The sequence below is a fragment of the Rheinheimera aquimaris genome (genome assembly GCF_020531985.1).
Lineage (GTDB): Bacteria > Pseudomonadota > Gammaproteobacteria > Enterobacterales > Alteromonadaceae > Alishewanella > Alishewanella aquimaris.
Genome location: NZ_JAJAVQ010000004.1, coordinates 57,289 through 114,959 on the forward strand (window position 1 = coordinate 57,289; position 57,671 = coordinate 114,959).

46 protein-coding genes and 1 pseudogene (2 of these 47 only partly in view) are annotated in these 57,671 nt (G+C 49.8%); 27 read left to right on the plus strand and 20 right to left on the minus strand.

Going from position 1 to position 57,671, the window contains the following annotated elements; translation table 11 throughout:
* Positions 1 to 438, minus strand: partial view of a tyrosine-type recombinase/integrase gene (locus LHL18_RS12815; protein ID WP_134057841.1) — the start only. 837 nt of this gene lie to the left of the window's left edge; only the first 438 of its 1,275 coding nucleotides appear in the window; the start codon lies at positions 436 to 438; the stop codon falls past the left edge of the window.
* A 12-nt stretch (positions 439 to 450) separates the two neighbouring features.
* Positions 451 to 1,728 carry a tyrosine-type recombinase/integrase gene (locus tag LHL18_RS12820; protein WP_008224320.1) on the minus strand — a complete coding sequence of 426 codons (1,278 nt, stop codon included), beginning with the start codon at positions 1,726 to 1,728 and terminating at the stop codon, positions 451 to 453.
* Between the two features lie 1,442 nt (positions 1,729 to 3,170).
* On the opposite strand from LHL18_RS12820, the gene LHL18_RS12825 reads away from it, so the two are divergent.
* The 3 genes from LHL18_RS12825 to LHL18_RS12835 all read left to right on the plus strand — a co-directional run bounded on the left by LHL18_RS12825 (position 3,171) and on the right by LHL18_RS12835 (position 6,197).
* On the plus strand, positions 3,171 to 4,655 hold the full coding sequence (locus tag LHL18_RS12825) for a SulP family inorganic anion transporter (RefSeq protein ID WP_226767361.1): 1,485 nt from the start codon (positions 3,171 to 3,173) through the stop codon (positions 4,653 to 4,655).
* Positions 4,656 to 4,669: 14 nt separating this feature from the next.
* On the plus strand, positions 4,670 to 5,524 hold the full coding sequence (locus LHL18_RS12830) for a universal stress protein (protein WP_226767362.1): 855 nt from the start codon (positions 4,670 to 4,672) through the stop codon (positions 5,522 to 5,524).
* Positions 5,525 to 5,978: 454 nt separating this feature from the next.
* Positions 5,979 to 6,197: a hypothetical protein gene (locus tag LHL18_RS12835; RefSeq protein ID WP_226767363.1), complete on the plus strand. Its 219-nt coding sequence runs from the start codon at positions 5,979 to 5,981 to the stop codon at positions 6,195 to 6,197.
* Positions 6,198 to 6,277: 80 nt separating this feature from the next.
* Here LHL18_RS12835 and LHL18_RS12840 read toward each other — a convergent pair whose 3' ends face one another.
* The 4 genes and pseudogenes from LHL18_RS12840 to LHL18_RS12855 form a co-directional block, all read right to left on the minus strand.
* Positions 6,278 to 7,750 (minus strand): DUF1593 domain-containing protein, encoded by a 1,473-nt coding sequence (locus tag LHL18_RS12840; protein ID WP_226767364.1) that lies wholly within the window; start codon positions 7,748 to 7,750, stop codon positions 6,278 to 6,280.
* A gap of 205 nt (positions 7,751 to 7,955) precedes the next feature.
* On the minus strand, positions 7,956 to 8,219 hold the full coding sequence (locus LHL18_RS12845; protein ID WP_226767365.1) for a hypothetical protein: 264 nt from the start codon (positions 8,217 to 8,219) through the stop codon (positions 7,956 to 7,958).
* 60 nt (positions 8,220 to 8,279) lie between these two features.
* Positions 8,280 to 9,353, minus strand: a pseudogene (locus LHL18_RS12850) (IS3 family transposase).
* A 279-nt stretch (positions 9,354 to 9,632) separates the two neighbouring features.
* Positions 9,633 to 10,535: a LysR family transcriptional regulator gene (locus tag LHL18_RS12855; protein ID WP_226767366.1), complete on the minus strand. Its 903-nt coding sequence runs from the start codon at positions 10,533 to 10,535 to the stop codon at positions 9,633 to 9,635.
* 269 nt (positions 10,536 to 10,804) lie between these two features.
* On the opposite strand from LHL18_RS12855, the gene hutH reads away from it, so the two are divergent.
* On the plus strand, positions 10,805 to 12,310 hold the full coding sequence (gene hutH, locus LHL18_RS12860; protein WP_226767367.1) for a histidine ammonia-lyase: 1,506 nt from the start codon (positions 10,805 to 10,807) through the stop codon (positions 12,308 to 12,310).
* A gap of 10 nt (positions 12,311 to 12,320) precedes the next feature.
* Entirely contained in the window at positions 12,321 to 14,324 is a 2,004-nt protein-coding gene (locus LHL18_RS12865) for a urocanate hydratase (protein ID WP_226767368.1), read from the plus strand.
* Positions 14,325 to 14,387: 63 nt separating this feature from the next.
* Here the strand turns inward: LHL18_RS12865 and LHL18_RS12870 are convergent, their stop codons facing one another.
* The gene (locus LHL18_RS12870) at positions 14,388 to 15,068 is read right to left on the minus strand and encodes a hypothetical protein (RefSeq protein WP_226767369.1); all 681 of its coding nucleotides are present in this window, start codon (positions 15,066 to 15,068) and stop codon (positions 14,388 to 14,390) included.
* A 225-nt stretch (positions 15,069 to 15,293) separates the two neighbouring features.
* On the opposite strand from LHL18_RS12870, the gene LHL18_RS12875 reads away from it, so the two are divergent.
* Positions 15,294 to 16,589, plus strand: coding sequence for an aminotransferase class V-fold PLP-dependent enzyme (locus LHL18_RS12875; protein ID WP_226767370.1), 1,296 nt, complete (start codon positions 15,294 to 15,296; stop codon positions 16,587 to 16,589).
* A gap of 27 nt (positions 16,590 to 16,616) precedes the next feature.
* Here the strand turns inward: LHL18_RS12875 and LHL18_RS12880 are convergent, their stop codons facing one another.
* Positions 16,617 to 19,385, minus strand: a complete 2,769-nt coding sequence (locus LHL18_RS12880) for a tetratricopeptide repeat protein (RefSeq protein ID WP_226767371.1) — start codon at positions 19,383 to 19,385, stop codon at positions 16,617 to 16,619.
* 113 nt (positions 19,386 to 19,498) lie between these two features.
* Positions 19,499 to 20,245: an exosortase-dependent surface protein XDP1 gene (xdp1, locus tag LHL18_RS12885; RefSeq protein ID WP_134057831.1), complete on the minus strand. Its 747-nt coding sequence runs from the start codon at positions 20,243 to 20,245 to the stop codon at positions 19,499 to 19,501.
* 340 nt (positions 20,246 to 20,585) lie between these two features.
* On the opposite strand from xdp1, the gene LHL18_RS12890 reads away from it, so the two are divergent.
* The 3 genes from LHL18_RS12890 to LHL18_RS12900 all read left to right on the plus strand — a co-directional run bounded on the left by LHL18_RS12890 (position 20,586) and on the right by LHL18_RS12900 (position 22,654).
* Positions 20,586 to 20,804, plus strand: a complete 219-nt coding sequence (locus tag LHL18_RS12890; protein ID WP_226767372.1) for a ParD-like family protein — start codon at positions 20,586 to 20,588, stop codon at positions 20,802 to 20,804.
* On the plus strand, positions 20,785 to 21,570 hold the full coding sequence (gene map, locus LHL18_RS12895) for a type I methionyl aminopeptidase (protein ID WP_134057827.1): 786 nt from the start codon (positions 20,785 to 20,787) through the stop codon (positions 21,568 to 21,570). Before LHL18_RS12890 ends, map begins: the two co-directional genes overlap by 20 nt.
* 88 nt (positions 21,571 to 21,658) lie before the next feature.
* Complete coding sequence (locus tag LHL18_RS12900; RefSeq protein ID WP_226767373.1) at positions 21,659 to 22,654, plus strand: SMP-30/gluconolactonase/LRE family protein; 996 nt, start codon at positions 21,659 to 21,661, stop codon at positions 22,652 to 22,654.
* Here the strand turns inward: LHL18_RS12900 and LHL18_RS12905 are convergent.
* From LHL18_RS12905 to LHL18_RS12915, 3 genes are all read right to left on the minus strand, one after another.
* Positions 22,651 to 23,451 (minus strand): glycosyltransferase family 32 protein, encoded by an 801-nt coding sequence (locus LHL18_RS12905; protein WP_226767374.1) that lies wholly within the window; start codon positions 23,449 to 23,451, stop codon positions 22,651 to 22,653. The genes LHL18_RS12900 and LHL18_RS12905 overlap by 4 nt on opposite strands.
* Before the next feature lie 242 nt (positions 23,452 to 23,693).
* A complete protein-coding gene (locus LHL18_RS12910) occupies positions 23,694 to 26,783 on the minus strand; it encodes an efflux RND transporter permease subunit (protein WP_226767375.1) in 3,090 nt (1,029 codons plus the stop codon).
* Between the two features lie 12 nt (positions 26,784 to 26,795).
* Complete coding sequence (locus LHL18_RS12915; RefSeq protein ID WP_226767376.1) at positions 26,796 to 27,971, minus strand: efflux RND transporter periplasmic adaptor subunit; 1,176 nt, start codon at positions 27,969 to 27,971, stop codon at positions 26,796 to 26,798.
* A 216-nt stretch (positions 27,972 to 28,187) separates the two neighbouring features.
* Between LHL18_RS12915 and LHL18_RS12920 the strand changes: the two genes are divergently transcribed.
* Genes LHL18_RS12920 through LHL18_RS12930 form a run of 3 tightly spaced genes read left to right on the plus strand, consistent with a single transcriptional unit; the run spans position 28,188 to position 31,022 of the window.
* The gene (locus LHL18_RS12920; protein ID WP_226767377.1) at positions 28,188 to 29,000 is read left to right on the plus strand and encodes a MipA/OmpV family protein; all 813 of its coding nucleotides are present in this window, start codon (positions 28,188 to 28,190) and stop codon (positions 28,998 to 29,000) included.
* Positions 29,000 to 29,686, plus strand: coding sequence for a response regulator transcription factor (locus LHL18_RS12925; RefSeq protein WP_226767378.1), 687 nt, complete (start codon positions 29,000 to 29,002; stop codon positions 29,684 to 29,686). The genes LHL18_RS12920 and LHL18_RS12925 overlap by 1 nt, the downstream gene beginning before the upstream one ends.
* Entirely contained in the window at positions 29,655 to 31,022 is a 1,368-nt protein-coding gene (locus tag LHL18_RS12930; RefSeq protein ID WP_226767379.1) for a sensor histidine kinase, read from the plus strand. The genes LHL18_RS12925 and LHL18_RS12930 overlap by 32 nt, the downstream gene beginning before the upstream one ends.
* 47 nt (positions 31,023 to 31,069) lie before the next feature.
* Here LHL18_RS12930 and LHL18_RS12935 read toward each other — a convergent pair whose 3' ends face one another.
* From LHL18_RS12935 to LHL18_RS12950, 4 genes are all read right to left on the minus strand, one after another.
* Positions 31,070 to 32,035, minus strand: a complete 966-nt coding sequence (locus LHL18_RS12935; protein ID WP_226767380.1) for a GGDEF domain-containing protein — start codon at positions 32,033 to 32,035, stop codon at positions 31,070 to 31,072.
* A gap of 126 nt (positions 32,036 to 32,161) precedes the next feature.
* On the minus strand, positions 32,162 to 34,120 hold the full coding sequence (locus LHL18_RS12940; RefSeq protein WP_226767381.1) for a metallophosphoesterase family protein: 1,959 nt from the start codon (positions 34,118 to 34,120) through the stop codon (positions 32,162 to 32,164).
* A gap of 7 nt (positions 34,121 to 34,127) precedes the next feature.
* Positions 34,128 to 35,483: a glutathione-disulfide reductase gene (gene gorA, locus LHL18_RS12945; protein ID WP_226767382.1), complete on the minus strand. Its 1,356-nt coding sequence runs from the start codon at positions 35,481 to 35,483 to the stop codon at positions 34,128 to 34,130.
* A 108-nt stretch (positions 35,484 to 35,591) separates the two neighbouring features.
* Entirely contained in the window at positions 35,592 to 36,167 is a 576-nt protein-coding gene (locus LHL18_RS12950; RefSeq protein WP_226767383.1) for a hypothetical protein, read from the minus strand.
* Between the two features lie 161 nt (positions 36,168 to 36,328).
* Between LHL18_RS12950 and prlC the strand changes: the two genes are divergently transcribed.
* The 5 genes from prlC to LHL18_RS12975 all read left to right on the plus strand — a co-directional run bounded on the left by prlC (position 36,329) and on the right by LHL18_RS12975 (position 41,037).
* Positions 36,329 to 38,377 carry an oligopeptidase A gene (prlC, locus tag LHL18_RS12955; protein WP_226767384.1) on the plus strand — a complete coding sequence of 683 codons (2,049 nt, stop codon included), beginning with the start codon at positions 36,329 to 36,331 and terminating at the stop codon, positions 38,375 to 38,377.
* An 81-nt stretch (positions 38,378 to 38,458) separates the two neighbouring features.
* On the plus strand, positions 38,459 to 38,953 hold the full coding sequence (locus LHL18_RS12960; RefSeq protein ID WP_226767385.1) for a hypothetical protein: 495 nt from the start codon (positions 38,459 to 38,461) through the stop codon (positions 38,951 to 38,953).
* 91 nt (positions 38,954 to 39,044) lie between these two features.
* Positions 39,045 to 39,746: a DNA-3-methyladenine glycosylase I gene (locus LHL18_RS12965; protein ID WP_226767386.1), complete on the plus strand. Its 702-nt coding sequence runs from the start codon at positions 39,045 to 39,047 to the stop codon at positions 39,744 to 39,746.
* Positions 39,746 to 40,495, plus strand: coding sequence for a class I SAM-dependent methyltransferase (locus LHL18_RS12970; RefSeq protein ID WP_226767387.1), 750 nt, complete (start codon positions 39,746 to 39,748; stop codon positions 40,493 to 40,495). Before LHL18_RS12965 ends, LHL18_RS12970 begins: the two co-directional genes overlap by 1 nt.
* Before the next feature lie 68 nt (positions 40,496 to 40,563).
* Positions 40,564 to 41,037: a peroxiredoxin gene (locus tag LHL18_RS12975; RefSeq protein ID WP_134057805.1), complete on the plus strand. Its 474-nt coding sequence runs from the start codon at positions 40,564 to 40,566 to the stop codon at positions 41,035 to 41,037.
* 3 nt (positions 41,038 to 41,040) lie between these two features.
* Here LHL18_RS12975 and gmhB read toward each other — a convergent pair whose 3' ends face one another.
* Genes gmhB through LHL18_RS12995 form a run of 4 tightly spaced genes read right to left on the minus strand, consistent with a single transcriptional unit; the run spans position 41,041 to position 44,713 of the window.
* On the minus strand, positions 41,041 to 41,598 hold the full coding sequence (gmhB, locus tag LHL18_RS12980; RefSeq protein ID WP_226767388.1) for a D-glycero-beta-D-manno-heptose 1,7-bisphosphate 7-phosphatase: 558 nt from the start codon (positions 41,596 to 41,598) through the stop codon (positions 41,041 to 41,043).
* Positions 41,595 to 42,671 carry a glycosyltransferase family 9 protein gene (locus LHL18_RS12985; RefSeq protein WP_226767389.1) on the minus strand — a complete coding sequence of 359 codons (1,077 nt, stop codon included), beginning with the start codon at positions 42,669 to 42,671 and terminating at the stop codon, positions 41,595 to 41,597. Before LHL18_RS12985 ends, gmhB begins: the two co-directional genes overlap by 4 nt.
* Positions 42,672 to 44,132, minus strand: coding sequence for a bifunctional D-glycero-beta-D-manno-heptose-7-phosphate kinase/D-glycero-beta-D-manno-heptose 1-phosphate adenylyltransferase HldE (gene hldE / locus LHL18_RS12990; RefSeq protein WP_226767390.1), 1,461 nt, complete (start codon positions 44,130 to 44,132; stop codon positions 42,672 to 42,674).
* A complete protein-coding gene (locus LHL18_RS12995; RefSeq protein ID WP_226767391.1) occupies positions 44,132 to 44,713 on the minus strand; it encodes a D-sedoheptulose-7-phosphate isomerase in 582 nt (193 codons plus the stop codon). Before LHL18_RS12995 ends, hldE begins: the two co-directional genes overlap by 1 nt.
* Before the next feature lie 207 nt (positions 44,714 to 44,920).
* Here LHL18_RS12995 and LHL18_RS13000 point away from each other — a divergent pair, with 207 nt between their 5' ends.
* The 10 genes from LHL18_RS13000 to pstB all read left to right on the plus strand — a co-directional run.
* Positions 44,921 to 45,862 (plus strand): DUF6492 family protein, encoded by a 942-nt coding sequence (locus tag LHL18_RS13000; RefSeq protein ID WP_226767392.1) that lies wholly within the window; start codon positions 44,921 to 44,923, stop codon positions 45,860 to 45,862.
* A gap of 97 nt (positions 45,863 to 45,959) precedes the next feature.
* Positions 45,960 to 46,742 (plus strand): glycosyltransferase family 25 protein, encoded by a 783-nt coding sequence (locus LHL18_RS13005; protein WP_226767393.1) that lies wholly within the window; start codon positions 45,960 to 45,962, stop codon positions 46,740 to 46,742.
* A 2-nt stretch (positions 46,743 to 46,744) separates the two neighbouring features.
* A complete protein-coding gene (locus LHL18_RS13010; RefSeq protein ID WP_226767394.1) occupies positions 46,745 to 47,527 on the plus strand; it encodes a glycosyltransferase family 2 protein in 783 nt (260 codons plus the stop codon).
* 3 nt (positions 47,528 to 47,530) lie between these two features.
* Positions 47,531 to 49,543, plus strand: coding sequence for a lipid IV(A) 3-deoxy-D-manno-octulosonic acid transferase (gene waaA, locus LHL18_RS13015; RefSeq protein WP_226767395.1), 2,013 nt, complete (start codon positions 47,531 to 47,533; stop codon positions 49,541 to 49,543).
* A gap of 120 nt (positions 49,544 to 49,663) precedes the next feature.
* Positions 49,664 to 51,805: an SEL1-like repeat protein gene (locus LHL18_RS19800; protein WP_319004174.1), complete on the plus strand. Its 2,142-nt coding sequence runs from the start codon at positions 49,664 to 49,666 to the stop codon at positions 51,803 to 51,805.
* Between the two features lie 136 nt (positions 51,806 to 51,941).
* A complete protein-coding gene (locus LHL18_RS13035) occupies positions 51,942 to 53,558 on the plus strand; it encodes a diguanylate cyclase (RefSeq protein WP_226767396.1) in 1,617 nt (538 codons plus the stop codon).
* Between the two features lie 117 nt (positions 53,559 to 53,675).
* On the plus strand, positions 53,676 to 54,707 hold the full coding sequence (locus LHL18_RS13040; RefSeq protein ID WP_134057787.1) for a substrate-binding domain-containing protein: 1,032 nt from the start codon (positions 53,676 to 53,678) through the stop codon (positions 54,705 to 54,707).
* A 135-nt stretch (positions 54,708 to 54,842) separates the two neighbouring features.
* On the plus strand, positions 54,843 to 56,222 hold the full coding sequence (pstC, locus tag LHL18_RS13045) for a phosphate ABC transporter permease subunit PstC (RefSeq protein WP_226767397.1): 1,380 nt from the start codon (positions 54,843 to 54,845) through the stop codon (positions 56,220 to 56,222).
* Positions 56,223 to 56,225: 3 nt separating this feature from the next.
* Positions 56,226 to 57,596, plus strand: coding sequence for a phosphate ABC transporter permease PstA (gene pstA, locus LHL18_RS13050; protein ID WP_226767398.1), 1,371 nt, complete (start codon positions 56,226 to 56,228; stop codon positions 57,594 to 57,596).
* Between the two features lie 57 nt (positions 57,597 to 57,653).
* A protein-coding gene (pstB, locus tag LHL18_RS13055; RefSeq protein WP_134057781.1) for a phosphate ABC transporter ATP-binding protein PstB crosses the window boundary here: on the plus strand, positions 57,654 to 57,671 show its start. It continues 753 nt past the right edge of the window; 18 of the gene's 771 nt are visible here — the first part of the coding sequence; it begins with the start codon at positions 57,654 to 57,656; its stop codon lies off the right edge, out of view.

Consider the following 57,671-nt stretch of genomic DNA (forward strand, 5'->3'; position numbering starts at 1 on the left):
TTGTAAAGTAGATTTTGATGGTTGCCGGCCAAACTTCACTTCGCGCCAACGATGGAAGTTGTCCATATCAGACTGCGTGATTTGGTCTATGCGCTGGTCTTTGAAAAATGGGATATGGTAGTTCAGCAGAATGCCTTTGTAGATTGAGTTATTCTTCTTTGAAACGCCTTTATCAATCAACGCCTCAAGATCAGCAATGACCTCATTCGCAAGTGCGGTAAACGGTTGAGCACCAGCCGCAATACCAAGTTTTATCTCTGCTCGACGCTTGTACATTGCATCAATTGCTACAACTTTCGCTTTTTCTAACTCGGTCTCGCCGGTCGAAAAGGTAACGTGCTTTTTATCGACTTTAAAGCGGGCGTACCAGCGCTTTGAATTGGTCTGAGTATAAAGGTATAACCCCTCCATTACTGCAACTCGTTCCTGATACGCCAACGCTGCCTCCTGCTAGATATAGCCTCGATGCTTATAGTTGTATGCCCATTCGTCCATGCGTTGCCGTAACTGCTCATCGTAAGTTACGTCTTCAAACTGCCGAACGACTCTCTCTTTGGTTTCCAGCTCAATCCCGGACAATTGCCGACCGAACATTCTCGGGATGACGTGGCTATAATGTTGCTCAATCATTTGAATGCCAGTGCCACACTGCCGCGCTAACACATCAATACTGACGTTTTGTGCTGCCAGTTCCCACGTAATGTAGCTGTGCCTTAGCGAATATAAACTTCTTTGCCCATATTGTGAATTCTTCAACTCAATCAATTCTAAAGCATTATCGAAATGTCTGTTCATTTCCTTAGAGGTTGAGCCATCAGAGAGACGGAACAGCTGCTCAGTACCAACTCGATCAGGGAAACGGTCTGATAGTCGGTTCAGCACTTTGACTATTGCTGCTTTACACACGATCTCGCGGGTGCCGGTATATTTTGTCGTCTTGCCCTTCCTCACAGTGACATAAAACCGTATCTGCGAGTCATCCCGTTCAGGGTGTAAATCAGCCCATGTTAGATTATCCATTTCTGAGCCAGGCCGCATGCCAGTCAGAATAGCAAAATCCATGTAGTCTATAAGTAACTCGCGGAGTTGGCGGGTTTTCTCCCGTCTGCCTTCCTTGGCCATCTGTACTACTTGTTCTCTTACTCGCGCATATTCATCTACCGTGAATGCGGCACGCCTTGAACCACTAGCGCCTTTGTTTTCCAGAGTCGGTACTTGAGATATCAGCATGTACTTACGTTTGACCGCAAAATCGAATACCATTTGCATTGCTGAGTTGTGGTTTTGGATCGTGGATTTAGCCGGTATCCTGCCTAACTCTTTGACACGCCACACGTCAAAATCGTCAAGTTGATCTGCATCGATACGCGTAATGTGGGTGTCACCAAAGAAAGGGATATGGTATTTATTGAGTGCACCAATATAGTCATCATAGATGACTTTTCCGGTGCCTGTTGCCATTGCTACTCTCATTTGGTGGATGACTTTTTCGGCAATATACGAGAAGCGCTTAGATTCGATTACAAAATTATTCGTCTCAAAGCGGATCTCATATTCGATTAGGAGGCGGTGAGCTTTTGCGATTGCCTCTGGTAAGTCACGGGTTTTGGTAGAACGGGACAGGTAGACGTTTTTGATTTTTAACCGAGCAATCCAGTTGTAACAGTTAGATTGCTTGTGGATTTGAAGATTAGGTGTAAGCTGGTGTTTTTCAAGGATTTTTGCCATAACTAGACTCCTGAAATCGAAACACCTTTTGTGAAGTTTTCATAAAGGTGGAGGATTTTCTCTGTTAAGCTATTGAATTAATAGCATCAAGAGTCTACAAGTGTTTCATTCAAAATCCGCCGGGGGAAACTCCGTGTCGGTTCGAGTCCGACCCTAGGCACCAATAAATATTTAAGTTTCAATATCATAAATCACAGCTTTATAAAGTTGAGCTTTGGTCGCAGTGCATCTGATTTAGCAGGGTGATATTTTCTGAACTGTGCAATTTTTCCAGATAAGCTACGGCAAGATTTTTGATACTCATTAGTATTTAGTTTGGTTAATGCTCGTGTTGCTAGCTTATGTAAGCTAGCCCTAATGAGTGCATTCCACGCTCTTCGAAAGAAATATAGCCAGCAGTATATGTGCATGCCCTGAGTATTCGTTAGCGAGCGGTGGAGCACTTACTGGCTCGAAAGAAAAGCGGTGATCGTCGAATGATTCTCGCTCAATATTCGTAACCAGTAAGCGCATACCCTGAAACACAATTAAGTGTAATAAACAGGGTGTGAAAGACTATATTTCGCTCAAAGTTACGATTCAGTGGGAGTGAAATTAACTCTTGTTAGCCTAAAGAAATTGATTGGGCTAAAGTAATGTTGTTTGAGATAACTAATTGGTGCAGGATGCCGCCACCCTGTTACAGGGAGTTATTTAATGCCAGACCACGATTCAGCTTTGCGAACATTACTCGAAGCCGGACACAAAGCCACTGTTGAATACATCCAGACACTGGAAGCGCATAATCAGCTTCTGCAAGACGAGTTATAGCGCGTGCTTTCACTTTTAGCTGAGCAAACTACTGCTCAGCAGATTCAGCGCTCAATTGTTGCTGAGAGAGCTGACGCTGTTCTTAAATATACCCGAGAGTATTTAAGTCATCAGCACTGAATAAAACGCATTTTAATGCAGATTTCTGAGCCTAAAACGCACTGTAATATCTGAAGTAGCTTAAACGCATGTTAATCAGTGATTTTGAGCTTAAAACAGCATAAAAAAGCACTTTAATATAGATTAAAGTGCTTTTTTCACAAATACTGTGCTGACTCTAAAATCTGTCAAGTAGATGACTCGAAACTTCTTAGCTGTTCATACTCTGCAAAGCTGTCAGCTATGGGCTAGCATACTTTGAGCTTCTATAGATGAATCCAATATACAAACCCTGTCAAAATAGCTCACATTTAAACTTTTACTGGCCTTTGGCAGCCTAAATCGCTAGAATTCCGCCCGAATTTTGAACAAAAGCAGAAGCAAGCCAAGAGGATTAGCCGGTGTAATTAGCAAACAACACAAAACAGATTTGCAAAATAAAGTTAGGTTTGAACCATGCGTGCAAACTTTAAATGCAATACCTGTGGTGTTTTGCTGGTTCATATCGGATTTCTAAACTTAATGGATGTTTTATGCTTAAAACTATCAAACAGCACTGGCTCTCCAATATCAAAGGAGATGTCTTAGCTGCCATCGTTGTTGCCTTAGCCCTTATTCCTGAGGCTATTGCTTTTTCTATCATTGCAGGCGTTGACCCTAAAGTGGGTTTGTATGCCTCTTTCGCTATCTGCGTTCTTATCTCCTTTACCGGCGCTCGCCCTGGCATGATTTCAGCCGCAACCGGTGCTATGGCGCTGTTGATGATTGTTCTGGTCAAAGAGCACGGCCTGCAGTATTTGCTGGCTGCAACGCTGCTGACGGGGGTTATCCAAATCGTGCTTGGCTTCCTGAAGTTAGGTGATGTCATGCGGTTCGTATCTCGATCTGTTGTTACAGGCTTTGTGAATGCACTAGCCATCCTTATTTTCCTCGCTCAGTTACCGGAACTCTCCGGTGAATACGGCTCAGTCACCGTTTATGGCTTAACCGCTTTGGGTTTAGGCATTATCTATTTATTCCCGTACCTGACCAAAGCGGTGCCTTCTCCGTTGGTCTGCATTGTGGTAGTGACTCTGGTCGCGCTTTATTTCGGCTTAGATGTTCGTACCGTATCTGATATGGGTGAATTGCCGGATAGCCTGCCGATTTTCCTATGGCCTGAAGTGCCATTGAACTTTGCAACCCTGATGATTATCTTTCCTACCTCTATGGCATTGGCCGTTGTGGGTATTCTTGAGTCACTGATGACCGCGACTATTGTTGACGATCTGACAGACACCAAAAGTAACAAAAACAAAGAATGTGTGGGTCAGGGTATCGCCAATATTGGTTCAGGCTTAATTGGTGGTATGGCCGGATGTGCCATGATTGGTCAGTCAATTATCAACGTCAAATCAGGTGGCCGCACTCGTCTCTCTGCATTGCTCGCTGGCGTCCTCTTGTTAGTGATGGTGGTCTTTCTGGATGCTTGGGTTGGCATGATCCCGATGGCTGCTCTGGTCGCAGTCATGATCATGGTATCCATTGGCACGTTTAGTTGGAGTTCGGTGAGGGATTTGAAGAAGAATCCAATCAGTTCAAGCATCGTCATGGCTGCGACAGTGATCGTTGTTGTTGCCACTCACAACCTCGCTTGGGGTGTGTTGGTTGGCGTGATTTTAAGTGCTCTATTCTTTGCTAACAAAGTCGGACAAATCCTTTATGTGGGTTCAGAACTGAGCAGCAATGAAAAACACAGAACCTACAAAGTTGTGGGTCAGGTATTTTTCAGTTCAGCAGAACAATTTGTGGACTCCTTTGATTTCAAAGAAGCCATTGAATCTGTGCAAATTGATTTGAGTCGCGCTCATTTCTGGGACATTACCGCTATCAGTTCATTAGACAAAGTAGTGATTAAGTTCCGTCGCGAAGGTACAGACGTTGAGTTGCTTGGCCTCAATGAAGCCAGTGCCACTCTGGTAGACAAATTTGCAGTACACAATCAGCCTGATGCTGTAGAACGGCTGATGGGACACTAACGGGAGTACATAAAATGACTAAAAAAGTAATAGCCTGTATTGACTCATCCCCTTACGCAGAAGCCGTGTGTGACTATGCAACCTGGGCTGCCAAACGCCTGAATGTGACTATGTCAGTGCTGCATGTATTGAGCAAAGCACAACAACAGGATACAAGCGATTTAAGCGGTAGTATCGGGCTTGGTGCGCAGGAAGCTTTGATGAAAAAGCTGGCGCAACTGGATGCGGAGCGCGGTAAACTGGCGTTAGAGCGAGGTCGAATCATGCTCGACGCCGCTCGTGCCCGAGCAGCATCCGCAGGGTTTGAGCAGGTTGAAGAGCGCTTACGTCATGGCGACTTTGTAGAAACAGCGATAGAGTTGGAAGAAGAAACCCGTTTACTGGTGATGGGAAAACGCGGAGCAAGTAGCGCCGATGCTCATGGCCGACTTGGTTTACAGGTTGAGCCTTTGATCCGGAATGTTCATAAACCTATGCTCTTGACGCAACAGAAGTATAAGGAGCCTCAGCAAGTATTGCTGGCTTACGATGGCAGCGCGACAGCCCTAAAAGGCTTAGAAATGCTGGCCGGAAGTCCTTTAGTCAAAGGTTTGCCTGTGCATTTGGTGATGGCAGGCGCCGAAGTAGATGCAACCAGAATACAGATGGAACAAGCGGCCAATATTCTACGCAAGGCTGGCTTTAGCACAACAATTGCCATTGTCGCAGGTGAACCTGAAACGGTACTGCATCAGTATCAGCAACAACACGATATTGATTTGATGGTGATGGGCGCTTACGGCCATTCCCGCATCCGGCAATTTATTGTTGGCAGTACGACAACGGTGATGTTAAGCCATGCCAAGTGTTCATTATTGATCCTGCGTTAACACTCCAAGGGTCAGTTGTCTGGCCTTTTATCATCGCTCTCAATACTTAATCTCAAACTCGACTAAATGAGCGAGTGGATAAACAACAGATTACCTTTAAATACAGCCTTTACGTTTATATCGGTTTTCCCACTTCGTGTATCTTGGATGTCAAGGTGTGGATGATACATTGCGTGTTTCAGTAGCTAACTCGTTTTTAGACTATAGCAATGTGTCCAAATTCAGTTAACCATTACAATCACCCTTTACACTGGAACGCGAGAGGTAGTATGCAAACGAACGCTGCAAAATATCATTTTGTGGATGACTGAGCGCCTCTCTAATCTGTAAACCAAGACCTGATTTTTTGCTTGCCTGGTGGCTCAACGACCAATTTCATTGGTCGTACCTTTAATACTGATGATACGCCACACAGTAAAATAATATTCTACTCTTTACGCCACTCGTTGATAACATGGAACTTGTAGAACAAAAAGTGACTATTGATGTTCTGGCCCGTCATCTTGGCACCAGTATTGAAATGACAGAGCGCCATTACAGCTATGTAATCCCGCGGATGTTTAGCCAACAGCTATCTAGTGCAGTTTTACCTGACAAGACAGAGATTGAGAAAAAGTGGGAGCATGATAGTGCTGTAGAAGGAGTGGTACACCAAGTGGGAAACCCGATATAGAAAGCACGGATGCATATAAGGGATATCAGACTGCTCCACTCCTTAATTCTATTTTTCTTGACCAGCACAAATGATTGGTTTCATTGACTGTATGAGTCAGGCTCCACTGTTACCCTGACCCGCAGATACCGGGTCAGTGCAGGGCTGCCGCGGTCGGTAAGTTGCAAAATAAAATGCAGGGTTTCGGCTTTGTTCACTTGAGGCGCAATCAGATGCACCCTTGCCATATTTTCTGCGCTGTTGATGCTCAGCTGCGGTCGCGGTGCGCTGCCCGCTTCCGGGTAGTGAAACCAGAAATACTGCAGGCTGTCACCGTCCGGATCGGTTGAATCCCGAGCATCCAGATGAAATGAAGCGCCAGATTTCACCGTCAGTTCAGTAGCATGGCGAAGCTGTGGTCTGGGAGGATGGTTGGCACTGGCATAAGGCAATATTGCCCAGTCCATCCGCGCGGCAAAATCCTGTTGAATAGCATCACGCCAGCGCCACAGTGTTTCTCGAAAACCGCTGAAACTTTGCTGGCCAGGCCGCAGCGCCCGGCCGTAATCTGCCAGTTGCGGTGGACTATAACGGTCAACGGCATTGGTCCAGATTGGACGGCTTTCCTGCAGCACAGGTACCCCACCGGTAAATCCCTTCGGGTCCGTGTCACTGAGCTTCGGAATATACAACTGGTATCGGCCTCCCCACCCCCCCCAGTCAGGCCGCTCTGGCTGATTAAGGCCGTTTGGGATCAAGCCCAGCCAGGCTGGCGTGTCGCCTTCCATGCCATAAGCCACATCAGGGTACAAGGCACCAAGCGGCCCATGCCCTTGTTGGATGTGATTGGCGAGCCAAGGGTTACTGATGCTGCTGTTATCTATCCCTTCTACTACGGTATTTATGCCAGTCCAGGTCGCGGCGCCATAACCTCCGGGGCTGACGATATAAAATAAAGTGGGAAACTGTTGGCGGATCCAACCGGCACTGTCGTCCTGATCCGAAATGCTGTACACCCTTAACCGGCTGATCTGCTGCTGCAATTGTGCTTCGGGCAGCCGTTGTTTCAGCCGGTACAGCGCCTGTGCCAGCGTATTACTGCCACCCCAGATCGACAGCCACAGCGGCCGGGGATCCGGTTTTTGCAGCACCTGCAGCAGCCAGTCTGAACCCGCTGAGTCTTTACCTTCTCCTACGCCCTGCATGCCATAAAGCGGTAAAGCTGGCTTCACCAGCGCCTTCAGCTGCGCAGCGTTTGGATAGCCTGCTTCATGCAGCAACAGGTTTGGTTGCACCTTGGCGTAAGCATCCAGAATGGAAAGGATCGTCTCAGGAACCACCCTGTTTTTTTGATGAACAGAAGTGGTGGCAACCAGGCCTTCAATATCGATTTGATTAGCGTACAGCAACAACCGGATCAGGCTTTGCGCATCATCCGGATCGGCTTCAATATCTGTCAGCACCAGCACACGCTGTTTCTCAACAGTAGCCTCTGCGGCAACCATTTGCAGCGATATGACGGACCACAGCAGCAACAGCTGAGTCAGTCGGAGTAACAGGGGGAAATGAAACATAGTGGCTCCTGTGCCATCGCCAGAAATCGGCTTCAGCTCTGGCTATTGTTGGGTCACGTCACCTTACTTTGCCCGGCCGCTCAGCTGCTATTATAAAATCCCCCTCTGGTGTTTAGTTTTTTCATACATCCACATGTGTTATGGTTTTTGACTGACCTCTGGCTGAGCCGTTTTTTCTTGCATGGCTTTCAGGCGCTTTTCCAGCTTACGGAGCTGGTCTAATGTTTTCAGCAGTTGTATCCAACTGCGGATGCACAGAACTTTTCGCTTGGGCTTTGGGAAGTACTTTGTCACTGATTTTGCGTTGATTCATAAAAGACGGTGACATAATTTCAACCTGCTGGCGGTGCAAGGTATCCAGAATACTGCCGTACAACGCCGAGCGGCAGGAAAGCAGCTGTTTGGGTTCTGTCAGTAAACCCGATATCCGGTAGGTAACCGCAAAATTGCCCAGCTCAAGAATATGCACAAAGGCTTCCTCTGACCTTTCCCCGGACTTAATACCAATCCCGTGATGAGATTTTCCAGCTTATGCGGCCTGTTTTGCATATTCAACAGGCGACATGTAATTCAGTGAGCTGTGCGGTCGTACATTGTTGTAATGCTCACGCCATAACTCGATTTCATATCTGGCTTCATCCAGTGTTCTGAACCAATGCTGGTTCAGGCATTCGTTCCTGAATTTACCGTTCAAACTCTCAACACAGGCATTCTGTGTCGGTTTACCCGGTTGAATAAAGCCTAACGTGACGCCTGTTTCTTTGCTCCAAAAGAACATGGCTTTGCTGGTAAATTCAGTGCCATTGTCGCAGACCACCTTGCCAGGCTTACCACGTTGTTCAATAAGTAGGCTCAGGGATCTGGCGACCTGCCTGCCGCTGATGGACACTTGAACTAATTGACCAACCATTTCACGCGAATAGTCATCCACCACATTCAGCACCCGAAAACGTCTGCCGTTACTAAGCTGGTCAGACACAAAGTCCATTGACCAACGCTGGTTAGGCGCGGTTGGCACTTCAATCGGCTGTCGTGGCCGGGTCAGCTTTTTACGTTTCTTCGTTCGAACTTGTAGGCCTTCCTCAGTGTAAAGCCGATATATACGTTTACGATTCTTCACCCAGCCTTCGCCCCGTAGTAAGCCATGCAGCATCAGATAGCCATAGCGTGGGTATTGCGTTGCAAGCGCCTTTAAGCGCTTCCTGAGTACTATCGGTGCTTGTCTTAGGTTTATAGCGAAATGCCGTTCGGCTTAGCCCCGCCAGCTTACAGGCCACCCGCTCACTCAGGCGAAATACGTCAATCAGATGTTGAGCAACAGGTTTCCGTGCCGCTGGCGTCACCACTTTTTTGACAGCACATCCTTCATGGCTTCCACTTCCAGCATCTTGTCAGCCAGCATTTTTTTAAGTTTGTTATTCTCGGCTTCAAGCTCTTTAAGCCGCTTAGCTTCGTTCACTTCCAGTCCGGCATACTTACTACGCCAGTTATAGAACGTGCCAACTGAAACACCCATGTCACGGCAAATGTCATCGACCTTGGTCCCAGCTTCATGCTGCTTGATGGCTTTGATGATTTGTTCTTCGGTATAACGTTTTTTCATTTTGAGATCTCCATTGACTCCAACCTATTGGAAATCTCATCAATGTCATGGCTTTAAAATCGGGGGAAAGGTCAGTTTTTCTATGTTCAGATAATTGTGCCTGTAACTTTGAGAGGCTGAAGCCAAAATCTCCAGCTGACAACCGCCTACCCACGTCTATTAATTTTGGCGTTATCGGGTGTTGCAACATGATTTCCCGAAATCTCTGCGGATTCAAAATCCGCCGGGGGAAACTCCGTGTCGGTTCGAGTCCGACCCTAGGCACCAAAATTAATCAAATCAATTACTGACAGTATGACTTCGCTTTATAGCGTCTATCATCGCTTGTGCCAACGGCGAGCCGGAATGATTGTTGGATGTAATTAGCACCACCGGAATGTGATAGCAGTACTGCTGCGGCAGTATGGCTTTAAACAGGCCTTTATCAACCCAGTAGCTGGCGTAATGCTCGGGCAGGTAGCCGATAAACTTACCGGATAAGATCAAATGGGCGATACCTTCATCGTGATAGGCGATGGCTGTATTTTGGTAATTCAAGCCATCATTGCGCCGTTCTTTATCGCGCATATAGTTACTGGTAATCACTTCTGCCCGCTGTAACAGTTTTTCCGTTTCCTGCTCTTTGCACTCAAACAATGGATGGCCGCTGGCGCAGTACAGGTAATTGGTTTCATTAAACAGCGGCGTGTACTCCAGGCCGCGGATATGGTGCCGGCTAACGCCCACCCCCAACAGCGAACGACCGTTGGCGACGGCGGTTTCTACTTCGCGTGCTTCGCAGACATAAATATCAAACTGAATGGCATCACTTTTCTGTTTTAGTGCCGCTATGGCTTTACCGATAGCGCAGCGTGGGTCGCCAACCAGGGTGTCGATGGTTGCTAAGCTTACCCGGCCAGATAATTTATGTTTTGAGCCTGCAACTGTAGTGGCAAAAGCCTCACATTGCTGTAACAGCTCAAGTGAAGCCTGATAGGTTATTCGCCCAGGCTCAGTCAGCTCAAAACCACTGCGGCCACGTTTACACAGTGTTAGCCCAAGCCGCACTTCTAAATCAGACAGATGGGCGCTTATCGTCGAGCGGCCAATATTAAGCCGTGACTCGGCCGCCGACAGCCCGCCGCACTCGACGATAGTGACGAAAATTCTCAGCAAACGTAAATCGACGTCTTGTACCTGCATTAGCTGCTCTTTAGTTCGATAAGTCAGGAATGAGTTACGAATATTATGTATTTATAAAACTACCGGCGCAAGCTAGCATGTTGCTATTGAAGCAATGCCTGCTCATCGCGGCATCGGCTGAACCGGTTCACTCACATCAACACGCCATGAATCGTCCCTGAGGCTCGATTCCGGCCATCCCTGGCCTCCAACGGTTGATTTAGAGTAAGCCGATTCTGCCTTTGATGTTCAGATACAGGCAATTTATCAGCAGGTTTAAGGAGCACAAGATGACGTTTCGCTATGGTTTAGACCGGATGGATTTAGATATCGTTAATGGTATCGCTGATGGCAGCATTAAGGCTGAGCTTTGCGCTGAAGCCATTGCCAGAATTAATCAAAGCCGCAACAACGTTGAGGTAATGGCCTCGTCTGACAAAGCCATTTACGGTATTAACACTGGTTTTGGTCCGCTTTGCGATACGCAAATCTCCCCGGAAGAAACCGCATTGCTGCAAAAAAATCTGCTGATCACCCATGCAGTGGGGGTAGGTGAGCCTATCGCCAAAGCTATTTCCAAGTTGATGCTAATCACTAAAGTGCATGCATTAAGCCAGGGCTATTCGGGTGTGCGCTTAGAAGTGGTTGAGCGCATGCTGAAGTTTATTGAGCTGGACCTAATTCCGGTCGTGCCAGAGCAGGGCTCTGTGGGCGCGTCCGGCGATTTAGCGCCGCTGTCGCACCTGTTTTTACCGCTGATTGGTGAAGGTGAGTTCTGGCAGGGTAAAGGCAGTATCAGTGCCGCTGAAGCCTTAGCGCAACATGGCCTGGCACCGCTGGAATTGCAGGCCAAAGAAGGCCTGGGCCTGATCAATGGCACTCAGTTTATTTTATCGCATGCGATTACCGCGCTGACCAAGATGCGCTACCTGCTGGATTTAGCCGATGTTGCTGGCGCCATGAGTATTGAAGGTATGCAGGGCAGTGGTTCGCCATTTCGTGCCGAGCTGCATCAAATCCGCGCTTTCGCCGGTAACATTGAAGTGGCGGCACGTATGCGCCGCCTGTTTAAAGACTCAGCAAATATGGCCTCGCATACCGGTTGTGCGCGGGTGCAGGACCCATACTCGCTGCGCTGTATTCCGCAGGTGCATGGTGCCTCGCGCAATGCTTATAACCATTTGAAAGAGCTGGCCGAAATTGAAATGAATTCGGTCACCGATAACCCGATCGTCATAAGCAGCGAAGAAGCCATTTCTGGCGGTGGTTTCCACGGCCAGCCGCTGGCGATGGTGCTGGATTACACCTCTATTGCCGCCGCTGAACTGGGTAACATTTCTGACCGGCGTTGCTATCTGATGCTGGAAGGTCTGCATGGCTTGCCTCGCTTACTGACGAAATCTGGTGGCTTAAATTCCGGCATGATGATCCCGCAATATGTGACGGCGGCGCTGGTAACCGAGAACAAATCATTGTGCTTCCCGCCATCAGCCGATAGTGTACCCACCTCAATGGGGCAGGAAGATCATGTATCAATGGGCAGTATCTCTGGCCGTAAACTGAATCAGATCTTAGGTAACCTGGAAAAGATTTTAGCCATTGAGCTGATGTACGCCGCGCAGGCCATTGAATTTCGCCGGCCGAATAGCTGCTCAGATATCATTGAACAAAATTTTGCGCTTATTCGTAGCAAAGTGGCGAAGTTAGAAGAAGATCGTCTGTTAAAGCCCGATATCGACGCCATGATTGAACTGGTGAAAACCCAGGCCTTTACTGTTAACTTTGCGCTTAATTAAGAGGATACGGATGATGACTTTTCAGGATCAGATTAAGCAAGGTATTCCAGCCGAGTTACCTGCGCCGAAGCCATCCCCGGCGGATGCGAACCGGGCGCCGAAGCGCAAAGACATACTGACCAAAGCAGAAAAGCAGCTGGCGGTGCGTAATGCGCTGCGTTATTTCCCAAAAGCATGGCACAGCGAACTGGCGGCTGAGTTTGCCAAAGAGCTTAACGATTTCGGCCGTATTTATATGTATCGCTTTAAGCCGGACTATGAGCTAAAAGCCCGGCCTATTGGTGATTACCCGGCCAACTGCCAGCAAGCTGCGGCCATTATGCTGATGATTGATAACAACCTGGATCCTGCAGTAGCGCAGCATCCGGAAGAGCTTATTACCTATGGTGGTAATGGCGCGGTGTTCCAAAACTGGGCGCAGTATCGTTTAACCATGCAGTACTTAAGCGAGATGGAAAACGATCAGACGCTGCATATGTACTCGGGCCACCCTATGGGCTTATTCCCGTCGTCGGCAGAAGCACCGCGGGTGATTGTCACCAACGGTATGATGATCCCGAACTACTCCAAGCCGGATGACTGGGAGCGCTTTAATGCGTTGGGCGTAACCCAATATGGCCAGATGACCGCCGGTTCATACATGTATATCGGCCCGCAGGGCATAGTGCACGGTACTACCATCACGGTAATGAACGCCTTTCGAAAAGTACTGAAAAAAGGCGAAAGCAGCAAAGGCAAAATCTTCCTAACCGCCGGTTTAGGCGGTATGAGCGGCGCCCAGCCCAAAGCCGGTAACATCGCTGGCTGTATTACTGTCTGTGCCGAAGTGAACCCGAAAGCCGCCACTAAGCGCCATCAGCAGGGCTGGGTTGACGAGTTAATCGATAGCATGGACGCGCTGATTGCCCGGGTAAAACAGGCGCAGGCCAATGCCGAAGTGGTGTCGATTGCCTATATCGGTAATGTCGTCGATGTCTGGGAAAGTTTGTACCAAAGCGATATTTTCGTGCACTTAGGTTCAGATCAAACCTCACTGCATAACCCCTGGTCGGGTGGTTACTACCCGGTGGGTATCAGCTATGACGAAGCCAATCGTTTGATCCGTGAACAACCCGAGCTGTTTAAAGCCAAAGTGCGGGCGACATTAAAACGCCATGCTGACGCGGTAAACAAGCACACCGCCAAAGGCACTTACTTTTTTGATTATGGTAATGCGTTTCTGCTGGAAGCCTCACGCGCCGGTGGCGATGTGATGGCCCAAAACGGTATCGATTTTAAATACCCATCCTACGTGCAGGATATTTTAGGCCCGATGTGTTTTGACTACGGCTTTGGCCCGTTCCGCTGGGTTTGTACTTCAGGTAAGCCAGAGGATTTGGATAAAACCGATGCGATTGCGGCAGAGGTGCTGCAACGCCTTATGGCAGAGGCACCTGAAGAAATTCAGCAGCAGATGCAGGATAACATCACCTGGATTAAAGACGCTAAGCAGAACAAATTGGTGGTTGGCTCGCAGGCACGAATTTTATATGCCGATGCCGAGGGCCGGATGGAAATTGCTGCAGCCTTTAACGCCGCAATTGCCCGCGGTGAAATCGGCCCGGTAGTACTGGGGCGCGATCATCACGATGTCAGTGGTACGGACTCACCGTTTCGTGAAACCTCCAACATATACGATGGCAGCCGTTTTACTGCCGATATGGCAATTCACAACGTCATAGGTGACAGCTTCCGTGGTGCGACCTGGGTATCCATCCATAACGGCGGCGGCGTAGGCTGGGGCGAAGTGATTAACGGTGGCTTTGGTATGCTGCTCGATGGCTCAGGCGAGGCGGATCGCCGGTTAAAATCGATGCTGCTGTTTGATGTAAATAACGGTATTGCGCGGCGCAGCTGGGCGCGTAACGCTGAGGCTGATTTTGCCATCAAGCGCGAAATGGCCAGAACACCGAAGCTGAAAGTCACACTGGCCAACCGGGTAGATGACGATATCCTGGATAAGCTGTCGTTCTAACTTGCTTAAACCGTCAGCCACACAGATGCGCAGAATCATTGCGTATCTGTGTGGCTTTAGTATTTAATCCCACTGCAGATTTTCAAAGTCGGTAACCAGCAATACCAGGCTTAGTGTCGCCAGCAGGTTTTGTTGCTCGGCAGGCAGACTCAGCCATTCAGTTACAGTGCCGGCATTGAGTTTATCGACCGACCACAGCGGCGTCTCATGCCGATAAACGGTAAAACCAAGTGGCGTTGCACTGGGCCAGGCTGAGCCCCGAATCTGGTGCTCGGATTTCACTAAGTAATTGCCGCTGGCTGTTGAGAATTGGCCAATTAGCTGATTTTTATGGTTTTCTTTTATAGAAAATTCACCACTTGCCGCGCCTGAAAAGCTGCACGACATCAGTGGCATATTGCCGATGGTCGGATCGAAAGTCAGGTCGTTACGGCCGATATTCAACAGCCAGCCAGAGCATTTTGCGGTGATATTGTCATTGGTGACCAGTGCTCTGGCATGAAAAGTACCGCCCAGCACGGCTTTACCCAAGCCAATGCCGCCATCAACTCTGCCATAGTCCGTAGTATCAACTGTGTGCCAGCGGCCAAAAGCCAGCGGTTTATGCCATGCCAGCGGATTAGCACCAGTTACATTATGCACGGCAACAGCCGTGACATTGGCAGGTTGTGCCATTTTGGCCGTGCTAACGCAGGCGCTCAGCAGGCCGCCTGAAAGCGCAATGATCAACGATAGTCTCAGCATGGTGTTTCCTTTTGGTTTGCTCACTTGGAGTACCGCAGTGGTTACTGTTTTGAGCCTTTTACAACGCCGGCGTTACAGCATTATTGTTTAGTAATTAAATAACCGTCTGTAAGCTTTTGTAATAAATTATTCTTCGACTTATATGGGCGTAGCGCGATATAACGAAACTGACACTATTAGCAATCGTCGACTACACTGATTAAAATTTAATCAGGATGATTAAGTATGAAACGGCGCGATTTTCTCACTAAAAGCTCATTATTACTTGGTAGTAGTTTGCTGCCGGTGTCTAACCTGCTGCAAGCCAGCACAGCATTACCCGCGCTTAAAACCGCAGATTGGAAAGGCCTGCGACAACAGTTTGCGTTAACGCACGACTACATACATTTAGCGACCTTTTTGCTGGCGTCACACCCCAAGCCGGTGGCGGCAGCCATTGAGCGGCACCGAAAAGCTTTTGATGAAAATCCGGCCGATTACTGGCACAAGCATTTTATGACCATTGATCACCAGATTGCCGCTACAGCGGCAGAGTACATGGGCGGCGAGCCGTGGCAGATAGCGCTGACTGACAGCACCACTATGGGCCTGGCGCTGGTATACAGTGGCTTAAAATTACGCCCGGGTGATGAAATACTGCAAACGGTGCATGATCACTATTCCACTGATTTGTCCTTGCAGCTAAGGGCAGATAGAACCGGCGCTAAAGTACGCCAGGTTACACTGTACGATGATCCTGCCCAGGTATCGGTAGATGAAGTGGTTAGCAAGCTTAAAGCAGCAATTAACGCCAAAACGAAGGTCGTCGCGATCACCTGGGTACATTCCTCTACCGGGGTAAAACTGCCGGTGCGTTCTATTGCTGATATGTTGCATGAGTTGAACAACCGCAGGGCCGAAGCCGAGCAGATCGTCTTTTGTGTTGATGGTGTGCATGGCTTTGGTATTGAGAATGTGGATGTTTCAACGCTCGGTTGTGATTTCTTTATTGCCGGCACCCATAAATGGATTTTTGGCCCGCGCGGTACTGGTGTGATCTGGGGCAGCGAACGCGGCTGGCAGCATTGCAATGCAGTTATTCCAAGCTTTAGTCAGTCGTATGATGTCTGGCTCGGCGGCAGCAGGCAGGATCAGGTGCCCATAGGCGAGCACATGAGCCCGGGTGGGTTTCACTCGTTTGAACACCGCTGGGCGCTACCTGAAGCGTTTAAACTACATTTGCAACTGGGTAAAGCGGATGTCCAAGCCCGTATTCACCAGCTTAACAGCCAGACTAAACAAGGCCTTGCCAATCTGGCGGGGGTAAAACTGTATACACCTATGTCGCCGGAGCTATCTTCGGGGTTGGTATGTTTTGATTACAAACAAATGTCGCCGGAAGATGTGGTAAAAGCTATGCACAAAAAGGGCGTTATTATGAGCGCGACACCCTACCGCCAATCTTATGCCCGATTTGCACCAAGTCTGGTAAATAATGAGCAAGAAATTGAACAAGCGCTGGCTACACTAAATAGCGTATAGCCAGCGTTAGCTGTTGGCAGGCGCGAGTTATAGGGTGTTTAACAAGCTTGACGCTTTGCTCCGGTAGTCTGGCTGGCTGGTACTGTTAACCAACTTTTGCAGTATCAGCCGTGCTTCCTCTTTACGTTGTAATTGTACCAGGCACTCTGCCAGCAGGTAGTTTATTTCTGCATTAGTGCTATCCAATGCGAATGCCTGTCGCAACACCGGCAGCGCCTGATCAAACTGATGCAGCTCGAGCAAAGCTTTCGCCCGTGTTAATTGGATCCGGGGGTTGTTACTAAGCAGTTTATCCGCCTGAATGGCATACATCAGTGCTTGCTCAGCGTCATCAGTTAACAATGCGTTTGCCAGATTATTATATAGCCAGGGGTCGTCGGTAAATGCACCGGCATTCAATAGCTGCTGATATTGCTGTTTTGCTGCAGCATAAGAGTGATGATTAATATGATGCTCTGCCAGTAAACGACGCAGCCACACATTGTCAGGGTTGGCGCTAAGGTATTGCTCAGCTACTGTAACAAAAGGCTGATTATATTTTTCCTGCCGGGCTAATTCGTATAAACCGGCCCAGGCGCGGTTGAATAACGGGTCCTTGCTGATGCTGGTTTGAAAAGCAGCGAAAGCATCTGCACTGTTACCTGTTTGGTTGGCATACTCTGCGCGCAGTAAATAGGCATCGGCACTCTGGCCTGATTCGCCTTTTAGTGCTGTCAGCTGCTCTTTCGCAAGCGTGAGTTTGTTGTTCGCTATCAGCATGGCTATATATTCGTACTGATATACAGGTTGATCTGGTGAGAGCTGTAGCGCCGTAGCCAGGTTTTGCAGCGCCAGTTGCGGATGGCCAAGCCGTTGCTGAATTTTACCAAGCTGCAGCCAGTGTCCACTGCTCAGTTCAGGCAATGACTGAATCAGCTTTATCTTGTCTTCAGCTTGTGCCGTTTCGTTCAGAGCGAGTAAGACATCGACTTCCTGAAACAGTAGCTCTTTATCAAGAAACTCTTGTCGCAATGCCCGCTGCAGCAGATAGCGCGCGTCTGTCAGAGCGTTGGTTGTCAGATAATGACGTAGCAGCAAATCTACCGCAGGGCGGTAGTATTTCCGGTTTAGCATAGTATTCAGTCGCTGCTCGGCTTGTTGTGTTTTATTCAGCTGCAACTCCGTAGCGGCCAGTAAAACCGTTGTTGCCTGGTGGTAGGGCTGTTCTTTTAGCAGTGCTGAAAGTAACGTCTCAGCTTCTTGTATTTTGCCCTGGCTAATGTACAGATTAGCCAGTGTCAGCCTGCCGGCAAAGTGTTCTGGCTTTAGCTTTAATAGCTGCTGCAATGTCTGGTTTGCACTCTGGTACTGCTGCGCTTGTAACAGAATACCGGCATATAAGTTCAGGTAATCCGCATTATCAGGTGCCAGTGTTATCAGTTGGTGAGCTTTTTCCAAAGCAGCATCATTGTCGCCAATATCCAGCGCCAACAGAGCACCTGTTAACAACGTTGCTGGTGTATCCGGGCTTTGCTGTTTATTCAGCTCCTGCAGCGCCAGCTCCGGGCCATATAACTGACGTTTTAAATCAGCATCCAGTGCAGCCAGTGTTGCATCAGCAGGAAACCGGGCCCGGATATCACTTAACATTGTTTCAGCTGTTTTAAGCTTGCCAGCGCGCATAGTAAGCAAAACATGCTGAGCCAGCAGTGGCACGGAGTTTTGAATATGCTCCTGATGTCTCTCCAAAAAACGCAGTGCCATGCTGGGTTCTCTGGTGCGTAAATAGTGTTCTGCAATCAATGCTATAGCATTTGAATCTTGCGGTTGCAGTTTAAGGTAAGCCTCTAAATCCTGAATTGCCTGTTCTGACGCGCCCAGCAGATAGTTCAAGGCTGCCCTTAAATACAGCTGTGCTGGCGCTGCCGCAAAGTAATCGGCTGGCAGCGCATTCAGATCGTCGCGTAGTGCAACAAAATTAGTGGTTTCTGTTTTGTTATCCAACACAGCGTTAAGTAGTAGCAAACTAAAGCGCAGATAGGCATCGTTCAGCCCCATATCCTGCAGCTTAAGTAAGAGTGGCCGGGCCTTGTCCGGCTGACCTACAGCGAACCAGGCGGCGCTCAGTGCCCGTAACACGAAGGGGTTGTCGCTCTGCAGCGCCAAAGCACGCTGATAATAATCAAGAGCAGCTTCAGGTTGCTGCTGCTGTTTGGCGAGATTGCCGAGTAGCAGCAGTGTTTCAATGTTTTGTGGGTCTTGAGCCAAGGTTTGCTGCAGTAAGTTATTCGCTTTGCCAAACTGACGTAATCTGATAGCCAGGCCTGCTTTGGCATTGAGCAAGGACGCATTGTCTGCAAACAGTTGTTCTGCGTTATCCAGTGCGGTGGCTGCTTCGGTGTATTTACCGTTTTCCTGATAGAGGTTAGCGCTGACCAACAGCCAGTTGAAGCGCTTGAGCGTGCTGAATACACCATACTTCTCAAGTTGCATCAGTCTGGATTCATCCTGAAATAACAGGTAGATGTAACTGAGCTCATCACTGAGCAGATTAACATCGGCACCGTCGGTTAGTGCGCCTTCCAACACATTTAACGCCTGTGCGAAGTGTTGCTGCTCTAACAGAATTTTGCCCAGTAAAATTTGAGCCGCTAAGTTATCCGGATTATCTTTTAATACATTACGTAAATGGATGCCCGCGCTATCAAATTGTTTCTGCTGGTACAGTTTTAACGCGTTCTCGTAATTATATTGGTTGTCGGCAAACAACTGGCAGGAGAAGACCAGCAGCAGTGCCAGAATAAAGCGAACAAACATTGAAACCTCTTATCTTTTCTTGCCGGAGTCGGCAAACTGTCCCTGTAAAGCAAATGAACAATAGCAGTAATAAGCAGATAAAAAAAAGGGGCCTGACGCCCCTTTTGTGCAGATTAGGCGCGCCGTCTGTAGAGCAAGCCAATCAGGCCTAACGAAAACAGTGCTATGGTGCCAGGCTCTGGTACCTGTACCGGCGTATCAGTGTTGTCTGGTACAAAGGTCTTAGTGGTGATGCTGGCAAATTTAATATTATCACCCAGACCATAATTGCCGCCGTTAAATACCGGATTATAAGCGCCGATTAACCAGTAGTTAGCGAAAGTACTGGTAATGCCTGTACCTTCAATAGAACTGTTGTTAGCAAATACATAAGGTGTATTAATACCAGTATCTTTATAGCTCGCGGTTTGGATGGCAGAATTCGCCACTTGTTGCCAGTTGACTGAACCGCCAGCGAAAGGGTTAGCCGCAAAAGCGCCTACTGATACCCAGCTGTAGCCGCTGGTCCAGCTGTTTGTCAGGCTAAGCAATTCAACAGGTTGCAAGAATTCCAGTAGGATAAAATCAAAGCCGCTGGTATTGTCTACCGCGTGTGAAGGTGAGCCGCTGTCGTTTCTGTTCCACAGTTGCACACCCCAATTAGAATCAAGGGTAACGCGGTTGGCAGATCTTACCGTAGATGTTGCGCTGCTGCTGTTAGAAGACCAGCCAGATAGTGTAGCGCTGTTGCCTGAGCTGGATTGCAGTGAAAGTTTGTTGGCGCCAGTTGCAGTTTGGCCGGTTTTAAAATTCCACGTTTCTGTGCTGGCATAAGCAGACAGTGAAACCGAGCAGAGCAAAATTAGTATGGATCTTAACATTTTCCATTCCCTACAGAGATAGACGACAGTGGTTTATCACAATTCCTAACATGTTAATGCAAAAAGCAGACCATTTCGTTAGCTGCTGATTCTCATTGATTTTTTTGATTCCGCATCTGGTCTAGTGTAAATAAAATTGACAGATCCTTTTTGATCCACAGACATCATACGCTACAAATCATGGCGCAGTATAAAGCTTAGCGCAAATATGATCTTGGCAGTATTAAAGCGCCGCATTGTTGTCTGCCGTAGCCAGTGCCACAGTGTAGCGCATTAAAGTGGTAGTTGTTTGGTTTATATGTTTTATATATGATTCGTATATTCAGAAGAGGGGGTTAACTTGGGTATCGTTAAAATTGCAGATGAACTGCACGAGGAAATTCGTAAAGCCAGTGGTGCTATGTCCCGTTCAATCAATGCTCAGGCCGAATTCTGGTTGAAAATGGGCATGCTCGCTGAGCTGAATCCGACATTAAATTATCAGCAGTTGACAGCAAGATTATTGCGCCAGGCTGATGTTACGCTTGCAGGAGAGATAGATGACCCCCGTTGTGCTTAAAACGCCAGACGAGATCAGCTTGCAAAGAGAGGCGGGCCGCCTGTTGGCGCAGGTGTTTGCCATGCTTGATGGTAAAATTGCCGAAGGCATCTCAACGCTGCAGATTAATGATCTGGCAGAGCGTTATATTGTCGATGAACTGCATGCCAGACCGGCAAGCAAGGGGCAGTATGGCTTTGCTTATGTGCTGAATACATCGGTAAATGATGTCGTCTGTCACGGTGTACCCTCTGCAGTGCAGCTACTGCGAAGTGGCGATATTATCAACGTTGATATTACGCTGGAAAAGCATGGTTTTATTGCAGACTCCAGTAAAATGTATTGCATCGGCAGCGTAAAACCAGACGCTAAAGCACTGGTTTATGATTGTTATCAGGCGCTGTGGTTAGGCATTAATGCTGTCAAACCCGGAGGTAGACTGGGTGATATAGGCTTTGCCATAGAGCAGTTTGCCAGGCGTAAAGGTTACAGTGTCGTACGTGAATATTGTGGCCATGGTATTGGCCGGGAAATGCACGAAGCGCCCCAGGTGTTGCATTACGGCACGGCAGGTAGTGGCATGATACTGAAACCCGGCATGGTATTTACCATTGAGCCGATGCTTAATCAGGGCAGCCATAAAGTAAAAACCAAAAAAGACGGTTGGACCGTCGTTACCCGTGACAAAAAGCTGTCCGCCCAGTGGGAGCATACGGTAGCAGTGACTACAACGGGTTTTGAAGTGCTGACTCTGCGTAGTGAAGAGCAAGCTCTATTTAATGAATAAACATAACTGGCCGCGTGAATAACAACATTTTCTCCGTTTTGACATCATGTTAGCCTGTCATTAGTTATTTCTCGGTAAGGGGCTTTAAATGCGCACAACTGCTATGCTGCTGTTTCTTTTGCCAGCTCTGGCATTGGCTGGTACTTCTCCCTGGCCTGAGCAGCCGGTATTAATGTTGCAGCCCGGTATGCAACAGGTTGTCAGTAAACAGGCGGCACTTGAACAATTGGCGGAAGGTTTTCATTGGGCTGAGGGCCCGGTGGCTGAACCTGATTCGGGTGATATTTTATTCTCCGATGTGCCGCAGAATACTGTGTATCGCTGGAGTGCACTTCAAGGCTTGACCGTTTATTTGCAGCCGTCTGGTTACACCGGTTTGTATCCGGACAATAATCTGCAGGAAGGCTCTAACGGACTGATATTTAATCATGATGGCCAGTTGGTGCTGGCGCAACATGGTGACCGGCGCCTGGCTGTGTTGCAAAGCAGTGCAGAGAAGCCGCAGTATCATACCCTTATCAGCCGTTATAACGGCAAACTGCTGAATAGCCCCAACGATGTGGTGCAGCATAGCAGCGGCGCTTATTATTTTACCGACCCACCATACGGCCTGAAAGGCGCAGATAAATCAGCGCAAAAACAGCAGAGTATTAACGGGGTTTATCGGTTGCAACGTGATGGCCAGATAACGCTGCTGGCAAGCCACCTGACCCGGCCGAATGGCCTGGCATTTTCACCGGATGAGCAATGGTTATATGTGGCCAATTCTGATCCTGCCGCAGCGCAGTGGTGGCGCTATCCGGTAAACAGTGATGGCACGCTTGGCGAAGGTAAATTATTTTTTGATGCTACCGCTGCAGCAAAAATGGCCAGTGGTTTGCCGGACGGGCTAAAAGTGCTGCCGTCTGGCATATTACTGGCTACCGGCCCCGGTGGGGTGTGGGTGTTATCGGCGAAAGGCGAGCATCTGGGTACGATACAAACCGGCGTGGCGGCGGCTAATGTGGCGTTAAGCGCTGACAACAGCTGGCTGTATATTACTGCCAGCCGTTATCTGTTGAGAATAAAGCTGCAGCAGGGTTAAACGTTACTGCCATCCTGCACGACCAGCAGGCTATAACGCGCACCCAGTGCCCACTGCCAGATTTTGGTTTCACCGGCTTGCAGTGGCAGTAACGCTGAACGTATTTTATTGCGTTTTAACCGGATAAATTTGTATCGCTTTATCCGGAACAGCAATTTACGGCTGTATTCATCAAACCAGGAACCGTTAAAGTGATGAATAGCGTAGCCGGGCTTGTCCTGTCTGGGCGTACAAAAATAATGGCTGGGATAAATCACGGCGTCAGCGGTAAGCTTAGTTGTCTCATCATCCCGGTAAGGTTTTACCAAGCCAAACTCCCTGCAGAAAATCTCACTTATTACACCTGTATTTGGCGTCATGTCATATTGGCCGTCTGCTGTGACAAACTGCTTGGTGTCATACGGGCGTAACAGTTTATCTATTACTATATTCTGCGCGCAGGCGCCCATAAGCGCCGTAACAGGTGCCAGACGGTTTTTAAATTTCTCAAAGCCGGTGACAAAGTTATGCTGGCGAAATACTTCTAAATCAGCAGTGACTTCCAGATCAGTGTCAAAATAAAATCCGCCGTACTGGTGTAGTGCGTAAAGCCGCAGATAGTCCGATACAAAAGCCCATTTACCTGCTGCAAAGGCTTGCTGCATATAGGTATTGTTCAGGGCTTTGACACTGTCGTTACTCCATTCAATCAGCTGGTAGTCCGGCAGGTGTTTTTTCCAGCTGGCAATACAGCGCTGCACCAGCTCAGGCTTTTCGGCATTTCCTACCCAGACGTAATGAATTATTTTCGGGATCATCAAATACACCACTATGGTTGTGTTTACCGGCGGCAATATAAAGCGGGCCCGGGCGGCAGATTGTATGACTTTGTAACGAAGCTGTTACCTCTATTACAAATGACAGAGTGGCCGTAATACCAAATACCGGGCAACCGCGACAGCGCCAGAGGGTGCGGTTATTCTGCGCTGTGCGGCTGAAGTTATGCTGAATCACCAGTGGTAATGTTATTTACTCTGTTTGAGTTATCCATAGATGTTGATTAATAGTTAAGCAGTGAAAACCGCTGCAAGCGTGGTTTTAACCATTGCACCGCATCATCAACACAGCTGTATACCACCGGTATGACCAGTAAACTAAGAAACGTAGAGGTGATAAGTCCACCAATGACAACGATGGCCATTGGTGCACGGAAACTCGGATCGCCGCCAATACCCAACGCGATAGGCAGCATGCCAGCCCCCATAGCCAGCGTTGTCATGACTATCGGCCGCGCCCGTTTGCGACAGGCATCTATAATGGCATCCCAGCGTTCTAGCTGATGTTCACGTCTGGCAATAATGATGTAATCAATCAGCAGGATGGAGTTTTTGGTGGTGATGCCCATCAGCATAATTAAACCAATCATTGCCGGCATGGACAGTGCTGAGTGGGTTAAAAACAGCGCCAGAAACGCGCCGGGTACAGATAAAATCAGCGCAGTAAGAATGGTAACCGGCTGCACAAAATCTTTTAGCAGCAAAACCAGCACCATATAAATGCAGCATACGCCGGTAAGCATTGCTATAGCGAAGCCGCTTGCCAGTTCGCCCATCATTTCAGCGTCGCCCTGTGTGGTTTGCGATACGCCCGGCGGCAAGGTTTTTAAACTGGGCAGCGCCATTACGGCTTGTTCTACCACACCTAACGGCAGGGTGTTTAGTTCTACATCAAAATTGATATTGCGCATGCGGTCAAAGCGCGTTATTTCTGTCGGGCCACTGCTTATTTCCAGACTGGCGACATTCTCCAGCGCGACCGGGCCATGAGCACCGGGTATTGGCAAGCGTTTAAAGGTGTCAAAATCTTCGCGGGCAATATCGCTCAGGCGCACCACTACCGGAACCTGACGCTCACTGAGGTTAAGTTTGGCTAAATCCTGTTGATAGTCTCCCGCTGTGGCGATACGTAAAGTGTCGGCAATGGCCGCTGCTGTAACACCCAGATCGGCGGCGCGGGCAAAATCCGGTTTGATCAGTAGCTCAGGCCTGACCAGGCTAGCGCTTGACGTAACGGCACCGATGCCCGGAATTGCCCTTAACTCCCGCTCAATTTGCAGCGCATGTTGCTGCAGTACGCGGCTGTCTTCGCCGGCCAGCACCAGCCTGTAGTTTTCGCTGTTGCCCATACCGACTTTAATTCTTGCGCCGGGCAGGGAGCGCAGAATTTCGCGTAGTTGTTGTTCAATGTCTTGCTTATGTACACCAGGCCTTTGCTTGCGATGGCTCAGGCTTAGTGTCAACACCGCTGAGCGAACACTGGCTGCTGTGCCGCCCGCGTCATCGGTGTCACCGGCATTACCACTGCCAATAGCGGTATAAATTTGTTGTACATGTTCATGCTGTTGCAGCAGTTGGCGTGCCTGTTCAGCCAGTGCCACAGTGTCCTGCAATTTTGTGCCGGGTTGCATAGTCAGCATAACCTGGGTCTGCTGGTTATCATCTGCTGGCATAAAGGCGCCGGGCAACGTCATCGCCAGCATTATGCCGGCAAAGAAAAATATTGCAGCCGCCCCCAGCGTTATACTTTTGTGCTGTAAGCAGCGACTTGCCAGTTTAAGGTAAGAGCGTATCCAGCCAGGTTCTGGTTTAAGCTGCTGGCTGCTCTGTTGCTTGGGTGAGCGCAACAGGTAGGCCGCCATCATCGGCGTCAGCAGGCGGGCAACCAGCAAAGAAAACAACACGGCGATGGCTGCAGTCCAGCCAAACTGCACAAAGAATTTACCAATGACGCCGCTCATAAAGGCGGTAGGCAGAAAAACTGCGACCAAGGTAAAAGTGGTTGCGACCACGGCCAGACCAATTTCATCGGCAGCTTCCATTGCTGCCTGAAACGGCGTCTTACCCATTAACAGGTGACGCTCAATATTTTCTATTTCTACAATGGCATCATCTACCAACACGCCAATCACTAAAGACAGTGATAACAACGTTACAGTGTTCAGCGAAAAGCCCATCAGGTGCAGCACGAAAAAGGTGGGAATGATAGACAGTGGCAGAGCGACCGCGGAAATGAAAGTGGCCCGCCAATCGCGCAGAAATAAAAATACGACTATTACCGCCAACAGTGCGCCTTCATACAACAACTGCATGGAGCCGGCGTAGTTCTCTGCTACTGGATCAATCAGGTTAAATACTTCGGTTACACTGATATCCGGGTGCTGTGTTTGCAACTGCTGCAGTGCAGTCTGTACTCCCTCGGCCACTTCAAGTTCGCCATAACCAACAGCACGGGTTATCTCAAAGCCCACCACCGGCTGGCCATTCAGAAAAGCGGCAGAACGTTGCTCTGCGGTGGTATCGGATACGGTGGCTATGTGATCCAGCCGGATACGGCGGCCATCCGTTAAACTGATTTCCATGGCGGCGAACTGTTCTGCCGACTGCACGGTAGCTAGGGTGCGGACCGACTGCTCCATACCGCCAATATGGGCGCGCCCGCCAGCGGCTTCCTGCTGTACTAGGCGTAATTGGCGTGAAATATCAGCTGCTGTGGTGTTGAACGCCAGCAGGTTAGCGAAATCCAGTTCGACCCGGATCTCCCGCTGAACACCGCCGACCCGGGTTACCGCGCCGACCCCTTTTACCGCCAGCAGCGCTTTGCTGATGTCGTTGTCGACGAACCAGGATAATGACTCGGTATCCATTCTAAAAGAGCTAAGGCTGTATGTCAGAATGGGGGAACCAGATAATTCTTCTTTTTTAATTACCGGATCACGTATGTCTGTTGGCAGGTCAGAACGAATGCGGGCGACAGCATCTCGCACATCATCAAGGGCTTGTTGTATCGGGCGCTCCAGCCGGAACTCGACTGAAATACTGGCTTCGCCGTCGCTCAGGTTGCTGTAAAGGTGCTTTACGCCCTGAACTGTGGCCAGAGAACTTTCTATTTTGCGTACGACATCGGTTTCAAGCTGCGACGGTGAAGCCCCTGGCAGTTCTACAGTGATGGTAACTGTGGGTAAGTCCAGATCGGGTAAGTCCTGAATTTTCATCGCGCGAAAGCTAAAAATTCCGGAAAATGTGAGTAGCACAAACAGTAGGATAGCCGGCGTGGGGTTACGTATAGCCCAGGTAGAGATATTTAAATTCATTTTGTACTCCGGCTACATCGCTTCGTCTGATGAAGCGGTTAGCGTCGGCCCGCTCATAATGGGTTTTACAGGCAGTTGTGTGGTGAGCTGGTGGGGAACAACTTTCACCAAATCGCCATCACCGAGAAAAGCCCCGCCTGTTGCAACTACCTGATCAGCCGGTGTAATGCCGTTGGTAATTTCAACTAAATCAGCTGTGCGACGCCCGGTGCTTACTTTAGTTTGCCTGACTCTGCCGTCCGGGCCTGCACGCATTACATAGCTAAAACCATCCCGCAGTTGAATGGCGCTTTGTGGCAGTGTTAGCACCTTCGACGTCCCCAGCTCAAACCAGCCACGGGCAAAGCTGCCGGCTTTGGTATTACTGCCTAATGGCAGGTCGACATACACCGTCCCATTACGGCTTTGAATATCCACTACCGGAGCGACAATCCGTACAATACCAATAATGGTGCTGCCGCCAAGCGGCGTGATATGCACGCGCTGGCCCGGTTCGAGCTTCGCCAGATCTGCGGCGGCCACTTCTGCCCGCCATTCCAGCCGGCTGCCCCTGATCAGCCTGAACAGCTCCTGGCCTGCAGGCATTACTGCACCTACTGTGGCAGCTCTGGCTGAAATAATACCGTCATCGGGTGAGTACACCTTAGTATGCTCAACACGTAATTGCTGTATATGCACCAAAGCCCGGGCTGACTGCAGCCGGGCCCGGGCCGCTTTTTCAGTAGTGATGTACTGCTGGATTTGCTGCGAAGACAAGGCTCCGCTTGCTTGCAGCTCTGCAGTGCGTTTCACATCAGCTGAGGCTTCCGCCAGCAGGGCTTCTGCTTCTGCCTCTGCTGCCAGGGTTTGAGCCAGATCAGCCTGCACAGTATCTGCATTGAAGCTAGCCAGCAGCTGACCATGCTTGACGCTGTCTCCGACGTTAACCAGCACTTGATCCAGCTTTAAGCCATTTGTTTCATTGCCGATACTGGCTTCCTGCCAGGCACTGATATTGCCGCTGGCAGATAATATGGCTGGCAACAGTGCAAGTTGAGGGCTGACGACACTCACGGTCAATGTTGGCCTGGAAGTTGTGAGCACCTTATTTGCCGGTGTGTCAGCATGGTCTGCTGCGATAATGATGCTGGCCGTGATGGCGACGATCAGTGCAGTACCAAGCAATACAACCTGATGAGACCTTTTCATGTTCTGCTTCCTTAATCTGGTTGTTGCCTCAGGCGGTTGAAGGGGTGTGAAGTTGGGATATATGCCTGAAACCTGCGTTACTGTCCGGTAGTTTGCCTTTCCGCAAACTTACTGGCGGAAAAACAGTAAAAAAATGTATTGGTAAGTTTTAGGTAAGTCTGGCAGCGGATGATGAGGATACTTTTTGCTCACTTTTCATCTGACAGGAACTTATCTATGCACTCAATTATCTCAAGCTTGTTCTGGAAGCCTCAGTTGCCAAAACGCACAGCGGTGTTATTAGTTGCCGGTTTTAGTTTGGTACCGTTAACGGTTACTGCCCAGCAAGCAGATGACAATGCGTCGTCATGGGGACTAGGCCTGGCGGTGATGACCAGTCAGAAGCCGTATAAGGGAATTGATCGCGATAACAAAGTATTGCCGATACTGAGTTACGAGAACCGCTATGTCCGTTTAAGTGGCCCTGAGCTGGCGTTTAAGTTACCAGGCTACCGTTTTAGCGAGTCAAACCGGTTAAACTTCAGTGTAATTACCAAGTATGACTTTACGGATTACGAGCAAAGTGATGCACCTGTACTGAATGGCATGCGGGACCGTGACGGTGGCTTCTGGGCCGGGTTTAAGGCAGAGTGGCAAAATGATCTGGCAGATATCAGCGGCGAGATCCTGACTGAAGTTGCTGGCGACAGTGAAGGCCATATATTGAATTTTGGTGTTGAGAGAACCTGGCATTTTGCGAAACAGTATATGTTTACACCACGGGTTGTGGTGAGTTTACTGGATAAGAAATATGTCGATTACTACTACGGCGTTACAACTGAAGAAGTAACCGCAGACCGGTCTTATTATAAAGGTGAGGCAGGTGTGAATGTCGAAATGGGAGTACGGGTCGGTTATATGTTTAAGCAAAAGCATTTTATATTCTTTGATGCCAGTGTGACGAGTCTGGCAACAGAAATAAAAGACAGTCCCCTGGTTGACCGCTCTACAGAGAACCGGGTGTTTCTTGGTTATATCTACAACTTCTGATGAATCGTATTTTGCTACTTGAAGATCATGAACGCTTAGCCCGGCTAATTTGTGAGGGGCTGGCACCTGCCGGCATAGTCGCAGATGTGTTTAGCCGGATAGAGCATGCACTGGTGGCGTTGCAGCAAGTACCTTATCAGGCATTGGTGATTGATCGTGGTGTACCGGATGGCGATGGCTTATCGCTGCTACGACGGCTGCGCGATGCAGGCAATACTATACCCTGCCTGGTACTGACTGCTCGCACTGCATTGAATGACCGCGTTGAAGGTCTGGACGCCGGCGCTGATGATTATCTGGCCAAACCTTTTGCCATGGAAGAAATGGTGGCGCGGGTGCGGGCGCTGCTGCGTCGTCCGGCTGAGGTACGTTCACTTGATCCACAGTGCGGCGATTTAATCTTGCGCCCGTCAGACAGCCTTATGTGCTGCAACGACAACTGCGAGACGCTGGCGCAGGCAGAGCTGCAAATTATGTTGTTACTGGTACGCAGATGCAATGAATCAGTACGGCACGGCGCTTTGGAGGCGGCAGGCTGGGGCTTCAGCGACGCGGTGACGCCCAATGCACTGGATGTGGCATTACACCGGTTACGGCGTAAACTGCGGGCTATTGGTTCGAAGCAGCAGATAGTGAATATCAGAGGTGTGGGCTATGCGCTTCGTGACAATGCATCTTTTCAATAGTTTGCGACTGCAGGTATTACTGTCGTATCTCGGCGGCATGGTCCTGAGTGTAATATTGCTGATGTTGGCTACCATGATGGTGTTGCAAGATAATACACTTGCCAGAATGGACCTGGCCGATGCGGTCGCCGGAATAGCTGATGATATCAGGTACGACGACAATGGCACGCCGATTGGCTTTGCTGCAAAAGTAGAGGACGTGACATGGCTGTTTGACAGCGTTTCGCATGAAACGGCTTACCGGATACTGGATGAGGCAGGTAACGTGGTGTTGCAATCGGGTACCGGCAAGTCTGTCTGGCCAGAGAACGAAGCATCGCTCAATCTGACGCGTGGCCGGTTTGATTTTGAGTATGATGGAATTACTATGCATGGTGCAACGGAGCCCGTTATACACAATGGTAAAATCTGGTATTTGCAGCTTACCGCCAGCACAAGGTTTATGGAGCTTATGCACCGCCATATTGCACTGCCGCTGGTGGGGGCGGGTGTTACGCTGTTTAGCGTAGTGTTGCTGCTCGCTTTTGGTCTGTTCGCTTATATTACGCTGCGCTATACCCTAAGGCCGCTAAAAGATATATCTCAATCTGCGTCCACTATCTCTCCATATTCTTTGGATGTTCGTTTGCCAGTTAAAGGTGTACCTACCGAGCTTACACCGTTGGTAAACAGTTTTAATCAGGCGCTTGAGCGGCTTGAGTATGGTTATCGTGTGCAGCAAGAGTTTTTGGCTACTGCGGCGCATGAGCTAAAAACTCCACTGGCATTAATCCGTGCCCAACTTGAGTTGATGCCAGACACAGAACAGCGTAACTGGCTGCTACACGATGTGCGTTATATGTCGCGTCAGGTGCAGCAATTATTATTGCTGGCAGAGGCCAGTGAACGGCTGAACTACAAATTTATAAAGGTTGATGTAACTGAAATTGCTGCTGAAGTAGTTGCCTATTTGCAGCGCATGGCGGACAACGAGCAAGTGAAACTGCGTTTAGAGCGGCATATTGCAAGCCTTATATTGCAGGCCGATAAGGGGGCTTTATTTACATTACTGAAAAACCTGCTTGAGAACGCCATACAACATTCGCCTGCCGGCTCAGTCGTTTCAGTCGATGTATTTTCAGACAGCATTGTTGTACGTGATCATGGGCCAGGCGTGAATGACGCTCAGCTGCTGCAGTTGTTTAAGCGCTTCTGGCGTTCCGAACAAAGACGGGATAGTGGTGCCGGTCTGGGGCTGACTATTTGCCGCGAAATTGCACTGGCGCACGAGTGGTCGCTTATCGCGAGTAAAATGGAACCAGGATTACAGTTTCGCTTGTCCTTTTCTCTGGATTAGCAACGTTTACATTGTCAATTTTCAGCAGAGCTGCATTTAGCCGTTTGTCAGGTGCCCACCACACAATTACGGCCTTTTGACTTTGCCTGATACAAAGCTTCATCTGCCCGCTGGATCAGGCTGTTAAGATTATCAGCAGGTTGGCATTGCGCTATGCCAATACTGGCGGTGCAGGCGGGTACTGAAGGGGCTTGCACTGTATGTTGCTCCAGCACCAGACGGATACGCTCTGCCAGCTCGTAAGCATCATTGAGCTTGGTGTCAGGTAAGACAATAAGGAACTCCTCACCGCCTATGCGGCCGATAAAGTCGGTTTTTCGTAAAAAAATGCTAAAACTGTCGGCTGCTGTTTTCAGTGTGGTGTCGCCGACCTGATGACCAAAGTTATCATTAATACTCTTAAAGTGATCCAGATCCAGCATCATAATACTGAGTGGTGTACTCTGTCGGCTTACCCGCGCTATTTCAACCTCGAGGATACGCATAATTTCACGCCGGCTAAGTAAGCCCGTCAGCTCGTCTGTTGTTGCCATTTGTTCCAACTGTGCGGTGCGTTTACGTACTTCCGCTTCCAGATGTTGGTTAGCTTCTGCCAGTTTTCTTTCTGCTTTTACCAGTTCAGCTATAGTTACCTGCATTTGACGTTTACCCGGCAAACTGATGGCCTCGGGCAGCAGGCGCCACAGCATAATGGCGGTCATAATGGAGATCACACCGGTCAGGCTTTTAACAATACCGTGAATATAATAGTAACCATGCCATACATTGATAATGCCCAGCAGATGCGTTGCGCCGCAAAAAAAGATAAAGCCTGCAAACATCAGAAACATACTGCCAAAACGTAAGTCATCGCGGGCACGTACCAGTCGGACCAAAGCGGCTGGTATCAGCATATAAGCAATAAACGTCAGTGCGTCACCGCCGACATGTAGCATCAGTAAGTCTGGCCGCCATAGCAGGCAGTGGCCATGTGGCATAAAATTGCCGTTAAATAAGTCGGTTAGAATAGCCATTGTTCAGTCCCTGTAAGCAGCTGCTGATACTGAGCTTAGCCAAAAAGCTGAACAATGTAGTAACAACCGAAACAAAAGATGTACAGATGGCAGATCTAAGGGCGGTGAGCGGGTCGGCAGACCGCTTCATTCCCAGCGGGCTTCGCCTTCGCTGATATTGAATTCGATTGCCTCGCCACTTGCGGTTAGCTGCATAACCTTTTTCGGTGAACCATCTGCATTTAGCTCAACCAGGCCAACACCTGAACGATTAAGCAAGCGCTCACCGGCCTTGGCGTTATCGGGTTTATGCGGCACAATTTTCATCCGTCGCCGCTTGGTAAACCAGTTTAGTGGTGACCGTGGTGAATATAGCCAGCGGTTTAGCCGGTCGAGCACATCCAGTAAGCGCGGCGGAAACTGGTTTTTTAAGCCGCTGCTGGTTATCTGCCAGATATCCGGCCCTTGTTGCTTTGCGCGCAGGTTAACTTCATAGACGAAGGAGTAATGTACATCACCGGATAAAATAACAAAGTTCTTCGGTGTTTTCGGGTGGCGAAAAATATTGATAAGGGCATAGGCGGTGCCGCGGTGCGCCATCCAGTTTTCAGCATCGACCAGCAGTGGTTTGCCGAAAAAGGTAAACACTTTCTGAATACCTTCAATCAACTTGACGCCGAAAACCGGCGCCGGCGCAATCAGCACCACTGCATCATGACCAATAAGATCTTGTTGTAATTCGGTAATGGCTTCCCAATCGAGCAAACCAGAGGGTTTACTAATTGACACCTCTGAGCGCCAGCGCCGGGTGCGTGTATCCAGTACCAGCAGCGGCGGTTCGGTTGGCCACTGATAGTGCCATTGTTCAAACTTCAGCAAGCGGGTTATAAACTGCTGATGCAGATCTGAGCCACTTTGTTGCAGGGCTTGTTCGGCGTTATCCAACATGGCGTTGTCGAAGGTTGCGGGGGTATTACCCCAAGCCTGACACAGCAGATAGCTTATCAGCGCATTACCGATAATGCGCCGTGAGAAATCGTGGCTGTAAGCCGTTTGCTCCCATTCTGCCGTCAGATTCCAGTCGTCGGTCACATCGTGATCGTCGAATATCATTGCGCTGGGTAAGTGCGCCAGTACGCGTCGCACTTTGCCAAGCCCGCTGGCGAACTGCCGAATGATCTGCTGATGTTCGTCATAGGTTTGGCTTTGCTCGTCAGTCAGCTCGTTCGCTATTTCCGCCTCTAGCTGTGTCGCATCGTCCAGCCAGCCCGCCGGCGACCATACCAGCAGGTACATACCCAGCATTTCAGCCAGGCTCATCAAATGGTTGCGGGCGTTATCCGAGGTGAAAACCGGCTTTTTTGCACCTTTGAAGATCTGCGTAATAACAGCCTGGCTGCCTTCAGTTTTCGGCAACAGGGTGTCGCGGCGGTAGTAATAAGGTTTGCTGCTGTGCAGTTCTGAAGCCTTTGATACTGCCGAGCAGGGTAAGCTTTCGTCATTAAAATCGAGTCGTTCTACCAAACGGTGTATGGCTCTTAACATCGGTGCTGCGACATCATCAGCATAAATCTGGTCGCCGGTTAACATTAATAGTGCCGGCCACTGCTCTATTTTATGTTGCTGCAGATATAAATCTGCCGCCAGCAAGCCGTCATCACTGGGATAATGCGGCTTACGGCAGGAACCATGTAACAACCGTTGCAGTTTGGGTAGGAGTATAAAACAAGGATAGCGGTGACCGGGGTACACCAGATCCGGCGCCCAGTGCTGCCAGTCCTGCCAGTTATTCTTGGCATCTGCTGCGGCCAGCTTAAGGTCGTAGTCAATACGGCAGCCAAGCGGCAGCGGGTCGGTAACAGGGATATGGATCAACTGCAAAAAAAGCTTACCGGCACAGCGGACACTGCGACAGTGCTGGCGCATTTGTCCACTGTCATAATCACGCTGAGCCTTGCCTTCCGGCATAAGCGTTAACTGTAATTGTACCGGCTCGCTGGTTGCCAGCCACAGTGTGATGCTGTCAGGCGTAACCGCACGTAGTATCGGCCCTGCCAGCACCAGTGGCAGGCTATTAGTTTGCGTTGTTGCTTTTGCAGTTGCCACAGGGCTTTTAACGCATCGTCACAAATTCTTCTGCACTGGTGGGGTGCAGGGCAACGGTATTATCAAAGTCGGCCTTAGTTGCCCCCATTTTTATTGCGACAGCAAAACCCTGTAGTACTTCGTCCATACCTTCACCAATACCATGCAGGCCAACGACTTTTTCATCCGCCCCGGCGCACACCAGTTTAAAGCGGCTAAGCGCCCGGTGTTCGGTCACGGCGTTATACATAGCGGCAAAGCCGGAACGATATACTTTTACCGCTTCGTCACCGTATTTTTGCCGTGCTTCATGCTCTGTTAGGCCAATAGTACCGATTGGCGGATGGCTGAATACCACTGTTGGGATCAGGCTGTAATCCATATGGGCATCGGCAAGTTCCGGGTTAAACAGGCGCTCTGCCAGCAAGCGGCCGGCTTTCACCGCGACAGGTGTCAGCTGTGCTTCACCGGTAATGTCACCGACGGCATAAATGCCTTTTACATTGGTGTTCTGGTATTTGTCGGTACGGATGTAACCATCTGCATCGGTTTTTACACCGGCAGCAGCCAAACCCAGCTTGTCAGTGGCAGGCTCTCTGCCTATTGCCCAAATCAGGCAGTCAACATTGGTAAATTGTATGCCGTTATCCAGATTGACAGTCAGGATACCATCACTGACTTTTTCAACACTGGCGACATTGCTGTGTGTATGCAGTCGCAGCTTATCCTGTGTCATCCTTTCAAGCAGCATATCAGTAATGTCTTGATCAAAATTTCTAAGCGGCCGGTCTTTACGCACCAGCAGATGGGTTTCAGTACCCAAAGCGTGTAATACACCGGCAATTTCCACTGCGATATAACCGGCACCTATTACCAGTGCTTTTTTCGGCTGTTTGGACAGCGCAAAGAAGCCATCAGAATCTATACCATGTTCGCTGCCCGGAATATCCGGTCGTGACGGCCGGCCGCCGGTGGCGATGGTAATATGATCAGCTGTTATATGCTCACCGTTTACCTCAACCGTATGCGGATCAATAAAGCGGGCAAAACCTTCAATGTAAGTGACATTATTGTTGGCAAAGCCTTTTTGATAGCTGGCGTGAATACGCTGAATATAGGCTTCGCGGTTTTTTACCAGGGTAGCCCAGTCAAAGTTGTTCTGTGTAATATCAAAGCCATAGTCGGGGCTGTATTTCAGTGCTTCTGCAATATGCGCACCGTACCACATTACTTTTTTTGGCACACAACCGACGTTCACGCAGGTGCCACCTACTACGTTTGCTTCCACTACCGCGGCTTTGGCTCCGCGCATAGCGGCACGGTTGGCACTGGCAATGCCGCCGCTGCCGGCGCCGATAGATAAGTAATCAAAATGACGGGTCATAATACAGTTCCTGAGAAGATACTGTACTGTGTTATAGGGGTTAGGTAGGGGTTTTACAAGCCCGGGGCAACGCCGCCGGGCTAATGCTGCAGAATATCGGCTTTAGAATTATAACTTCTTCAAATCGATAGCATTGGCAAGCTTTAACATGGTGCTCTGCGCTGCGTTATCACCACTTAACGTGATCATCGCACCTCCAGGGGTAACAAACTGAATTTCCAACTGGTCGCCGTCTACTTTCTGTACCGCCTGAATACCCTGGATCTTCGTCAGCTTACCGCCAGACATGGCGATCATCGATGGATTACTTAACATCATGGAAAACGCCTGTAACATCGGCGAGTCCATCATCAGCTGCATTTCAATGCGCTGCTCATCATTGTAATAAACCCGCGACGCGGTGATACCGCCGCCAAACATTGCAGCGCCGGCCACTTCGCTGCTGGCTTCATCGGCTTCCCAGCCTGAAGGGGCATCAGGGAAGGCACTTTTTACCTGCTCACCTTTTTCCTGCCGGATCAGGGTGCTGGCATAATCCAGTTGCGCTATCGCTTGAGACAATTCGCCAGCTTTGTAGTGTTTGGTTGCAGCAGCGATAGCTTCGTTAATTTCGGCATCGCTGGCGCTTACACTGAGGCTTGCACATAACAGGCTGATAAAAATGGATTTTTGCAACATTTTCATTTAACTTCATTCCTTTGATTAACAAATTCTGCACAGTATAGCTAAGTGATGGCGGCACTGCCAATAGGCTTGTCAGCCGCGGCCTGCTGACGCCGGATTGATATTGAACGGGATCGCCCCAACATCATCTGCATTATTGCGCTAAACAGCTAAGGTTTATTATGTCTGCCACTGAAAACATCCTGTTGTCCTTTACCGGGTTACCTCCTTTTTCCAAGATCCAGCCTGAACAGGTAAAACCTGCAGTCGAGCAGGCGATAGCACAGGCGCGCGCCGCTGTAGAGCGTGCGGTAGAATTGCCGCAGGTAAGCTGGGCGACATTGATTGAACAGCTGGAGCAAGATGCTGAGCGTCTGGGTAAGCTGTGGTCGCCGGTGTCACATATGAATTCTGTCGTCAATACGCCGCAGCTGCGCGAGGCTTACGAGAGCTGCTTGCCGCTATTGTCAGAATACAGCACCTGGCTTGGGCAGCATGAAGGTTTGTATCAGAAATACCAGCAGCTGGCGCAAAGCGCAGAATACAGCGGCTTAACGGCGGCGCAGCAAAAAGTGATTCAAAACGCATTACGTGACTTTAAGCTGTCGGGTATTGGTTTATCGACCGAGAAAAAGCAGCGCTACGGGGAAATACAAAGCCGCTTATCCGAGCTGAGTTCTACCTTCGCCAATAATACGCTTGATGCGACGCAGGCCTGGTTTAAACATATCACCGATGAAGCTGAATTAGCGGGGCTGCCACAAGATGCCAGGCTGGCTGCGGCGGAAGAAGCCAAAAGCCGTGACCTGAGCGGTTGGGTATTTACGTTAGAGTTTCCAAGCTATATCGCCATCATGACATACGCAGACAAACGCGAGCTGCGCGAAGCAATGTACAGTGCCTATTGCACCCGGGCATCTGATCAGGGGCCGACAGCCGGTCAGTTTGATAACAGTGCTATTATCGAAGAAACGCTGGCGCTTAAACACGAACTGGCGCAATTGCTGGATTTTAATAACGCAGCTGAAGAGTCACTGGCTACCAAGATGGCGCAAAGCCCGGCACAGGTGCTGGATTTCCTGCACGATCTAGCCCGGCGTGCCAAGCCGCAGGCGCAGCAAGACTTGGCCGAGTTAACCCAGTTTGCTCAAAGCGAGTATAAGGTGGCTGAGCTGGCAGCCTGGGATGTGACTTACTATGCCGAAAAGCTGAAGCAGGCAAAATATGCCATTTCGGATGAGCAGCTACGACCTTACTTCCCGGAGCATAAAGTGGTAGCGGGCTTGTTTACCGTACTGCATAAGCTGTTTGGTGTCAGTGTACAACAGCGCGATGGCGTTGATGTCTGGCACAGTGATGTGAAGTTTTACGATATTTTTGACAGCAGTGGTGAGCTGCGCGGCAGCTTTTATCTCGATTTATATGCCAGAGCGAAAAAGCGCGGTGGTGCCTGGATGGACGACTGTCAGGGCCGGCGCATTCTTGCCGATGGCAGTGTACAAACGCCGGTAGCTTACCTAACCTGTAATTTTAATAAGCCGGTGGGTGGAAAACCCGCGCTGTTTACCCATGATGAAGTGGTAACGCTGTTCCATGAATTTGGTCATGGTATTCACCATATGCTGACTAAAGTCGACGCCGCCGCAGTAGCTGGCATTAATGGTGTGGCCTGGGATGCGGTGGAGCTGCCGAGCCAATTTCTGGAAAACTGGTGCTGGCAAAGTGAAGCACTGGCTATCATCTCTGGCCACTATGAAACCGGCGAGCCGCTGCTGCAGGATTTGCTGGACAAAATGCTGGCCGCGAAAAACTTTCAGTCGGCAATGTTTCTGGTGCGTCAGCTGGAGTTTGCCTTATTTGATTTTCGCCTGCATGCCGAGTATGACCCGGGCCAGGGGGGCCGCGTGCAGCAAATGCTGGATGAAGTACGCAGTGAGGTGTCGGTGATTATTCCGCCACGTTTTAACCGTTTTCAGCATGGCTTTAGCCATATTTTTGCCGGGGGTTATGCGGCAGGCTATTACAGTTATTTATGGGCCGAAGTGCTGTCGGCAGATGCTTTTGGCCGGTTTGAGGAAGAGGGCATTTTTAACGCCGATACCGGGCGCGACTTTTTACGCTGGATTTTAGAGCGTGGCGGCAGCGCCGAGCCAATGGAGCTGTTTAAAGGTTTCCGTGGCCGTGAGCCAAGTAACGAAGCATTACTGCGGCATATGGGCATTGCCAGTTGAGTAGCAGAATAGTGAATTAACAATTCATTGCCAATTCACTATTGCTCTGCCAAGCTGAATGTCGGACAGGAAGGAGACACTATGCGCACCAAGTTATTGATACTTATTATGACGCTGGCTGTGGCGGGTTGTCAGCAGGGCCAGGCAGCAAACGGCTCAAATGCTGAGCGCTTGCCACCAGAGCCGTTGGTAGAACCGATTGACCCACAAACCAACCCGGTTGCAGCGGTAAAAGCGAGGAAACAGCAAATGGCAGATCAAGCAAGCTTACCGGTCATGCGGGCAGAAATAATGGCGCTGATTGGTGAACCCGAAGCCGACAATGTTCAGCAGTGTAAGGTGGTTGGCTTTGGTAGTAAGCCCTGTGGCGGCCCCTCAAGTTATATTGCGCTCTCAACGAAAAAGGGTGATGAAAGCCAGATAATGGCCCTGATCAGTAAATACAACGCTGCGGTGAAATCAGAAAACGACCGCTTGGGTCTGATGTCTGACTGCGCTGTGGTGCCTAAACCCGCAGTGGTACTGGAAAATGGCGTTTGTACGTTAAAAGGCACAGGTGAGGCGCCGGCGTTTTAAGCGCTTTTACCTTGGTAACACAGCAGAACTGGCATTGATATAGGGGCAGCAGTTACACTGTTGCCCTTATTTTTGAGAGATGGATAACCTGGTGCAAACTGCTGAATCTTTCCAACAAATTTATCAGCGTGCCTGTGATCGCAAAGGCGGCGCTACGGCACTGGAAGCGCTGCTTGGGCAAAGTGCAACTGCTGCTGATATTGCCGCGATACCCGATAACCTGCTGCTTGGTGAACTGACGAAAAAAGTGTTTCAGTCCGGCTTTGTCTGGCGGGTCGTCCGGCAAAAGTGGCCGGGCTTTTGCGAAGTGTTTTTTGATTTTGATATCGAAAAAATGCTGCTGATGAGCGATGAAATGCTTGAAGCCAAAGCGCGTGATGAGCGTATTATCCGAAATGCAGCCAAGGTGTTTACCATTCGTCACAATGCCATGATGATTGACGATATTGCCCGAAAACACGGCAGTTTTGCCCGCTTTCTGGCCGACTGGCCTGTCAGTGACATTACCGGTTTGTGGGCGTATCTGAAAAAACATGGCGCCCGTCTTGGCGGCAATACCGGCCCCTATGCACTTAGGGCTATAGGCAAAGATACTTTTATTCTTAGCGACGATGTTGAAGCTTACCTGCGCGCAACTAACGTATTTGACGGTGGTGTCAGCAGCAAACGTAGTCTGCAGCAGATACAGCAGCAGTTTAACCTGTGGCAACAGCAATCTGGCCGTAGTATGCAGCAGCTAAGTCAGATTATTGCGCTAAGTGTTGGTGAAAATGTGGTGGGGATGCAGCGTTAATGGCGTTTAGCATTTTACAAAGCCTGGAGCTTGATCGCAGCTATGCCGACAGCCTGAAGCAGCAGTTTGGCCTGACCTTGACCGAAAATGCCAACGGCTGGCATCTTGCCTGGCAGCATGGTGCTTTAGTGCTGCGCCATTCAGAGTTACCGAAGCAGGGCGATATTGTCGTCGATTTTGCCGGTGGTGCTGCCAGTTACCGCCGCCAGCACGGTGGTGGTAAAAGTGAGGCCATTGCTAAAGCCTGTGGCTTACAGAAAAAACGCGACGTTACTGTACTCGACGCTACTGCCGGGCTTGGCCGCGATGCGTTTGTGCTGGCAAGCCTTGGCGCGAGCGTGACACTGGTTGAACGTAACCCGGCCGTTGCGGCACTGTTGTACGATGGTTTGCGCCGTGGTGCGCAAACAGCAGAACTCAGTTGGTTACCAGAGCGTATGCAGCTACTGCACTGCAGCGCGCTGCAGGCGCTTACCACACATGCAGCAGTCGATGTGGTGTATCTGGACCCAATGTTTCCACCGCGGGACAAAACTGCCCTGGTGAAAAAAGAAATGCGCGCTTTCCATGATGTGGTTGGCAGCGACATTGATGCCGATGCGCTGTTGGTACCCGCGCTGCAGCTGGCGCAAAAGCGGGTCGTGGTAAAACGGCCAGGTTATGCTGAATATTTAGCGGGTGTTAAACCCACAATGGAAGTCGGTGGGAAGAATAATCGTTTTGATGTGTATATTAATGCAGCAATGTAATGCTATTTTGTCAGCAACTTATTTAACATTAATGATTTAACCTACGCTTAGCTAACAGGGGAGCAACCATGATTAAAACAGGCGATAAATTACCGGAAGTCAGTTTTTCTCAACTGACGAAAGAAGGCGTAATGAACCCGACCACCAGCCAGATCTTTGCCAATAAAAAAGTTGTGCTATTTGCCGTGCCGGGTGCATTTACACCAACCTGTTCTGCTGCGCATTTACCCGGCTATATTACGCTGGCCGATCAGATTAAAGCCAAAGGTGTCGATGCCATTGTTTGTACAGCGGTTAACGATGCGTTTGTCATGAGTGCCTGGGCGAAAAGTCAGAACGCAGAGGAAATCGTCTTTCTAGCTGACGGCGGCGCAGCGTTTCATAAAGCTATAGGCCTGACGATGGAAACCGGTGATTTTGGTGGCCTGCGTTCACAGCGTTATGCCATGATTGTCGAAAATGGCGTGGTGACACTGCTGAACGTTGAAGCACCAAAAACCTTTGAAGTCAGCAAAGCCGAAGTGATCCTGGCGGCGCTGTAAGCGTTATACCTGGGTTAACGCCGCTTTTATCGAAGGCCAGATCTCATCTGCACTGGCCTTATCTGCGTCGCTCAGGCTCTGGCCTGACAGTACCAGCACTTTACGGCCAACGCCGGCGGCTTTAGCGGCTTGCATGTCGGCTTTTTTATCACCCAGCATCAGGCTTTGTTTAGCATCAATGCCATATTTCTCAATGCCCTGCAGTAACATGCCGGGCGCTGGCTTGCGGCAATTGCACTCAAGCTGGTACGGAGGCTGCGCATTAACCGGGTGGTGCGGGCAAAAGAATACATCAGTTATATCGACACCGTTTGCGGCAAACTGCTGCTTCATCCAATCGGTCAGCTGCCAGAACTGTGCTTCACTGTAATAGCCTCGGCCAATACCCGATTGGTTCGTCACCACAATCAGCAAATAACCTTGCTGCTGCAGGTGACGGCAGGCGGCAAAGACGCCGTCAATAAACTCGAATTGCTCTGCAGTGCTGACATAGCCGTGATCAACATTAATTACGCCATCACGGTCTAAAAACGCGGCTTTAACTAACGGGGTATGGTTCATAACTGTTGCTCCGCAACCACTTTATCAAACATGGCTGTTACAGCGGCGACACTTATCTGCTGCATGATATCGGCGCCTTTTACCCGGGTGCCCCATTTTAGCTGATCTGCTGTTTTACCGTATTGCTGCAACAACGATTTATGATACACCTCGACCACATACTGGCGGAATAAATAGGGCCCGGTGCGGTCGGGGTTGCTGTGGCCGTACAGACCGATAACCGGTGTTCCTTCCGCAACGGCCATATGGGCAGGGCCGGTATCTGGTGCAAGCACCAGGTGGGTATGTTTTAACAATGCCTGCAGTTGCTTTAAGCTGGTTTTGCCGGTCAAGTCCGTTATCGGCTGTTTGGCCTGCGCTATTATTGCCTGGCTTAAATTACGCTCCAACTCGGTTGGGCCGCCGCATAACAGCACCGCGAAGCCTTGTTCAGTAGCATAATCTGCCAACGCGGCGTAGCGCTCCGGCAGCCAGTTGCGTTCGGCTTTCGAGGCTGCCGGGCTAATGATAAGGGTTCTGTTGTTGCCGGTGGCAGCCAGCTGCGCTTTGGCCCACTGCTCATCGGCGTTGCTAATCGGTAACTGCCATGACGGTGTTTGGCCGAGGGTTTGCTCAGTGACACCAATAGCCTTAGCAAACTGGCGAAACCCATCCAGCACATGGCTGCGAGGTGCCGGTTCAATACGATGGCGCATAAAAAGCGCATGCAGCTCTTTAGCGGTATGCCAGTCAAAACCAATTTTTTTGCCGGCGTTAATGCACAGAGACGCTACGTTAGCGCGAAAAGCGACCTGCATATGCAGCAATACATCAAAGTAATCGTGCTTAAGCGCTTGTTTCAACTGGCTGTAGGCTGCTTTGCCCTGTTTTTTGTCAAATACAACAAAGCGCACGCCGGGCAGTCCTGCCAGCAGCACAGCCTCTACCTTACCGATAACCCAGGTGATTTGTGCCTTTGGGTATTGTCGCTGAATAGCCTGTACCACAGACACTGCATTACACACATCACCAATTGCCGACAGGCGTAAAATACAAATTGATGTCAGACCTGCCGGGTTCCACTGCTTAACCACTTATTGCTTTCCCTGCAGATCCTGAATTTTACGGATAACTTTGCTGGTTGAACGGCCATCAACAAAGGTTAATACCTGTACCTCACCGCCATTAGCGATAACGACATCGGCGCCGACGATAGTATCCAGGCTGTAATCGCCGCCTTTGACCAGTACATCAGGCAAAATAGTGCTGATAAGCTGAAGCGGGGTGTCGTTTTCGCTTGAGTCATCGCCAAAAGGTACTACCCAGTCGACGCTGGCCAGACTGGCCAGCACTGTGGCCCGGTCTTCCAGTGAATTAATGGGCCGCTGCTCGCCTTTTAACCGGCGCACTGACGCATCTGAATTCAAGCCAACGACTAAACGGTCGCCCTGCGCTTTTGCCTGCGTTAGATAACGCACATGGCCGGCATGTAAAATATCAAAACAGCCGTTGGTAAACACAATACGCTCGCCGCTCTGGCGCGCAAAACGGATATGCTGTAGCACTTTGTCAAACGGCGTCTGGTAGAAGTCGCCCCGACGGAATAAATCTTTATTCAGTTTGGCGGCCAGCTCTTCCGGTGAAACCGTTGCGGCGCCGACTTTACCCACTACTATGCCAGCCGCCAGATTCGCCAGTTGTGTTGCATCGCGCAGCGACATACCGGCACTTAACATCACCGCCAACGTGGCAATAACGGTATCACCGGCACCTGTTACATCGCTTACTTCGAGCACCTGCGCCGGGAAGTGAAAATACTCATCGGCAGTGATAAGGCTCATGCCCTGCTCACTGCGGGTTAGCAAAATAGAGGCTAAATCGGCGTCGCGCATTAATTGCCGGGCGGAACTTAGCATGTCTTCGACCGAACCGGTTTTACCGCCTGCTGCTCTGAATTCATCTAAGTTAGGTGTAATAATATCGGCACCGGCATAAACCGATAAATCGTTTTGTTTCGGGTCGACCAATACGGTTTTACCGGCCGCTTTTGCCAGTTTAATCATGCCGGCAATATGCTGCAGCGAGCCTTTGTTGTAATCGCTGAACACTATCACATCATATTGGTGGTAAACGGCAGCAAAGTGCTCAGCCAGGCGCTTCGCATCTTCTGCACTGAAGGTTTCTTCCTGATCCAGCCTGACTATTTGCTGCTGGCGTGATACGACGCGGATTTTTGCAATAGTCGGTTTATGCTGCTGGCTAACCAGTTCTGAATGGATTTGCTCACCAGCTAACAGTTGCTGTAACGAGGTGCCTGCGCTGTCGTCGCCAATAATACCTAATAAGCCAGCTTTGCCATCCAGATGGGCGATGTTACGCGCTACGTTAGCCGCGCCGCCTGCTTTGTCTTCTATTTTGCTGATCTTCACCACCGGTACCGGTGCTTCAGGTGAAATACGTTGCGAGTCGCCGTTATAGTAGCGATCCAACATGACGTCACCGACCACCAGCACAGCGGCTGAAGACAAGTTTTGCAGCAGACTAAGATCAATCATCAGTTATTCCCTACGATAGCCAGATCCAGTGCTTCACATAACCAATGGCCGATAAACATATGCACTTCCTGAATACGGGCGGTCTCATCGTTTTTCACAATAATAGGCAGTTTGGCAATATCTTTTACCAGACCACCATCACGGCCGGTTAATGCTACTGTGTAAGCGCCAAGCTCATTGGCTGCTTGCAGCGCCAGATTAATATTCGGGCTTTTGCCGGACGTTGTCAGGCCAATCACCACATCCTGCGGCCTTACCAGACCACGGACCTGACGTTCAAATACGCTGTCGAAGTGATAGTCATTGGCATGCGCGGTCAGAATAGAGGTATCGGTCGTTAACGCTATTGATGCCAGTGGGCCGCGCTCTGCTTTGTAGCGCACCATAAACTCGGCCGCCAGATGCTGGCTGTCGGCAGCGCTGCCACCGTTACCCATCCACACCACTTTGCCGCCCTGCGCCAGACATTGTTGTACGGCGGCAAGTAGTTGCATCGCTTCATCGAGATAGGCCTCTACTGTGGCAAAAGCGTCGCGATGGCGTTTTAAACTATCCAGAAAACTTTGGGTCATATTTGGCATATCAAGCTCAAGTCGGTGCACGGATGAGCTTATTTTAACGGATCTTGCTTATTGCAAAAGAAGTTTTTACTCGCGCGCTGTGCTTCGGTTAAGCTATTGCACCTTTTTATGCCGGTTTGTGCTGTTATACATCCCTATAATGTTGCAGTGCATCATTAAAACCAGAACGAATCTGATAAGACCCTGTTTGAATAACAAGGAGTGTTTATGGCAATCAGTGCTGTGCTGCCGCTTAAAGCCTGCGGCAGTTATGATGTAAACGATTTGAAGCGTGCGCATATTCTGTTCACGTCACTTAGCACCTTTATGGCACCTGGCCTTATCAGTGAATTGTTTATTGTGGTGCCCGAGCAGGAAGTTGAACTGGTTAAACAGGAGTACGCCCGCTGGCAGGCGCTGAACATCATAGTACTATCAGAAGATGAATTACTGCCTGAGTTTAAGCGTTATCCGAAGATGCGGGGTTGGCGTAAGCAGCAACTGGTCAAAATTGCTATCGCCGATAAGGTGGCGAATGAGTTTTACCTGACGCTGGATGCGGATGTGGTATGTTTAAAACCACTTACTGAACAGCAGCTTATTGTTGATGGTAAGGCGTTGTTGCAGTACGAATTACGCGCGCAGCATCCGAAATGGTGGCGCTCTTCCGCCCGGCTGTTGGGGATAAGCCCGGATATCGGCCCTGAGGGCATCGGTATGACGGTCACGCCGGCACTGATGTCCAGAACGATCAGCCAGCAGCTGATGCAGCAGTTAACGCCAAAAGCCGCCAATCAGAACTGGGTGGATATGTTGTGCTCGTTACATAACCCGTCAGATCCACGGAACTGGTGGATTGGCCGTTACCTGAAACTAAAATGGACCGAATATTCGCTGTATTATCTGTGCGCATTAAAGCTGGATATGCTGCATAAATTTCATGTAATTGCCGGTACCGAAACAGTACCTCAGCTACTGCTGATCCATGACTCACACCCGTACGAGCACTGGCAGGTAGCCGACAGCTTTGCCGCAGAAAACCCCGGCTTATTCTGTGTGGTGGGTAGTAAAACCCGCTTACCGCCAAAACAGGTGTTTGAGCGCCTGTCACCGTTTATTCAGCGGCAGCCGGACCCTTCATTACCGTTAGTGTTTGAGCAGGCGCATTAAGTTGTCAGCCAGATAACGACAGCATAGAAGCCGCCTAGGTAAAATAGCGTTTGTTAGGTAAAATGACGCGACATTAAAACGTAAAATGGAAAACATAATGGCACAACAGTTTAGCTTTCCTGTCTGGCTGATTAATCTGGATTCGAACCCGGAACGTTATAAATCTGCTGCTGAGCAGCTGGACAAGCTGGGGTTTCAGGCTGAGCGCTTTAGTGCCATTTACGGCAAAAACTTGTCGGAACAGGCCATTAACGCTTGTTACGATAGCAAACTGAACCGGGAAAAGTTTCGCCGCCCGTTGTCTGCCGGCGAGATTGGCTGCTACTTAAGCCACAGAACCCTGTGGCAGCGTATGGTGGATGAACAGATCCCGCTGGCGCTGATTCTGGAAGATGATATCGATCTGGAAGCTGAATTTGTTACGGTATTGCAGAAAATCAGCCAGTTAGATAACTGGGATATGATTAAGCTGGCCGATGATCGCGATGGTAAAGGCGAGCAAAAATTGGCGCTCGGCGATGGCTATGAACTGGTGAATTTTGCCAAAGTACCAAACTGTACCACTGGCTATGCGTTAACGCTGCAAGGCGCTAAAAAGCTGCTCAGCCGGCCACGGTTTTTCCGGCCTGTTGATGTCGATCTGCAGTTTTACCCTGAGCTGGGGCTGTCAGTGTATTCTATTTTGCCTTACCGGCTTTGGTCTGCTAGTCGTTTTGAAAGCGAAATTGATAAAATGAGTGGCGGTAGCCGCAAAGGTGGCACTTCTTTCTGGCGCAATCTGATTTACCGTCTGCAATTGCGGGCTGTGCGCAAAAAGCATCTGTCTGGTGATCTCTCGTCAGTGCAATACAAAGCTCAATCAGCAACAGAAAAGGTATAAGTATGCGCAGCCGTAAAATCTCCTGTTTTGTCATCTGTTGTAACGAGGAAGACCGGATAGAGGCTTGTTTGCAGTCTCTGACAGGCTGGGTAGATCAGCTGATCGTCGTAGACTCAGGCAGTATAGATAACACCGTTGCAATTGCTGAGCGCTACGCTGACAAAGTGTACCAGACTGACTGGCCGGGGTTTGGTCCGCAGCGTAACCGGGCGTTGGCCTGGTGCGAGCATGACTGGGTACTGAGTATTGATGCTGATGAAATACTGACACCAGAGCTAAAGCTGGAGGTTGACCGGGTGCTGTCAGAACCTGAGCTTGATGCCAACTTTATTAAAATGCCATGGCATACTTATTTTTTCGGTAAGTTACTCAAGCGTGGCCGCTATTCCACGCCTCAGGGCAAGCTGTTCTTAAAAACCGGTGCCAGCTTTAAAGACCGTCAGGTGCATGAGACACTTTTGCTGCCTAATGAAAAGGTCAGAGTGCTGAAATCGGCCATTATTCACCACAGCTGGCGCAGCTATCAGCATTGTCAGGAAAAGCATATCAAATATGCCTGTCTTGGCGCCGAAGACAAGTTTGCCCGCGGCAAAAAAGCCGGGTTGGCTTATGCTATTCTGCGGTTTTTTACCGATTTTCTGCAGCAATACGTGTTGCGGCTGGGTTTTCTGGATGGTTGGCGTGGCTTGTTGATGGCGATTGTGCTTGGACAGTATGCGTTTCATAAGTATGCGGCGCTGGCGACCATGGTGGCGGATGCTAAAGCCAATAAAGTCAGTAGCTAAACTGTGATATTTCTGCTTTTAAGGATATTGTACAGCACGCTGTTGCTAGTGCTGACACCGCTACTGCTGCTGTATCTGCTGCTACGGTCGCGTAAAGACAAAGCCTACCGTCTGCGGTTTGCCGAGCGCTTTGCCGTCTGGTTGCCAGCCGTAAGTGCCAGAGGTGGCATAGTGGTGCATACGGTATCGGTCGGCGAATTTAATGCCGCCAAACCGCTGATTAAGCATCTGCTGCAGCAATACCCGCAATTACCGCTGACATTAACCTGCACGACACCCACAGCGTCTGACGCTGTTGTAAAGTTTCAACACGAACAGCAACAGCTGGGCCGGCAACTGACGCACTGCTATCTGCCATTTGATTACCCTATGCTGATGCGGCGCTGGTTAAAAAGACTGCAGCCGCAATTGCTGTTAATTCTGGAAACAGAGTTATGGCCAAATCTACTGGCAAACTGCAAAGCATTGGCGATACCGACGCTGGTGGTCAATGCCCGGTTGTCTGCCCGCTCGGCCAAAGGCTACCGGCGTTTTAGCGCGCTGACCAAACCTATGCTGCAACAGATCAGCCAAATTCTGACGCAGGATACCGCCAGTGCCAAGCGGTTTCGTGCTTTGGGCGCTAATAATGTTGCTGTCGCCGGTAATATTAAATTTGAACTGGATATTCCTGTTGGCAGTCGGCAACTGGCGCAAGCTTTGCAGCCGGTTGTTGACGGACGTGTTGTGTGGGTAGCAGGCAGTACTCATGCCGGAGAGGATGAACTGTTAATTCAGTCTTACCAGACGCTGAAAACGCAATTTCCCCAGCTGTTACTGATTCTGGTGCCGCGTCACCCCGAGCGTTTTGATGCGGTAGCCCAATTACTGACGCAACACAAGCTTACTTTTGTGCGCCGCAGCAGTGGGGCATTGCCCGATGCGACAACCGCAATATGGCTGGCAGACTCGATGGGTGAGCTATTAAGCTGGTATCAGCTGGCCAGTTTTGTCTTTATCGGTGGCAGCCTGATAGAGCGTGGCGGCCATAATCCTTTGGAAGCTATGGCCTTTGGCAAGGCGGTACTGGCCGGGCCGCATGTATTTAACTTTCAGCAGGTATTTAACCAGCTTGGCAAGCAGCAGGCTTATATCGCCGTGTCTGACGCTGCCAGCCTGGCCGCAGCTATTCAACAACTTATACAACAACCTGAATTCGCGCAGCAGTTGGGTGACAAAGGCCTGAGTCTGTATCACAAGCAACAGGGGGCGATAGCCCGTATCATGCTGCAGGCAGAAGCTTTACTGCCACTGGCGCAGATGGACATTGCCAGGTTCGCTGGCAGCACGGCCTGGTTTGATCCGGCGTTTTTCCCACAGTTTGAGCCTGGCTATTTTGAACCGGCGTTCTGGCAGCAGCAAGGCTTGGTGACTGGCCATTCCAGTGGCCGCAACACCGTTTGGTTTATTCAGCACCAGGGCAAACAAATGGTGCTTCGGCACTATTATCGCGGTGGCCTTGTCGGCAAACTGAACAAGGATATCTTCTGGCCCGAGCCGTTGTTGTTAAGCCGCGCGATGGCAGAGTTCAGGCTGTTGTGTCAGATGTGGCGCTGGGGTTTACCTGTTCCCCGGCCTTGTGCTGCGCATTATCAGCGGCGTAACTTTGGCTACAGTGCAGATATTCTGATTGAGCGCATAGACGGGGCAATAGATTTAGCCCAGCTGTTACTGCAGCAAGCACTAACGTCGGAGCAGTGGCAACAGGTTGGCGGCATGATTGCGCGTTTTCACCGCCACGGCGTATTTCATTCTGATCTGAACTGCCACAATATTCTGCTCGCAGCAGATGGCCAGTTCTGGTTAATTGACTTTGACAAATGTGATGTTCGCCCCTCTGGCAGCTGGCAGCAGCAGAACCTGGAGCGGTTGCTGCGTTCACTTGAGAAAGAGCGTCGCCTGCATGGCGGTTTTCAGTGGCAACCTGAACAATGGCAAGCGTTGTTGCAGGGGTATCAGCAGCAATTTAACGGCTAAATTTTGCTGCTGGTCTCAGTTTTGCCCGTTTTATTCACGTCAGGTTCACTTTTTATCTTGGTTCATCCCTTGGTGTGAACACTAATCTTTGGTATAACAAAGCTTAGTGGAGGGGCATCTATGCGGCTAAACAGAATAATAACAGGCGCCATGCTGAGTAGTTTTATGCTGGCGGCAGAACCGCAACAGCAATTTGAAACAGCAGTGGCAGCATATCAGCAAGGTGACTATCACAAAGCGGCGCAGATATGGCAGGCGCTTGCGCTGGAAGGCAATACCAAGGCTCAGTTTGAACTGGCTAAGCTTTATTCTATGGGGCAGGGCGTAGAACAGGATGCACTGCAAGCGGCTTATTGGCTGGAGCAAGCTGCATCAAATAGTACCGATTTTGCTGAGTCGTTTCGCGCACAGCAGGATATTGCCTCAGGACTACAGCAACACAAATCACAGCAAGCTGGCGTTGTAGCTGAAGCGCTACCAGCGGCAGTACCCGATACCTCAACAGTGAAAACAGCTGATGCGGTAAGCTCTGCGGCAGCCGACAGTGCTGTGGCACAGGCAAGCGCTAAACCTACGGCAGCAAAGCCGCCTGAATTAGCTGTATTAGCACTGACAGAAGCCAATTTCGATATAGGTATGCGCGCCTTTCAGCGCCAACGCTACGACGAAGCTTATAGTCACTGGTATCCTTTAGCGCAGGCCGGTGAGGTGGATGCCCAGTTTAATCTGGCGGCGATGTATGCCAATGGGTATGGCATACAGACTGATGACACTGAGGCGGCACATTGGTTTAGCCAGGCCGCAGAGCAGGGAATGGCGCAGGCGCAATACCAACTTGCTGTGGCCCATGCCAATGGCAAAGGGTTAGCGCAGGATGACGCGCTGGCTGTTTATTGGTATCGCAAAGCCGCTGAACAGCAGTATGTACTGGCACAGTATAACCTCGGCTTTATGTATGCTAATGGCCGGGGCGTGACACAGGATGATGCCAGTGCGCTGCTGTGGTACGAACGAGCGGCAGCTCAGGGCGATGTCGATGCGCAATATATCGTGGCAGAGCGTTACCAGAGCGGCCGGGGCGCGCCGGCGGATATTAACCAAGCCATAGGCTGGTATCAGCGTGCGCTGGAGCAAGGCCATGCCCGGGCAGGCTATCAGTTGGCGCATTACTATTTGCGTGGACAAGGGGTGGCCAAAAATGAAAGCCGGGCCTTTGATTTATTCAGCAGAGCGGCTTCTCAGGGCTTGATTGAAGCACAACGTGAGCTTGGTATTAGCTATTCTATCGGCCGCGGTGTTCGTAATAATGACAGCAAAGCCGTCGCGGCGCTTGAAGCTGCGTGTAACGGCCGGGATGCGACAGCTTGTTACTATCTTGCCGTGCACCTGAGTGAAGGGCGGGGCGTTAAAACAGATGAAGCTCGGGCGGCGCTGTTGTTTGAGCAGGCGGCTGAAGCCGGAGATATGGAGGCCCAGTTCAGGCTTGGTGTGCTGCTAAGTCAGGGGGACTCCGGGGTTGTTGATGAAGCCGCTGCTTTTGATTGGTTTAAACGGGCTGCAGCGCAGGGACATGCCGAAGCGCAATATCTGACCGCATTACGCCTGGCCAACGGTACAGGCACCGAGCAGAATGATGCAGAAGCTGTGAAGTGGTATCAACGTGCGGCCGAACAAGGTGTGGTGTTTGCGCAGTACAATCTTGGTTTTATGTATGGTGCAGGTCGTGGCGTAGCGCAGGACGATGAGAAAGCGCTGTACTGGTACAGTAAGGTTGCTGCAACAGGTGATGCCGATGCTCAGTTTAATCTGGGGTTGCGTTATGAAACTGGCAAAGGCGTGCGGCAGGACGACAAACAGGCAGTAAAATGGTACCAGAAAGCAGCAGATCAAGGCCATCAGCGCGCACTTGCTTATTTAGGCTATATGTACGAGAAAGGTTATGGCGTTAGCATGGATGAGCGCAAAGCTTTTGACTTATATCAGCAATCATTATCGGCAAGGGTGCCCAGAGCGCTGACGGCGCTGGGCCTGTTTTATAAAAACGGCCGCCAGGTAAAGGCTGATGATAAAAAAGCGGCAGAACTGTTTTTGCAAGCTGCTGAGCAGGGTTATGCTAACGCACAGTATAATCTTGGCTGGATGTATGAATATGGCCGCGGTGTCAGTAAAGATCTGGCAAAAGCCCGCGACTGGTATCAACGGGCAGCAGAGCAGAGTGAGCCGCTGGCCCAGGCGCAGTTGAGCCGTTTATTAAACCCTTAATCAATACCGGCCGGCTTAGGCCGGCTTTTTATTCTTTAGCCCCGCTTTACGCTTGTTAAGCCTGTCCTATACTGAAAGAGCATTTCCGCACCTATAAACCGGGCAATTCAAATGCTATAGCAAAATGACAGGGACAGTGAATAACAGAATTATCAGGCTGGTTATGCTGATAATGGCACTGCTGATGCCAGATGTGCAGGCTGATGATGACATCAGACTGCAGTTACGCTGGCATCATCAGTTTCAGTTCGCCGGTTACTATATGGCGCTGGAGCAAGGCTATTATCAGCAAGCCGGATTAAAGGTTACTATCGTGCCCGGGGCTCCCGGGATCTCCGCATTGGAACAATTGCTGGCCGGCAAAGCGCTGTTTGCGGTATCAGCACCAGGCGCTGTGCTTGCCTATCTGCAGGGCCGCCCGGTGGTAGCAATGGCGACAGTGCTACAAAAGTCTCCTAATGTCTGGCTGGTCAGGGCTGACTCAGATATTTATACCTTGCAGGATCTAGCCAGCAGCAAACTGGAACTTAGCCTGACACAGGAAAATGCCGAATTCCTCGCCGTTTTTGCGAAAGAAGGCATTGATATCAGTAAGTTGCAACTGACCAATTCCAGCATGAAACTGGATGATCTGATAAGCGGAAAAACGGATGCCTTTAACGGCTATTTGTCTAATGAACCTTATCTGCTTGAACAGTTAGGCATACCATACAGGGTTATTCAGCCAGTAGAATATGGCGTTAATTTTTATCAGGATATCTTAATCGGTAACGCCGACTGGGTGCGGCAACATCCAAAGCAGGCGGCGGCTTTCAGGCAAGCCAGTCTGGATGGCTGGCAGTTCGCGCTGGATAATATCGATTACACCGTCAACTATATTCATCAGCATTACGCACCTGAGAAATCCATAGCCCATTTACATTACGAAGCTAATGTAATCCGCAGTCTCGTGATGCCGGATCTGGTTGAGCTTGGGCATATGAACCCGGAACGCTGGCAGCAGATAGCCGCCAGCTATCAGGCGCTCGGTATGGTTAAAACCCTACGGCCGCTGGATAATTTTATTTACGCCGAGCCTGTGCCTACTGACTACAGATTGCTTATCAAATCAGTTTTACTGCTGCTCCTGGTAATCACACTGCTGGCTTTTTTTACCCTGCGCTACCGACGTCTGGCTTCAGCTTTACAAGCTGAAATGAACCGGCATGCGCAGACCGAGCGTTTACTGGTTGAGCGCAATGAAGAATTACTACAATTGGCCAGCACAGACATTCTGACCGGGCTGACTAACCGACGTGTCATTATCCAGCAGGCGCAGACTGAGATCCGCCGAGCCAGCCGCTATCAGAAAGATTTAGCGGTAATGATGCTGGATATTGATCACTTTAAACAAGTCAATGATCAGTATGGCCACGCCGCCGGAGACCGAGTATTGGCAGAGTTTGCGGCACTGTGTATGCAGAGCATTCGTGACAGTGATTTAGCCGGACGTTACGGCGGCGAAGAGTTTTTTATCCTGATGCCTGAAATAGATTTGACGACGGCGATTCTATCAGCAGAACGGCTCAGGATGACAGTCGCTGCGCACCCGTTTAAGCTCAGCGATGGTCGTGAACTGTCAGTTAGCTGCAGTATTGGTATTGCCATGTACATGCCGCAGCAGGACGATCTTGATAAATTGTTACTGCGGGCCGATCAGGCGTTATATCAGGCTAAGCATCAGGGCCGTAATCGTTGCTGTGTACAGCAGTAACATCACCGTGGCTGAGTTAAATAATTTCTTGTTGTCATATTACTGCAATAAAAATGCAGCAAACTATATCCGTACACCATTGGCCCGTACATACAACCGGATGACCGAGGAATTAATATGAAACTGAACAAACTTTCAAATCTGTTATTGGCTTCTGCCATCGCCATGACAGCGTCAACAGCAGTGCATGCACAAAGCCGTGACACTATCCAGATCGCAGGCTCATCTACAGTTTTGCCGTTTTCATCTGTGGTCGCTGAGGAGTTTGGTAACAACTTTGCTCAGTTCCGTACGCCGGTTGTAGGGTCAGGCGGCTCATCAGGTGGTTTACGTCAGTTCTGCCAGGGCGTGGGTGCCAGCACTATCGATATTGCCAATTCATCGCGTAAGATTCGTCCTAACGAAGTTGAAGCCTGTAAAGCAAACGGCGTTAAAGAAATTATTGAAGTGAAAATAGGCTACGACGGTATTGTGTTTGCGTCCCGTACCGATGCGGCTATTTTCAAACTGGAACCACGCCACGTGTTTTTAGCGCAGGCGGCACAGGTACCACAGAACGGTAAGATGGTTGCCAACCCTTATACGCGCTGGAATCAGATTGACAGCAGCTTACCGGATCAGGACATTTTGCTGGCAATCCCTGGTTCAAACCACGGTACCCGTGAAGTGTATGAAGAAAAGGCGGTTGTACCAGGCTGTCAGACGCTGGCGGAAGTGAAAGCGATGGAAAAAGATGCCGCGCATCAGTTCTGTACTGCAATGCGTACTGATGGCCGTGTTGTTGAAATCGCCGGCGATTACACTGAAACCCTGGCACGTTTGACTGCACAAAAAGATGCCATTGGCGTATTTGGTCTGAGTTTCTATGAAGCCAACCGTGACCGTATTAAAGTGGCGACTATGTCTGGTGTTGAGCCTAATCAGGACACGATTATTTCAGGTGAGTACCCGGTATCACGCCCACTGTACATCTATGTGAAAGGTGCGCATATCGGTGTTATCCCAGGCTTACAGGAATATGCTCAGTTCCACGTCAGCGAAGCCATGTCTGGTTTTGGCAGCGTACTGGAAAGCGCGGGTTTAATTCCGTTATCTGACGAAGAACGTGCTGAGATGATCCAGAACATTAAGCAGAAAAAGTCGCTATAATCAGTTTTGCTTGATTAAAGAGAACCTGTTTTGGGTTCTCTTTTTTACTTTATGACTGTCATAAAAATGAAATAAAAGCTGCTTACACTGCCTGGCAGAGTATTTGATGACATGTAAGCTGTAAACGGAGCGACCATGAGTAACCTTTCGTTAATTGTAGTGCTGCTTGTTTTGCTGGCACTGGGCTACCAGCTTGGTATGTCCCGAAGCCGCAAAGTGGCGACAGTTAACTCTGATTTACGTATGCATTCCAGACCTCATCATTACGGCATGATGGTGGGGTTGTGGGCTGTATTGCCTGCTTTCTTTATTCTTTTGCTGTGGTTGTGGCTTTCACCCGCTGTTATCAACGCCATGATGGTGGCACAACTGCCTGCAGAGGTCACTGCGCTTTCTGATGAGCAGCTACGAGTGGTATCGCAGCGCATAAGTAACCTGGCCAGTAACTTTGGTGTGGTGGCCGATGCTGAAGCCTGGGAGTTAAGCGCGGCAGAGCATTTGCGCCAGCTAAAAGCTAATAGCGCCATAGTGCTGACTGCGCTGATGGCAGTCATTGCTGCTATTGGTATGTTACTGAGCTTACAAAAGATTACCCCCCGGCTAAAAGCCCGGCATCAGGTTGAGCGCGTGGTTAAAGCGTTACTGGTGCTGTGTTCCACTGTGGCTATTCTGACTACTATCGGCATAGTGCTGTCGATGGTGGGCGAAACGCTGAAGTTTTTCAGTTATATTCCGCCAACTGAGTTTTTCTTTGGTACCACCTGGAACCCCCGCTTTTCCACTGTGGGTGTCGGCGAGCAGGGTGATTTTGGTTTAGTACCACTGCTTGCAGGTACCACGTTAATTGCTGGCATTGCCATGTTTGTGGCGATACCGCTAGGCCTGATGGTAGCCGTGTATCTGGCAGAATATGCACCGGTGAAGCTGCGTAACACGGCCAAGCCAATGATCGAAGTGCTGGCGGGTATCCCGACTATCGTTTACGGCTTCTTTGCGCTGGTGACTGTTGGCCCGTTTTTGCGTGATTTGGGGCATGCTGTCGGGCTGGATATTAACGCTACTTCTGCATTAACTGCCGGGGTTGTAATGGGGATTATGATTATCCCGTTTATTTCATCACTGTCAGACGACATTATCACGCAGGTGCCTAAATCGATGCGCGATGGCTCACTTGGGCTTGGTGCCACGAAATCTGAAACCATCTTAAAAGTAGTGTTACCAGCCGCATTGCCAGGCATTGTCGGCGCCATTTTGCTGGCAGTCAGCCGGGCGATTGGTGAAACGATGATAGTGGTGTTGGCCGCGGGTAACAGCCCGGCACTGACCGCCAACCCGTTTGAAGCGGTATCGACAGTCACTGTTACCATCGTCAACCAACTGACCGGAGACAACGACTTTTCCAGTCCGCAATCGCTGGTGGCATTCGCCCTCGGCCTGACCCTGTTCGTTATTACCCTGCTGCTGAATGTGATGGCATTGGTGATAGTGCGTAAATACCGTGAGCAATACGAGTAAGTTATGACCATTATTGCAGAGAACCCGATTAAGCCTGTCGCAGCACCCAGCCATGTGCAGCAGAAAGTGATTGCATCGCTGAACAAGCGCCATCGCAAAGAAAAGCTGTTTCGCAGCCTGGGGCTAGGTGCTGTATTGATCAGCCTGGGGCTGGTCGCTGTGCTGTTTATTAATATATTTTCCAAAGGCTTGCCGGCATTCTGGCAATCTGCCGTGACATTGGATATTTATTTTGACCCGGCGATTATTAAGATCCCGCCGAAACCGGTGCAGCAAGCTGATGAGTCGGATAACGACTTTCGCCAGCGCGATCTGTCCTGGCAAACTGAAGTGGGCTTTATCAACTTTAACCGGCTAATTACTGACAGTTTGCAAAAAGTACTGCCTGATGCCAGCAAGCATCGGCGTGACCTGACACGTATGGTCACCTCTGGCGAGCGTTTTGCGCTGCGTGACATGGTAGTCGCTGACCCGGCTATTATTGGCCAGACCCGCACGCTGCATTTGCTGACAGATGCCAATATTGACGTATGGTTGAAAGGCAATATTGACCGCAGCCTGCCTGATGCACAGCAACAATTGAGCCCGAAACTGCGCGAATGGGCAGACAAACTCAAGGCTGAAGGCATTATTCAGAACCGTTTCAGTCTGGCGCTGTTTATGAACCCGGATTCGCGCAGTTCACTGGCATCCGCCGGTTTGGCAGGCGCATTTATGGGTTCGTTTTATATGATGCTGGTGGTTATTCTGCTGGCGGTACCGATGGGAGTTGCAGCGGCAATCTATTTGGAAGAGTTTGCACCACGCAACAAGCTGACTGATTTGGTTGAAGTGAATATTAATAACCTGGCCGCAGTACCATCAATTGTATTTGGTCTGCTCGGTGCTTCGGTATTAATTGGTTGGTTTAATCTGCCGATGTCAGCGCCAATCGTCGGTGGCCTGGTATTGTCTTTAATGACGTTGCCAACAGTTATTATTGCTACCCGCTCGACATTAAAAGCGATACCGCCGTCAATACGTCAGGCAGCTCTGGGGCTGGGTGCATCTAAGATGCAGTCTATTTTCCACCATGTACTGCCACTGGCGATACCGGGTATTTTGACCGGTGCGATTTTAGGTGTCGCTCAGGCGTTGGGTGAAACCGCCCCTTTATTGCTCATTGGCATGAAGTCTTTTGTTGCCTCAGTGCCGGCATCACCTTTCGAACAGGCCAGTGCCTTACCGGTACAAATTTACCTGTGGCAGGGCAATGAGCTGCGTAACTTCTTCGAGGCCCGTACGTCGGCTGCCATTATTGTATTGCTGTTAATGATGATTGGCTTGAACGGCCTGGCCATCTGGTTGAGAAAGAAATACGAAAAGCGCTGGTAGAATGTTTACCACTGACCACGCTAAACAGATTTAATTTTTAAGGTAACGGATAAACGCATGAGTAACTCAGCCCCG

Bases quoted from the DNA above. Each gene is read 5' to 3' on its own strand.
- LHL18_RS12820 (WP_008224320.1), bottom strand. From the start codon at position 1,728: ATGGCAAAAATCCTTGAAAAACACCAGCTTACACCTAATCTTCAAATC.
- LHL18_RS12825 (WP_226767361.1), top strand. From the start codon at position 3,171: ATGCTTAAAACTATCAAACAGCACTGGCTCTCCAATATCAAAGGAGAT.
- LHL18_RS12830 (WP_226767362.1), top strand. From the start codon at position 4,670: ATGACTAAAAAAGTAATAGCCTGTATTGACTCATCCCCTTACGCAGAA.
- LHL18_RS12835 (WP_226767363.1), top strand. From the start codon at position 5,979: ATGGAACTTGTAGAACAAAAAGTGACTATTGATGTTCTGGCCCGTCAT.
- LHL18_RS12840 (WP_226767364.1), bottom strand. From the start codon at position 7,750: ATGTTTCATTTCCCCCTGTTACTCCGACTGACTCAGCTGTTGCTGCTG.
- LHL18_RS12855 (WP_226767366.1), bottom strand. From the start codon at position 10,535: ATGCAGGTACAAGACGTCGATTTACGTTTGCTGAGAATTTTCGTCACT.
- hutH (WP_226767367.1), top strand. From the start codon at position 10,805: ATGACGTTTCGCTATGGTTTAGACCGGATGGATTTAGATATCGTTAAT.
- LHL18_RS12865 (WP_226767368.1), top strand. From the start codon at position 12,321: ATGATGACTTTTCAGGATCAGATTAAGCAAGGTATTCCAGCCGAGTTA.
- LHL18_RS12870 (WP_226767369.1), bottom strand. From the start codon at position 15,068: ATGCTGAGACTATCGTTGATCATTGCGCTTTCAGGCGGCCTGCTGAGC.
- LHL18_RS12875 (WP_226767370.1), top strand. From the start codon at position 15,294: ATGAAACGGCGCGATTTTCTCACTAAAAGCTCATTATTACTTGGTAGT.
- LHL18_RS12880 (WP_226767371.1), bottom strand. From the start codon at position 19,385: ATGTTTGTTCGCTTTATTCTGGCACTGCTGCTGGTCTTCTCCTGCCAG.
- xdp1 (WP_134057831.1), bottom strand. From the start codon at position 20,245: ATGTTAAGATCCATACTAATTTTGCTCTGCTCGGTTTCACTGTCTGCT.
- map (WP_134057827.1), top strand. From the start codon at position 20,785: ATGACCCCCGTTGTGCTTAAAACGCCAGACGAGATCAGCTTGCAAAGA.
- LHL18_RS12900 (WP_226767373.1), top strand. From the start codon at position 21,659: ATGCGCACAACTGCTATGCTGCTGTTTCTTTTGCCAGCTCTGGCATTG.
- LHL18_RS12905 (WP_226767374.1), bottom strand. From the start codon at position 23,451: ATGATCCCGAAAATAATTCATTACGTCTGGGTAGGAAATGCCGAAAAG.
- LHL18_RS12910 (WP_226767375.1), bottom strand. From the start codon at position 26,783: ATGAATTTAAATATCTCTACCTGGGCTATACGTAACCCCACGCCGGCT.
- LHL18_RS12915 (WP_226767376.1), bottom strand. From the start codon at position 27,971: ATGAAAAGGTCTCATCAGGTTGTATTGCTTGGTACTGCACTGATCGTC.
- LHL18_RS12920 (WP_226767377.1), top strand. From the start codon at position 28,188: ATGCACTCAATTATCTCAAGCTTGTTCTGGAAGCCTCAGTTGCCAAAA.
- LHL18_RS12925 (WP_226767378.1), top strand. From the start codon at position 29,000: ATGAATCGTATTTTGCTACTTGAAGATCATGAACGCTTAGCCCGGCTA.
- LHL18_RS12930 (WP_226767379.1), top strand. From the start codon at position 29,655: ATGCGCTTCGTGACAATGCATCTTTTCAATAGTTTGCGACTGCAGGTA.
- LHL18_RS12935 (WP_226767380.1), bottom strand. From the start codon at position 32,035: ATGGCTATTCTAACCGACTTATTTAACGGCAATTTTATGCCACATGGC.
- gorA (WP_226767382.1), bottom strand. From the start codon at position 35,483: ATGACCCGTCATTTTGATTACTTATCTATCGGCGCCGGCAGCGGCGGC.
- LHL18_RS12950 (WP_226767383.1), bottom strand. From the start codon at position 36,167: ATGAAAATGTTGCAAAAATCCATTTTTATCAGCCTGTTATGTGCAAGC.
- prlC (WP_226767384.1), top strand. From the start codon at position 36,329: ATGTCTGCCACTGAAAACATCCTGTTGTCCTTTACCGGGTTACCTCCT.
- LHL18_RS12960 (WP_226767385.1), top strand. From the start codon at position 38,459: ATGCGCACCAAGTTATTGATACTTATTATGACGCTGGCTGTGGCGGGT.
- LHL18_RS12970 (WP_226767387.1), top strand. From the start codon at position 39,746: ATGGCGTTTAGCATTTTACAAAGCCTGGAGCTTGATCGCAGCTATGCC.
- LHL18_RS12975 (WP_134057805.1), top strand. From the start codon at position 40,564: ATGATTAAAACAGGCGATAAATTACCGGAAGTCAGTTTTTCTCAACTG.
- gmhB (WP_226767388.1), bottom strand. From the start codon at position 41,598: ATGAACCATACCCCGTTAGTTAAAGCCGCGTTTTTAGACCGTGATGGC.
- hldE (WP_226767390.1), bottom strand. From the start codon at position 44,132: ATGATTGATCTTAGTCTGCTGCAAAACTTGTCTTCAGCCGCTGTGCTG.
- LHL18_RS12995 (WP_226767391.1), bottom strand. From the start codon at position 44,713: ATGCCAAATATGACCCAAAGTTTTCTGGATAGTTTAAAACGCCATCGC.
- LHL18_RS13000 (WP_226767392.1), top strand. From the start codon at position 44,921: ATGGCAATCAGTGCTGTGCTGCCGCTTAAAGCCTGCGGCAGTTATGAT.
- LHL18_RS13005 (WP_226767393.1), top strand. From the start codon at position 45,960: ATGGCACAACAGTTTAGCTTTCCTGTCTGGCTGATTAATCTGGATTCG.
- LHL18_RS13010 (WP_226767394.1), top strand. From the start codon at position 46,745: ATGCGCAGCCGTAAAATCTCCTGTTTTGTCATCTGTTGTAACGAGGAA.
- LHL18_RS19800 (WP_319004174.1), top strand. From the start codon at position 49,664: ATGCGGCTAAACAGAATAATAACAGGCGCCATGCTGAGTAGTTTTATG.
- LHL18_RS13040 (WP_134057787.1), top strand. From the start codon at position 53,676: ATGAAACTGAACAAACTTTCAAATCTGTTATTGGCTTCTGCCATCGCC.
- pstC (WP_226767397.1), top strand. From the start codon at position 54,843: ATGAGTAACCTTTCGTTAATTGTAGTGCTGCTTGTTTTGCTGGCACTG.
- pstA (WP_226767398.1), top strand. From the start codon at position 56,226: ATGACCATTATTGCAGAGAACCCGATTAAGCCTGTCGCAGCACCCAGC.